The organism is Uliginosibacterium sp. 31-12 (assembly GCF_030548425.1).
GTDB classification, from domain to species: domain Bacteria; phylum Pseudomonadota; class Gammaproteobacteria; order Burkholderiales; family Rhodocyclaceae; genus Uliginosibacterium; species Uliginosibacterium aquaticum.
This window is the reverse complement of sequence record NZ_JAUOOA010000005.1, coordinates 1-57,671: the sequence shown is the minus strand read 5'-3', so window position 1 is coordinate 57,671 and position 57,671 is coordinate 1. Positions and strand designations below refer to the sequence as shown.

Genomic DNA, 57,671 nt, shown 5'->3' with positions numbered 1-57,671 from the left:
CAATGCCCTTCATCATGCTCAACAGCTTCATTACTGTGATCGTGGTGATTGCCTGTTGGGAGGTGATCCAGGTCAAGGTGGCGCAGTACATCGCTGCTTTCCTGATCATGTCCGGCCTTATGAATGGCATCTTTGCTGCTCAGGATGGCTTGTTGTTTTACGTCTTCTTTGAAGCGTCGCTGATTCCTTTGTATCTGGCGATTGGCATCTGGGGTGGTCCCAATCGCGTATATGCAGCCATCAAGTTCTTTCTTTACACGCTGCTTGGCTCCTTGTTGATGCTGCTGGCCTTCATTTATCTATTCATGGAGTCTCGTGGTAGTTTTGAACTGGCAGACTGGCACGCCCTTAAGCTTGGCATGCAGGCTCAATCCTGGATTTTCTGGGCTTTCCTCGCTTCTTTTGCAGTGAAAGTGCCAATGTGGCCTGTACATACCTGGCTACCTGATGCACACGTAGAGGCGCCTACCGGTGGTTCCGTCGTGTTGGCTGCCATTGCGCTGAAGCTTGGTGCTTATGGTTTCCTGCGTTTTTCCTTGCCGATCGTGCCAGATGCATCGCAGATGATGGCCCCGCTAATCATTGCCCTGTCGCTGGTAGCTGTGATTTATATTGGCTTTGTAGCAATCGTGCAGGCGGATATGAAGAAACTGGTTGCCTACTCCTCGATCTCTCATATGGGTTTCGTGACACTAGGCTTCTTCATGTTCAATCCGCTTGGCATGGAAGGCGCATTGGTACAGATGATTTCGCACGGGTTTGTTTCGGCAGCCATGTTCCTTTGCATCGGTGTTCTGTATGACCGCATGCACAGTCGTGAGATCGCTGATTATGGCGGCGTCGTGAACTCCATGCCCAAATTTGCTGCGCTCTTCATGCTGTTCTCCATGGCGAATGCGGGCTTGCCTGCAACCAGCGGTTTTGTGGGCGAGTTCATGGTGATTCTTGGTGCTGTGAAATTCAATTTCTGGGTGGGTTTCGCGGCAGCTAGCACGCTGATTCTTGGTGCGGCCTATACCCTCTGGATGTATAAGCGTGTCGTATTCGGTGCAGTGGGCAACCCCCATGTGGCCGAACTTACAGACATTAACAAGCGCGAGGGCCTAATGCTCGCCGTGCTGGCGATCTGCGTACTGGTGATGGGCCTTTATCCCTTCCCGGTCACGGAGATCATGCATGTTTCCGTGGTAGACCTGCTAAAGCACGTTGCCGCTGGAAAACTGTGAGCAAACTGGATTAGGCGAATTCGCACAGGCGCATGATGGACTTTCAAATTCCGAATTTCGTACCACTCATTCCTGAACTCATCTTGGCCGGAATGGGTTTGGTCATCCTGCTGGCAGTTGCTTTTTCCCGCTGCTATGCGAACACGATTGCCTACTATCTGACCCAGGCTTCCTTGATCTCTGCCATGGCTGGTGTCGTGATGGTGAGTTCTGAACTGGATGTCACTTTTGGCCAGATGTATCTCTACTCGCCTCTGGGGGATTTGCTTAAGGTGGCTACCTGTGTTGCCGTGGGACTTGGTCTGCTTTACGGCCGTCGCTACATGCAAGATCGCAAGATCGAATCTGGCGAATATTATCTGCTGGTTCTATTTGCCACACTTGGCGTGATGGTTTTGATCTCTGCGGGCAGCCTGCTGACTGTGTATGTTGGTCTTGAAATGCTCTCTTTGAGTTCGTATGCGTTGGTGGCCGTGAATCGGGACTCGGTACGTTCCACCGAGGCTGCGATGAAGTACTTTGTTCTTGGTGCTTTGGCTTCCGGTTTGCTCCTGTATGGGATGTCCATGGTGTACGGCGCCACTCAGTCGCTGGGTTTGATTGAAATTGGTCGAGCACTGTTCGAGCAGCAAGCTGCAAATCGCACGATTTTGCTGTTTGGCTTAGTGTTTCTAGTTGCAGGTGTCTCCTTCAAACTCGGTGTGGTCCCTTTCCATATGTGGATGCCTGACGTTTATGAGGGGGCGCCCACGCCGGTTACCCAGTTCATCGCAACCGCATCAAAACTTGCGGCCTTTGCAATGGCATGTCGTTTGTTCGCTTTTGGTTTATGGGACCTGATGGACCATTGGAAACAGATGCTTTTGATTGTAGGCATTGCTTCGATCGTGTTGGGTAACATCGCCGCGATTGCACAGAACAACATCAAGCGCATGCTGGCTTATTCAGGCATTTCTCATATGGGCTTCATGTTGCTGGGTTTCGTCTCTTCGACTACTGCCAACCCTCATCATGCTTACGCTTCTTCACTGTTCTATGTTTTGACCTATGCGCTGACTACGCTTGCGGCTTTCGGCATCATCAATCTGATGTCTCGGGCAGGTTTTGAATCTGAAAATCTCGAAGATCTGCGAGGCCTCAATAAGCGAAGTAGTTGGTGGGCGGCCATGATGGCTGTCGTGATGTTCTCGATGGCAGGCATTCCTTTTTTTGTGGGTTTCTTTGCCAAATTCTTCGTGCTTCAGGCTTTCTGGCAGGCCGGCTACGCCGTTCTGGCAGTCGTGGCTGTGCTGATGTCTTTGATAGGCGCTTACTACTATTTGCGCGTGGTGAAGATAATGTTCTTTGACGAGCCTACGATTACGGACGCTTTGCCGGCAACTCGTTTTACCCGCATCGTACTGTCCGGTAATGTATTGATGCTTGCTGCCTTGGGGCTCTTCCCCAGTTTACTGATGCAAATTTGCGTAGTGGTGATGCAGGCCTCGCTCTGATCACTGAGGCTCAAGTCAAAAAGCCAGCTTTTCGCTGGCTTTTTCTTTTTCAGATCGTTTGGAGCACAGAGAATGGATTTGACAGAACGATTGATTGAGGGTGGCCGGGTCTTTGAGGGGAAGCTCCTTGAGGTGCGTAGGGATCGGGTTGCATTACCTGATGGGGGGGAGGCTCTGCGTGAATATGTGCAGCATCCTGGTGCTTGCGTGGTCATAGCGGAAGTTCGGCCGGGAATTTTGATTTTTGAGCGGCAGTTTCGTTATCCCCTGGGGCAGGTTTTTATTGAAATGCCCGCAGGCAAGATTGATCAGACAGACTCTTTGCTAGGGTGCGCGCAACGCGAATTACTGGAGGAGACGGGTTATAGCGCTAGCAGTTGGCAGCACGTCGGGCGAATGCATAACTGCATTGGCTACTCGAATGAAAAAATAGAGATTTTTCTGGCTCGTGAGTTGTTACCGGGCAAGCCGGAGCTTGATGAAGGTGAGTTTGTTGAGGTATTTGAAATGTCTCTCGATGAAGCTGAACAGGCCGTGCTAGACGGCCGTATCACGGATGCAAAAACAATTACCTGCCTCTTCTGGGCCCGACGCCTTCTTTAGCCATGACGGACAAACAGGCAGTGTGCGGATTCAGCTGATTGAATCACTCTTTCGCAGGGTGTAGGGTGACTTGTCATCACTCCAGTGCGAGGGGCACGGACATGCCAGATACACAGAACATTCGCACTTTGGCTCTCTTCGGGCATGCCGGATCCGGCAAAACTACCCTTGTCGAGCAACTCTTGGCGCTGGCTGGGGCCATCCCCCAAGCGGGAAGCGTTGAAAAGGGGACGACCGTCTGCGATTACGACCCGCTAGAAAAAGAGCATCAACACACAGCCAAACTTGCTCTTGCGCATCTCGATCAAAGCGGGGTGAGGGTTCAGTTGCTCGATACTCCGGGTTTTCCTGATTTTGCTGGTCAGGCGATAGCAGCACTGGATGCCACAGAAACAGTCGTGACCCTCATTAATCCTCAGAACGGCATCGAGATCAGCGCCTCGCGCGCCATGCTATGGGCCCAGACTCGCAAATTGTGTCGGGTTGTCGTAGTCAATCGTATTGATACTGAACGTCTTGATTTGCCCGGTTTGATAGAAGACCTGCAGTCAGCATTTGGCCGTGAGTGTTTGCCGATAAATTTACCGGCTGATAGTGGTAGCAGGGTTGTTGATTGTTTTTTCAGTCTCACTGGAGATGCAACCGATTTCTCAAGTGTCAGCGAAGCGCATCAAGCGATCATCGAGCAGATAGTGGAGGTTGATGAAGGCTTGACTGAGCGTTACCTAAATGGCGAAGAAATAGCTCCTGAAATCCTGCATGATGCATTCGTACATGCATTGAGAGATGCACATTTGATTCCTGTCCTGTTCACCTCTGCGCGTAGCGGAGCAGGGTTAAAAGCATTTCTGGATTTTGTTGTGCGTTTGGCTCCTAGTCCGTTTGAAGGGAATCCTCCCCTTTTTGAGAGATGGCCTAATGGAAACTCGGAGCTTGCCCAGCCTTTGCGTGCGTCCCACTCGCCAGTGGAACATGTAATTGCACATGTTTTCAAAGTCGAAGTCGATCCTTACATGGGCAAAATAGCCTGTCTGCGCATTCTCCAAGGGACGATTACACCGGAGAGCCTGCTGTATGTCGGAGATGGACGAAAGCCTTTTAAGGTGACTCATCTATATCGGGTGCAGGGCAAGCAACTGCTTGCTATAGAAGAGGCAGGGCCGGGAGAAATCTGTGCCATTACCAAACTGGATGAGTTGTTCTTCGGTACGGTTTTGCATGATGCGCCTGAAGACGCATTAATTCACTTCAAGCCCTTACCTTTACCTCATGCTGTGTATGGACTTGCTGTGCGTGTGAAACGGCGAGGGGAAGAACAAAAACTGGCGGAGGTTCTGCATCGTCTTGCTGTTGAGGATCCTGGCTTGCAGGTCGAGAGTGATCCTACAACACATGAAGTTGTTATTCGCGGACTAGGCGAATTGCATCTTGGGAGGATGCTTGAACGTATGAATTCGCAATACAAGCTTGATGTGGAGTCTCATCCCCCGACTATTCCGTATCGAGAAACGATTACCCGTAGTGCCGAGGGACATCATCGGCACAAAAAACAAAGTGGCGGTGCCGGTCAGTTTGGTGAGGTATTCCTTCGAGTTCTGCCGCTAGGTCGTGGTGAAGGATTTCGTTTTAAAGACGAGGTTAAGGGGGGCGCGATTCCTGGGGCTTTCATTCCAGCCGTAGAGAAGGGGGTGCGTACGGTCTTGGAGTCTGGGGCGATTGCTGGATTTCCGATTCAAGATATTGAAGTCACCGTTTATGACGGAAAAACTCACTCAGTGGACGGGAAGGAAATTGCCTTCGTGACAGCCGGTCGGAAGGCTTTTCTGGATGCAATGAAAAATGCACACCCCGTTGTGCTTGAGCCCTTGGTTAATCTGGAGATTCTCGCGCCGGATTACACCTATGGAGATGTTTCTGGAGAGATTTCCGCAAGGCGCGGACAGGTGACCAATACAGGAAACGCTCGTGCTGGAATGGTCGCCATCAACGCGCGAGCGCCACTTTCTGAGTTGTCGGATTTTCAGGGGCGGCTAAAGGCTCTCACAGGCGGGCAGGGGAGTTACACGCTGGCCATGTCCGGTTATGAAACGGCACCACCAGCAGTGCAGCAACAACTGATGGCTGCTTTTAAACCAGGAGAGGAGGACTGATTTTTGAGGGGGGTAGGTTGAAAAAAACCGATTAAGAGTTGGGGCGTTCCAATCTTAGATCGGGCGTTGCGCACGCATCAGATAATTTACATCCGTATCTCTGCCTAGCGCATATATCTTGCTGAAAGGGTTGTAAGTCATCCCTATCAGTTCCTGTGCGTCAAGCCCGGCAGTGCGAAGATGCGCGGACAGCTCTGATGGTTTGATGAACTTTGCGTAATCGTGTGTGCCGCGTGGCAGCATGTTTAGAACGTACTCTGCGCCGATTACAGCGAACAGGTAGGCCTTGAAATTTCTGTTCAGTGTTGACAGAAAGACGTGCCCTCCTGGTTTGACCAGTTTTGCGCAAGCTCGCACGATACTGGCAGGATCTGGTACATGCTCCAGCATTTCCATGCAGGTGACTATATCGAAACTCTCTGGCTGTTCGGTTGCCAGTGCTTCGGCTGATACTTTACGGTAATCGACCTTTTGTCCGCTCTCGAACAGATGTAAGCGAGCTACTGACAGAGCCTTGTCTGACAGATCAATGCCAACAACTTTGGCGCCGTGTCCAGCCATGCTTTCGGCCAAAATCCCGCCGCCACAACCAATGTCCAGTACGCTCTTCCCTTCTAGCGAAGAGTTTTGGTCTATCCATTCTAGGCGTAGGGGATTGATTTCGTGTAGCGGGCGAAATTCGGAGTTCGGATCCCACCAGCGATGGGCGAGCTCGCTGAATTTGGCGAGTTCTTTTTCGTCGGCGTTAGGGCTCATGGTCTGTACTTTGGGCATTAAAGGATAGTAACGAGAACGTCAGTGAGATGTGCTTGTTTTTCTGTTTTAAGCAAGTAAGGGCGTGAGAAGTTTGGCTTTTATGACATGGCGCTGAAAATAAAAAAAGCCCAGCTTTAGCTGGGCTTTTTAGGCGTTCGGCAAATTACTTGCTGCCGACAGCTTCCAGTTCGACGCGACGATCAGCGGCCAGGCAATCAACCAGCTTCTTGTTCTTGCCGTTTTCTGCGCCCAGTTTCTCGCAGGTCTTGCCGGTCACCGGTTGGGTTTCGCCCTTGCCTTCGGTGTAGACCTTGTTAGCGGGGATGCCTTGGCTAACCAAGAAGTCCTTCACTGCGGCGGCACGCTTTTCAGACAGTTTCTGGTTGTAAGCCGGGGAGCCGATGCGGTCAGCGTGACCTACAGCGATCACAACTTCCAGCTGGGTCAGAGTCTTGGCATCAGCCGCAAACTTGGCTAGGCCGCTCTTGCCTTGGTCGGTCAGGTCTGCCTTGTCATAGGCGAATACTGCATCAGCCGGCAAGCTGACTTTCTGAGCCGCAGGAGCGGCGGCGGCGGGAGCAACTGGAGCAACCGGAGCTGCCGCAACCGGAGCAGCAGCCTTCGGCTCTTCCTTGATTTCACCACATTCGACGCCGACCGGGACGCCCTTCTCGGTCAGAACGCTCTTGATGAGGTCAGTGGAGTAGTTGCTGGAACGCAGGCAGTTACCGAGACCATCCTTCTCAACGATATTGCCGGAGCCGATGATGTACGGTTGAACCGGAGCGGACTTCACCACGATCTGGGCTTGGGCACCGGCGGTAAAACCTGCGATGGCGGCCAGAATGAACAGTTGCGATTTTTTCATATTCTCCTCGTTGCAAGGCTGGTTGCGAACTCAATTACTGGACATAGCGGCTTGCCGATGCCCCCGAATTACACTTCTCAAAACTTTGCTTCCTTAATGCACAGACTTTTTACTCTGCGCATTGAGCTTGACGGCGAGTGCCTATCAGCGCTTCGCGGCATTCTGCCACAGGCTGGAAACACGCAGCAATTCATTGTTGCTGACGTGCAACAGATTTCCGGCTTTGATGCGCGAATTGCCACCTGCCCAAACGTCTGTGTCTGCCGACCCTCTCACGACATGTACGAAGTGTGTAGCAATGTCATGCCAGTGGGAACCTGATTGATTTCAGATGGAATCGCACAAAGGTCTGGGGTGCGCGGCCTCTTCGAAAGGCTTTGCGCTGAAGGTCGCCGTGTGTAGAACTTGATGTTCTGGCGTCGCTCAAGCGTTTTCTGGATGTTTTAGCCAGTCAAACTGACTAATGCAGTTTTTGAGTCGGGTCGAATCGGTCCTTGCTGGTGCCGTATTTGCCTTCTCATTCACATCGCGTCACGGCATAGCCGCGGTTAGTGTGGTGAGCGTTCCGCTGTTTGTGCCTAGAGCGCCTGTCTTTGTTTCGCCTTGATGCTTGCTGAAGGTGACGGTGCTGGGGTTGTGGGGAGAGGTTTGCAAGAAGCCTGTAATCCTGCCTTCATGCTGCGCCACGTTAGGTCTTCTCGCATGGTATTGGCTGCTTAGGCGGGAGGGAGTCGGTGCGCTTTGGAGTTCAAGCCTGCAAGCAGGGCGATTGATATGCTGAGAGTGGATGCAGGAGGGGTGGGGTGGGGCGCATGTTACAATCGCCAGCTTTTAGCGCCTTCAACCGGACCTCCTTTTAGCGCCTATGAACTCATTTGCCAAGGAAACGCTGCCGATCAGTCTAGAGGAAGAAATGCGCCACTCCTACCTAGATTACGCAATGAGCGTGATTGTGGGGCGTGCGCTACCGGATGTGCGCGACGGCTTGAAGCCGGTACACCGTCGGGTTCTGTATGCGATGCACGAGGCGAATAATGCTTGGAATCGCCCCTATGTGAAGTGTGCGCGCGTGGTCGGGGATGTGATGGGTAAGTTCCACCCTCACGGCGACTCGGCAATTTACGACACGCTGGTACGCATGGCGCAGGACTTTTCTCTGCGTTACACGCTGGTGGATGGGCAGGGTAACTTTGGTTCCATCGATGGCGATGCTGCAGCGGCCATGCGTTATACCGAGTGCCGTCTCGAGAAGATCGCCGCCGATCTGTTGGCCGATATCGATAAGGAGACGGTCGACTTCCAGCCTAACTACGATGGCAAGGAACTTGAGCCCACGGTTCTGCCAACCCGTATCCCTAACCTGCTGATCAATGGTTCGGCCGGGATTGCGGTGGGCATGGCGACGAACATTCCGCCGCACAATCTTTCGGAAGTCATCGAGGCTTGTCTGACCCTGCTGGCGAATCCGGAAACGGATATCGAAGAGCTGATCCGTATCGTGCAGGCGCCTGACTTCCCTACGGCAGGTCTCATCTATGGTCTGCATGGCGTGCATGAGGGCTATCGCACCGGCCGTGGGCGAGTGGTGATGCGTGCGCGCACCCATTTCGAAGATATGGAAAAGGGTAATCGTCAGGCAATCGTCGTTGACGAGATTCCTTACCAGGTAAACAAGAAGACCCTGCTCGAGAAAATCGCTGAGCTGGTTAATGAGAAGCGTATTGAAGGTATCTCCGATCTGCGTGACGAGTCTGACAAGTCCGGAATGCGCATCGTGATCGAACTCAAGCGTGGCGAAGTGGCTGAGGTGGTGTTGAACAATCTGTTCAAGCAGACCCAGTTGCAGGACACCTTTGGCATGAACATGGTGGCACTGGTCGATGGCAAACCGCGTCTGCTGAACCTGCAGCAGATGTTGGAATGTTTCCTGGCGCACCGCCGTGAGGTGGTGACACGGCGTACCGTGTTCGAGTTGCGCAAGGCGCGTGAGCGGGGGCATATCCTTGAAGGTCTGGCCGTCGCTTTGTCCAATGTTGATGAAATCATAGCCCTGATCAAGGCTGCGCCGACTCCAGCGGAAGCCAAGCGAGAGTTGATGGAGCGCATGTGGCGTTCTCCGCTGGTGGAGGAAATGCTGTCGCGAGCCATGTCTGACAGCTATCGCCCCGAGGGGCTGGCAGCTGATTTCGGTCTGTCGGCGCAGGGCTATCGTCTCTCCGAAACTCAGTCGCAACGCATTCTGGAAATGCAGCTGCAGCGCCTGACCAATATGGAGCAGGACAAGATCGTCGGCGAGTATCGCGATGTGATGGCTGAGATTGCCGATCTGTTGGACATCCTGGCCAAGCCGGCGCGCATTACCGTGATCATCGATACCGAGTTGCGCGCCATCCGCGAGCAGTTTGGTGATCCCCGCAAGTCCGAACTGGTGCTGAATACGGCAGATATCAATATCGAAGATCTGATCGCCCAGGAAGACATGGTGGTCACGCTATCGCATACAGGCTACTTCAAGCGCCAGCCGCTGGCCGACTATCGTTCGCAGAAGCGCGGCGGGCGTGGCAAGCAGGCAGCGGCAACCAAGGAAGATGACTGGATCGATCAGCTCTTCGTGGCGAATACCCATGATTACATCCTGTGCTTCTCGAATCGAGGGCGCTTGTATTGGCTGAAGGTGTATGAGGTGCCGGAGGGGCAGCGCAATGCGCGTGGCAAGCCCATCGTCAATCTGTTCCCGCTGGTTGAAGGCGAAAAGATCACCGCCGTTTTGCCGGTCAAGGAGTTTGATGAGGGCCATTTCGTCTTCATGGCAACTGCGCAGGGTACGGTGAAGAAAACGCCGCTGACTGATTTTTCCAATCCGCGCAAGGCCGGCATCATCGCCGTAGGCCTCGATGATGGTGACTATCTGATTGGCGTAGCGATCACTGATGGCGATTGCAATGTGATGCTCTTCTCGGATGCCGGCAAGGCTGTGCGTTTTGATGAGAAGGACGTGCGCCCGATGGGTCGTACTGCTCGTGGCGTGCGCGGCATGATGATCGAAGATGGTCAGAGCGTGCTGTCCATGCTGGTGGCGCATGGCGAAACGCAGAGCGTGCTGACTGCGACCGAAAACGGTTACGGCAAGCGCACCAATATCGGTGAATACACCCTGCATGGCCGTGGCACCAAGGGCATGATCGCAATCCAGTCTTCGGAGCGTAACGGCAAACTGGTGGCTGCTGTGCTGGTCGATCCGACCGATCATGTGATGCTGATTGCCGATAACGGCGTGTTAATCCGTACGCCGGTGAAGGATATCCGTGAGCTGGGCCGCTCGACTCAAGGCGTAACCCTGATCAATCTGGATGATGGCGCGCGTCTCTCTTCGATCGAAAAAATCGTTGAGACAGATGATGAAAACCTCGAAGGTGATGTGGGCGGTGCTGATGGCGCAGAGGGCGCAACGGAATGAGTGATGCGATGGCCGATGAACTGCTGAAGCTGCGCGGCGAAATCGATCGCCTCGATGCTGAAATTCTTGAGCGTCTAGCTGCGCGTGCTCGTTGCGCGCAGCGTGTTGGCGAAGTGAAGCGTGGTCCGCTGTATCGCCCTGAGCGCGAGGCGCAGGTGCTGCGCAATATTGCCGCGCGTAATCCGGGGCCGCTGTCCGATGAAGCGGTGCAGCGGATCTTCCGCGAGATCATGTCTTGGTGTCTGGGGCTGGAGCAGCCTTTGCGCGTGGCGCACCTTGGGCCGCGCGGCACCTTTACCGAGGAGGCCGCCGGCAAGCATTTTGGGGGCTCTCCGGCTTTACAGCCGATGGCGACTATTGATGAAGTCTTCCACGCCGTCGAGGCCGGTGCGGTGCAATACGGCGTGGTGCCGGTGGAGAACTCCACCGAAGGTGCTGTGAGTCGTTCGCTGGATCTGCTGTTGTCGGGTAATGTCTCCGTGTGCGGAGAGGTGAGTCTGCGCATCCGCCAGAATCTCATGACGCGCGCCGGCAGCATGGCCGGGGTCAAGCGGATCTATTCACATTCCCAGTCGCTGGGGCAGTGTGCAGACTGGCTGGCCAATCATGCTCAGGGCATCGAGCGCTTGCCGGTGTCGAGCAATGCCGAGGCGGCGCGTCTGGCTTCCGAGGATCCGGAGGCCGCGGCGATCGCTGGTGAGCGTGCAGCGCAGCTCTATGAGTTGCCGGTTCTCTTTGCAAACATTGAAGATGATCCGAATAACACCACGCGTTTTCTGATCATCGGTCAGCATGATGCAGGTTTTTCCGGTAAGGACAAAACCTCGCTGATCTGCTCGGCACCGAACCGCCCTGGCGCAGTTTTCGGGCTGCTTCAGCCCTTCGCTGACAAAGGTGTGAGTATGACCAAGCTGGAATCGCGCCCGTCGCGCACCGGGTTGTGGGAATACGTGTTCTATGTCGATATAGAAGGCCATCGCGAGAGTCCTGCTGTGGCCGAGGCGCTCAATGCACTGGTTGATCGTGCGGCTTTCGTGAAAGTGCTTGGCTCCTACCCGGTTGCCGCAATCTGAACTGCTGGAGTCCGGAATGACTGTTGCACAACGCGCTCCCGAACATATTCGCGCTATATCCCCTTACGTTCCTGGTAAACCCATCGGCGAGCTGGCGCGCGAGATGGGGCTGGACGCAGCGAAAATTGTCAAACTGGCGTCCAATGAAAACCCTCTTGGCATGAGCCCGAAGGCCCGCGCTGCGATGGAAGCGGCATTGGATGGCCTGGCGTTGTATCCGGATGGCAATGGGTTCGCATTGAAGCAGGCTCTGGCGGCAAAGCTTGGTGTGAGTACGGATAGCCTGGTGCTGGGAAATGGCTCCAATGATGTGCTTGAGCTTGCTGCCCGAGCCTTCATTCCGGCCGGAGCCAGTGCGGCCTTTGCTCAGCATGCGTTTGCGGTCTACCCATTGGCCGTTCAGGGGGTGGGCGGCCGTTGCATTGAAGTACCAGCTCGTTTTTTTGGCCACGATCTGGCCGCCATGGCGGACGCCATCGGTACTGATACGCGGATCGTGTTCATAGCGAATCCGAATAATCCGACTGGCACTTTCCTGCCGGGGCCGGTCATCGAAGACTTTCTCGCCCGTGTGCCTGCTGATGTACTGGTCTTACTGGATGAGGCCTATAACGAATACCTACCGTTCGAGCTTCGTTACGACAGCGTCAGCTGGATCAAGCGTTTTCCGAACCTGCTGATTTCGCGCACATTCTCCAAAATTTACGGTTTGGCCGGTCTGCGTATGGGATATGCAGTGGCTCATCCGACCGTGGCGGATCTGATAAATCGTGTGCGCCAGCCTTTTAACGCCAACAGCCTGGCGCTGGCGGCAGCTGAGGGCGCGCTGAGTGATGACGAGTTCTTGGCGCGCAGCTTTGAGACTAATCGTGCGGGTATGGCTCAACTGATCAGGGGTTTCGATGCCTTGAATCTGCAGCACATTCCTTCGGTGGCCAACTTCTTGACCTTCCGCGTGGGGGATGGTGCAGGGGTGAATCGGCGCCTTCTGCAGCGGGGGGTGATCGTGCGTCCGGTTGGCAACTATGGCATGCCCGAGTGGCTGCGCGTGACCATCGGCCTGCCGGCCGAGAACGAGCGCTTCCTTGAGGCCTTGGCTGAAGCATTGAAGGGCTGAGATGTTCAAGCGTGTGGTGATCTGTGGCGTGGGTCTGATCGGCGGATCTTTTGCGCTGGCCTTGCGTCAGGCTGGGCTTGTGGAAACGCTGGTTGGAGTGGGGCGCCGTCGTGAAACGCTGGAAGAGGCGCAGCAACTGGGGCTGATCGATGAAATCGCCACGGACTGGGCGGTGGCCCTGAAGGGCGCAGATCTGCTCCTGCTGGCCATGCCGGTGGGGCAGATGTCTGCCGTGATGGCAGCTGCCGCGCCACATCTTGAGTCGCAGACCCTGGTGACCGATGGTGGCAGCACCAAGGCCGATGTGTTTGAAGCGGTCTATAGCCATCTGAATCATTGTCTGGCCAACGTGGTGCCGGCCCATCCGATTGCTGGGGCCGAGAAAAGTGGCCCTTCAGCAGCCTTTGCAGAGCTTTATCGTGGCAAGCGTGTGGTGCTCACTCCTTTGCCCGAAAATGCGCCTGAGTCGATCGAGCGTGTGCGGGCAGCCTGGGCTGCCTGTGGCGCGGTGGTCAGCCAGATGAGCCCGCAAGATCATGACCGTGTGTTTGCAGCGGTGAGCCATCTCCCTCATTTGCTGGCTTTTGGGCTGGTGCACCAGATCCAGGGTCGAGGCAATGCTGAGCAGCTCTTCAGCTTCGCAGCTTCAGGCTTCAGGGATTTCACGCGGATAGCCGGTAGTCATCCTGAAATGTGGCGGGATATTTGTATCGCCAACCGTCAGGCCCTGCTTGCCGAGCTGGATGCCTATCTCACTGAGCTGGCCTATCTGCGTGCCTTGCTGATGCAAGGCGATGGGGGCGGACTGGAGTCTCTCTTTGCAGAAGCTTCTGTTGCGCGCAACGACTGGGCTGAAAAGTATTTGAAATAAGCTGCAGGCTTGATGGGGCGAAGTGGTCCGGTGCTGCGAATGGACGCATCCGGCTGATTCGGTTGCGCTGCGTTTTTGGAGAAGTGGATACAGATGGAATTCCTTGACCTCAATCCTCTGGTAAGTGCCCGGGGTGTTGTGCGTTTGCCTGGTTCGAAGAGCATTTCCAATCGCACCCTGTTGTTGGCAGCGCTTTCGGAAGGCGTGACCGAGATCCGCGATTTGCTGGCCTCGGACGATACCGATCGCATGCTTGATGCCCTCATGACTCTGGGCGTGACAGTGACCCAGACGGGCGACAAGGACTACCGTGTGCTTGGCGTGCCGCAAGGCTTTACTCACAAGGACGCGGATCTCTTTCTCGGTAATGCGGGAACGGCATTTCGCCCGCTGACGGCTGCGTTGGCGCTTGCTGGCGGTTCCTACAAACTGCATGGTGTGCCGCGCATGCATGAGCGGCCGATCGGTGATCTGGTGGATGGCTTGCGTCAGATTGGTGCGGACATCGAGTATCTCGGCAACGACGGGTTTCCGCCGCTGCAGATCCGTCCGGCCAGCATCAAGGCCGGTGGCGTGGTGCGGATCCGGGGCAATGTCTCCAGTCAGTTTTTGACCGCCTTGCTGATGGCCTTGCCGACCACTGGTGTCGAGACGACGATTGAAGTGATTGGTGATCTGATCTCCAAGCCCTATATCGAGATCACCCTGCGTTTGATGGCGCAGTTTGGCGTGAAGGTTGAGCGCGAGGGCTGGCAGCGCTTCGTGATCCCTGGCGGCCAGCGCTATGTATCGCCGGGCACGGTGTACGTTGAAGGTGATGCCTCGTCGGCCTCCTACTTCCTTGCCGCAGGTGCTATTGGTGGCGGCCCGGTGCGGGTTGAAGGTGTGGGGCGCAACAGCATCCAGGGTGATGTTGCCTTTGCACAGGCGCTGGAGGCTATTGGTGCGCAGATCGAAATGGGCGAGAACTGGATCGAGGCCCGTGCGCCGGCAAGCGGAAAGCTGCGTGCGTTCGACATGGATTTCAACCACATCCCGGATGCGGCCATGACGCTGGCGGTGGCGGCACTCTTCTGTGATGGCCCGTGCAGCCTGACCAACATCGGCAGCTGGCGCGTCAAGGAAACCGACCGGATCGCGGCAATGGCGACCGAGCTGCGCAAGGTCGGCGCCACGGTGGAGGAAGGTGAGGACTGGCTGCGCGTGACGGCACCGGCTGCGCTCACGGCACAGGCTGCGATCGATACCTATGATGATCATCGCATGGCCATGTGTTTTTCGCTGGTGGCGCTGGGTGGTGTGCCGGTGAGGATCAATGATCCGAAATGCACAGCCAAGACTTTTCCTGAATATTTCGAGGTGTTCGCCTCGGTGACAAAATAAAGACATGAAGCAAACCCTGATTGAACTTCTTGATGCGCGCGTCTCCGCTGCGCTGGCAGCCGTCGGTTGTGAAGGTGTGCCAGCGGTGATTGCACCCGCGGGGCGCCCTGAATTTGGCGATTACCAGGCCAATGGAGTGATGGGCGCTGCCAAGGCGCGCAAGATGAATCCGCGCCAGCTGGCGACCGAGGTGCTTGAAAAGCTTGATCTGGCAGGTATTGCTAGCAAGGTCGAAATCGCCGGCCCGGGTTTCATCAATATCACGCTGGCCCCCGAGTTCCTGGCCGGTCTGGCGCTTGAAGCGCTGGCCGATGCAAAGCTGGGGGTGCCTCTGCCCGCGTCGCAGCGTGTGGTGGTGGATTACTCTTCGCCGAATCTGGCCAAGGAAATGCACGTCGGCCACCTGCGTTCGACCATCATCGGTGATGCGCTGGCGCGCGTGCTGGGTTTCCTCGGTCACGAGGTGATCGCGCAGAACCACGTCGGCGACTGGGGCACCCAGTTCGGCATGCTGACCGCCTATCTGATCGAGGCTGAGCAGGATGGAGAAGCCACGCTGGCGCTGAATGATCTGGAAGATTTCTATCGCCGCGCCAAGCAGCGCTTTGATGCCGATGAGGCGTTTGCTACCCGCTCGCGCGAATACGTGGTGAAGCTGCAGGGCGGGGATGCTCAGGTTAACGCCTTGTGGCAGAAGTTTCTCGACGTCTCCCTGCATCACTGCGAAGCGGTCTATGAGAAGCTGGGGGTGGGGCTGACGCGTGCCGACGTGCGCGGTGAGAGCGCCTACAACGACGATCTGCCGGTGGTGGTGGCGGATCTGCAGGCCAAGGGGCTGGCAGTCGAGAGCGAAGGCGCGCAGGTCGTGTTCCTCGAGGAGTTCAGCAACAAGGAAGGCGAGGCCCAGGCCTACATCGTGCAGAAGCAGGACGGTGGCTATCTGTATGCGACGACCGACCTGGCAGCTGTGCGCTATCGTGCCGCCACGCTCAAGGCTGACCGCGCGCTTTATGTGGTAGATGCACGCCAAGGCTTGCACTTCCAGCAAATGTTTACCGTGAGCCGCAAGGCCGGCTACGCGCCGGAGGGCATGCGGCTGGAGCATGTAGGTTTTGGCGTGATGCTGGGGGAGGACGGCAAGCCCTTCAAGACTCGTACGGGTGGCACGGTCAAGCTGGCTGAGTTGCTTGAAGAGGCTGAATACCGCGCTTTTGCTCTGGTTAGTGAGAAGAACGCAGATATGCCCGAATCCGAACGCCGGACAATTGCAGCAGCGGTGGGTATCGGTGCCGTGAAGTATGCCGACCTCTCGAAGAACCGTAACAGCGATTATGTGTTCAGCTGGGACAGCATGTTGGCTTTCGAGGGCAATACAGCGCCCTATTTGCAATATGCCTACACCCGGATTGCCGGAGTATTCCGTCGGGTTGAGCACTTCGATGCAGTAGCGCCCATCCTGCTGGAGGAGGAAGCCGAGCGTCAGCTGGCCTTGGCTCTGGCTCGCTTCTCGGAGGCGTTGCATTCTGTGGCGCGCGAAACCATGCCCCACTTCCTGTGCGCCTACCTGTATGAGCTGTCTGGTCAGTTCATGCGTTTCTACGAAGCGTGTCCGGTGCTCAAGAGCGAGGGAGCGCTGCGTGATAGTCGCCTGCGTCTGTGTCGCCTGACCGCCGATACGCTCAAGACGGGTCTTGGCCTGCTGGGTATTGGTGTATTGGAGGCGATGTGATGGTTCCGGTGCTTGCGATTGACGGGCCGACCGCTTCAGGCAAAGGTACGGTGGCTGGGCTGGTGGCTGAGAGGCTGGGCTGGCATTTTCTGGACTCTGGCGCCATTTACCGCGTACTGGCTCTTGCCGCAATCAAGCGTGGCTTGAGTCTGACGGATGAAGCCACCCTGGCTGCGCAGGCCAGCGCGCTGGACGTGGCCTTCGTACATGGCGCGATCGTGCTTGAGGGAGAGGATGTGTCGCTCCAGGCCCGGCGTGAGGAAACCGGTAATTCGGCTTCCAAGATCGCAGCTCTGCCGGCGGTGCGTACCGCTCTACTGGCGCGCCAGCAGGCTTTCCGGGTGGCGCCGGGCTTGGTGGCTGACGGGCGTGACATGGGGTCGGTGGTTTTTCCCGGAGCCTTTCTCAAAATTTTCCTGACGGCGAGCGTTGAGTCGCGCGCCGAGAGACGTTATAAGCAGTTGATCGCAAAGGGATTGACTGCTAGTATCGACGATCTTCTGCGCGACCTTAGGGAGCGTGACGCCCGTGATACCTCGCGGTTGGTCGCTCCCCTGAGGCCGTGTGAGGACGCGGTTTTGCTCGACACCACAACGCTTTCCATTGATGAGGCAGTGCACTTTGTACTGAACCTCGCCATGCAGCGCGGAGCAGGGCAAGCCGCTTGAGTTCCGGCGGTTTGCAGACAGGCCCGGTTTTCTCCGGCCTGATTCTGTAGGTCCCCCGGTTTTTTCACTTCTTTTTTCCGCCGTGCTTGCACGGTACCGAGTCCCTTTATGTCCAACATTGAAAGTTTTGCCGACCTCTTCGAGGAAAGCCTGAACCGCCAGGAAATGCGCGCTGGCGAAGTTATCACGGCTGAGGTTGTGCGTATCGACCAGAACTTCGTGGTTGTTAACGCCGGCCTGAAATCCGAGAGCTACATTCCCCTGGATGAATTCCGCAACGATCGCGGTGAGCTGGAAGCCACCCCGGGCGATTACGTCCAGGTTGCCATCGAGACCCTGGAAGACGGCTACGGCGAAACCCGCCTGTCGCGTGACAAGGCCAAGCGCATTGCCGCCTGGAACTTCCTCGACAAGGCTCTGAACGATGGCGCTCTGGTCAAGGGCGTCGTGACTGGCAAGGTCAAGGGCGGCCTGACCGTCATGACCAACGGCATCCGCGCTTTCCTGCCGGGTTCCCTGGTCGATATGCGCCCCGTCAAGGACACCACTCCTTACGAAGGCAAGGAATTCGAATTCAAGGTCATCAAGCTCGATCGCAAGCGCAACAACGTGGTTGTGTCGCGTCGCGCCGTGCTTGAAGTGACCATGGGTGAAGAGCGCCAGAAGCTGCTCGAAACCCTGGCCGAAGGCACCGTGGTCAAGGGTGTGGTCAAGAACATCACCGACTACGGCGCATTCGTCGACCTGGGCGGCATCGATGGTCTGCTGCACATCACCGATCTGGCCTGGCGCCGTGTACGTCACCCGTCCGAAGTGCTGGCTGTGGGCGACGAAGTGACCGCCAAGGTCCTCAAGTTCGACCAAGAAAAGAACCGCGTTTCGCTGGGCATGAAGCAGCTGGGCGAAGATCCGTGGGTCGGCATCTCGCGTCGTTACCCGCAGAGCACCCGTCTGTTCGGCAAGGTCACCAACATCACCGACTACGGTGCATTTGTTGAAGTCGAGCAGGGCATCGAAGGTCTGGTGCACGTGTCCGAAATGGACTGGACCAACAAGAACATCCACCCGACCAAGGTTGTCCAGCTGGGCGACGAAGTCGAAGTGATGATCCTGGAAATCGACGAAGAGCGTCGCCGCATCTCGCTGGGCATGAAGCAGTGCCAGGCGAACCCGTGGGACGAGTTCGGCGAAAACCACAAGAAGGGTGACCGTGTGCGCGGCGCCATCAAGTCGATCACCGACTTCGGCGTGTTCATCGGCTTGCCGGGCGGCATCGACGGCTTGGTGCACCTGTCTGACCTCTCCTGGAGCCAGACTGGCGAAGAAGCTATCCGCAACTTCAAGAAGGGTGACGAGCTGGAAGCCGTCGTGCTGGCTATCGATATCGAGAAGGAGCGTATTTCCCTCGGCGTCAAGCAGCTGGATGGGGACCCCTTCACCTCCTACGTGGCAACCCACGACAAGAACACCCTTATCAAGGGCGTTGTGAGGTCGGTGGATGCCCGCGGTGCCGTGGTGGATCTGGGTGGTGATCAAGAGGGTTACCTGCGCGTTTCCGAGTTCTCCCGTGAGCGCGTGGAAGACCTGACGACCGTGGTGAAGGTGGGCGATGAGCTCGAAGCCATGATCATCAACGTGGATCGCAAGACCCGTTCGATCAACCTGTCAATCAAGGCCAAGGATCAAGCCGAGCAGAACGAAGTGATGCAGAAGTTCTCTGCTGATACCGGCTCTGCAGGTACGACCAACCTTGGTGCATTGCTCAAGGCGAAGCTCAATAGCGCTCAGCAGTAAGCATTGCCGTGCCTGATAACATGACCAAGTCTGAACTGATCGAGCGCTTGACGGCGCGCTTTCCGCAGCTTGGTGCGAAGGACGCTGATGTCGCGGTGAAGATGATTCTCGACGAGATGGCCGCCAGCCTGGCGCGCGGTCATCGCATCGAAATCCGCGGCTTCGGTAGCTTCGGGATCAATTACCGGCCGCCACGTGTGGGGCGCAACCCCAAGTCGGGTGACAAGGTGCTGGTGCCGGAAAAATATGTCCCGCATTTCAAGGCAGGCAAGGAACTGCGCGAGCGCGTAGATCGCATCGAGTGATTTGCTACTGTTCGCTGTAACAAAAAGAAGGCGGCCCTAGGGTCGCCTTCTTTTTTGTGCTGGTCTGAAGGATAATTACGCCTTATGAAGATCTTCTCCCTGCTGCTTCGAGCGCTTGTCTTTCTGCTCCTGCTGGGCTTTGCCATCAAGAACGATGGCCTGGTCACGGTGCGTGCTTATTTTGATACGAGCTGGCAGATGCCCTTGGTCTTGCTGATCCTGGCGATGTTCGCGCTCGGGATGCTGGCAGGTGTGCTGGCCATGCTTGCCAGCAGTCTTGGGCCGCGACGCGAGCTTGAACGCCTGCGTAAATTGCTGCCGTCCTCTTCAACCCGTTCGCCCGTGCAGTCTGACGACGCGGACGCCTGACCTTTCGCTCAATACATGGATTTTGAACTCTGGTGGTTGCTTAGCTGGCCGCTGTTTTTTGGCGCTGGCTGGCTGGCGGCGCGGATCGATATTCGTCATCTGGTCAACGAGTCACGTGCCTTGCCGCGTTCGACGCTCTCTGGCCTGAATTTTTTGCTCAATGAGCAGCCGGATAAGGCGATCGACTCCTTTCTTGAAGCAGTTCAACTTGATCCGCAAACGGTTGAGTTGCATTTCGCTTTGGGCAATCTGTTCCGCAAGCGTGGTGAGCTGGATCGTGCCATTCGCATCCATCAGAGTCTGGTGGATCGCGAGGTCATCAGCGAGGAGCACCGTGAGCAGGCCCTGCAGGAACTGGGGGAGGATTACCTCAAGGCGGGGCTTCTTGATCGCGCCGAGGCTGTCTATCTGCAACTGCGCAGCACTAGCCGGAACGAAGTGGCTAATGATTCGCTGCTGCAGATCTACCAGCAGGAAAAGAACTGGCAGCGCGCGATCGATATCGCGCGTGACATGCCTCGCCGGGGCAGCCACCGCTGGGAAGTCGATATCGCCAATTTCTATTGTGAAATTGCGGCGACGGCCATGGCACGCTCGGATTTCGAGGCTGCTCGTGTTCAGTTGCGTCTGGCGCTTGAGAGTAATCGGAAATGCGTACGTGCCAATTTGTTGCTTGGTGAGGTCCTTTCAGCCCAGGGGGATGATGTATCCGCAGTTGAGGCATGGCAGGAAATTGCCCATCAGGATCCGATGTATCTCTCTCTGATTGCCGAGCGTTTGATGGATGCACATCGACGCCTCGGCCATGAAGAGAAAGGCGCTCAGTTTCTCAAGACTCACCTAGGCCAAACGCCTTCGCTGGATCTGCTGGAAACCGTCTTCAAGTGGGAGATTGAGCGCAACGGCGTCGATGCGGCCTATACCTTGGTGCGCGACGAAATCAAGCGCAACCCGACCCTGCTGGGTCTGGAGAAACTGCTTGAGGCGGCCGAGCACACCATTGCACCAGAGCGCAAGCCTGATCTGGATATGGTCAAGTCACTGATCCATAGCCATACCCGTCGCGTGGCGCGGTATTGCTGCAAGGATTGCGGCTTCAAGGCGCGTCAGTTTTACTGGCGCTGCCCGGCGTGTGGCGGCTGGGAAACCTATCCGCCCAAGCGCACCGAAGAATTCGATCTGGCCATCTGAGCCAGCTCCCAACTTCTTTTTCAGGAAGTCCTGAACGATGAAAATCACCGTAGTCGGTACCGGTTATGTAGGTCTGGTGTCGGGCGCCTGCCTGGCCGAAGTGGGTAATGACGTGCTTTGCCTGGACGTCAATCCGGAGAAGATCCGCGTCCTCAAGGACGGCGGCATCCCTATTCATGAGCCTGGCCTGGATCAGGTCGTGGCACGCAATGTGGCTGCAGGTCGTCTGCATTTCACGACTGATATTGAAGAGGCCGTGCGTTTTGGCACCATTCAGTTCATTGCCGTAGGGACGCCGCCCGATGAGGATGGCTCGGCTGACCTGCAGTACGTGTTGGCGGCTGCGCGCAATATCGGTCGTCTGATGAATGACTACAAGGTTGTGATCGACAAGAGCACTGTGCCCGTTGGTACTGCCGACAAGGTGCGTGCCGCGATTGCTGACGAACTGCAGAAGCGCGGTGTGGTTGTGCCTTACAGCGTCGTCTCCAACCCCGAGTTCCTCAAAGAAGGGGCGGCGGTGGACGACTTCATGCGCCCCGATCGCATCGTTGTGGGGGCAGAGGATGATCAGGCGATCAACCTGATGCGGGCGCTCTATGCACCGTTTCAGCGCAATCACGAGAAGCTGGTGATCATGGACGTGCGTTCGGCCGAGCTGACCAAATATGCTGCCAATGCCATGCTCGCCACGCGCATCTCCTTCATGAACGAACTAGCTGTGTTGGCGGAGAAGCTCGGCGCAGACATCGAGCAGGTGCGCCAGGGGATCGGCTCTGATCCGCGTATCGGCTGGCACTTCCTGTATGCCGGCTGTGGCTATGGTGGCTCCTGTTTTCCCAAGGATGTGAAAGCCTTGATTCAGACGGCGGCGGGGGCTGGGCAGGGCTTGAAAGTCCTACAGGCTGTGGAAGATGCTAATGACGCACAGAAGCTTGTGCTGGTCCACAAGATTGTGCGTCGCTTTGGCGAGGATTTGGCCGGCAAGCATTTTGCTTTGTGGGGGTTGGCTTTCAAGCCGAATACCGATGACATGCGCGAAGCGCCAAGCCGCGTGATCATTCATGAATTGTTCAAACGCGGCGCGACAGTGACCGCTTACGATCCGGTAGCCATGGATGAGACGCGGCGGATTTTTGGCGATGACTCCCGTCTGAGCTATGCCAGCCGCCCAATGCAGGCCTTGCAAGGGGCAGATGCGCTGGTGATCGTGACTGAGTGGAAGGAGTTCCGCAGTCCTGATTTCGAGGCTATCAAGGCAACCCTGAAGAGCCCGGCGATTTTTGACGGGCGCAACATGTACGATCCGGCGCTGCCCCGTGCGGCCGGACTGGAATATGAGGCGATCGGACGCAAATGAGTATTACCAAGCCCCTGCCTGTGATTCCTGCTACCTCTGCCGCGCGCGTGCTGGTGGTTGGTGACGTGATGCTGGACCGTTATTGGTTTGGTGAAGTCAGCCGCATTTCGCCCGAAGCGCCCGTGCCGGTGGTACATGTGCAGCGGACCGAGGAGCGCCCGGGCGGGGCCGCCAACGTGGCGCGTAATGCAGCCGCGCTGGGTGCCAAGGTTTCCTTGCTGTCCGTGGTCGGCAATGACGAACCGGCGCAGGCGCTGGAGAAGCTGCTCGCCACGGATGGCGTGCATACTCGTCTGCATCGTGACCCGGGTTTGGCCACCACGATCAAGCTGCGCGTGCTGGGACGCCAGCAGCAATTGCTGCGTATTGATTTCGAGAATCTTCCGACGCATGAAATCCTGCGCAACAAGCTGGCTGATTTTGCGACCCTACTGCCCGAACATGACGTGATTGTCTTGTCCGACTATGGCAAGGGCGGTCTGGCGCATATTGCCGAGATGATCGCGATGGCACGTGCTGCCGGCAAGACCGTGCTGGTCGACCCGAAGGGCGACGACTACAGCAAGTACAGCGGCGCCAGCCTGCTGACTCCGAATCGCTCCGAGTTGCGCCAGGTGGTCGGCCAATGGCGCAGTGAGGAAGACCTAGTGCACAAGGCTCAGGAGCTTCGTCAGTCGCTGGATCTGGATGCCCTGCTGGTCACGCGTTCGGAAGAAGGCATGAGCCTTTTCCGGGCTGACGGCATGGTGCATGAAGGCACCCGCGCTCAGGAAGTGTTCGATGTTTCGGGGGCCGGCGATACCGTGATTGCGACCCTGGCCGTGATGCTCGGAGCCGGTTGCAATCTGGTCGACGCCATGCGTCTTTCCAATCATGCGGCCGGTATCGTGGTGGCCAAGCTGGGTACGGCCACCGTCACCCTCGAAGAAATGCTCGCGGAGTAAGCCATGTCCCGTTACTACATCGTTACCGGCGCTGCCGGCATGATCGGTTCCAACATCATCGCGGGCCTCAATGCTCGTGGCATCCGGAACATCATCGCGGTCGACAACATGACCAAGGGCGACAAGTTCCGCAATCTGGTCGATCTTGAAGTGGCGGACTACTTCGACAAGCATGATTTTCGCGATGCACTGTTGGCCGGCCAGTTTGATGGCAAGGTCGAAGCCATCCTGCATCAGGGCGCCTGCTCCAACACCATGGAGCACAATGGCCAGTACATGATGGACAACAACTACCGCTACACGGTGGATGTTCTGGACTTCTGCATCGCGCAGAAAACTCCCTTGCTTTACGCCTCCTCTGCCGCGACCTATGGTGCGAGCAGCACTTTCCGCGAAGAGCCGGAGTTTGAAGGCCCGCTGAACGTGTATGGCTACTCCAAGGTGCTGTTTGATCGCGTGCTGCGGAGCCGCTGGAGCGAGCTGACCGCCCAGGTGGTGGGCTTTCGTTATTTCAACGTGTATGGCCCGCGCGAAGCGCACAAGGCAGGTGCGGGTTCGTCGGTGGCCTTCAATGCCTTCCATCAGTTCCGCAAGGAAGGGCGCGTCAAGCTCTTTGTGGGCTGCGACGGCTATCCGGATGGCGGGCAATTGCGCGATTTCATTTACGTTGAAGACGTGGTGGCGGCCAATCTGCATTTTCTTGAGCACCCTGAGCAGTCCGGCATCTTCAATCTCGGTACCGGACAGGCGCAGAGCTTCAACGACGTTGCTCTTGGCGTCATCAATGGGGTTCGTGCCCATGAAGGCAAGCCGGTCCTCAGCTTGGCGGAGATGGTGGCGCAAGGCCTGATCGAGTACGTGCCTTTCCCGGACATACTCAAGGGCAAGTACCAGAGCTTTACCCAAGCGGACATCTCCAGGCTGCGGGCGGCTGGCTACACTGCCGCCTTCCATGACGTCGCAGCTGGCGTCGGGAAATACTGCAGCAAGCTTCTGGAGAGCCAGTAAGTCCTGGGGCTCTCCTTCATTCATCACAAGGGAGAGTCCTCTATGTTGAAAAAGCTGTTTGTCGCCGTGCTGGCTTGGGTTGCATCCATCGGTTTTGCTATGGCCGCCGTGAATATCAACACGGCTACTGTCGAGCAACTTGAAAGCCTGGCCGAGATCGGCCCAACCAAGGCCCGCGCCATTGTTGATTACCGCAAGGCTAATGGCGGCTTCAAGACGCTCGATGAGATCAAGCAGGTCAAGGGCATTGGTGACAAGACTTTTGACAAGATCAAGCCCCAGCTGAGCCTGACTGGCGAGACAAAGATTGAACCCCAGCCGGTCAAGGGCGATAAAAAAGCAGATAAAACGACAGCCAAGCCGGCCAAGGCTGAAACAGCTGCTGCTCAGCCAGTAGTAAGCGAGAAGAAGGGCAAGATCTAGTCTTCGGCCTTGCCACGTTTTACCCGCGCCCCGCTTGCCGGGGCGTTTTGTTATGCAGGTATTCCCGGCATGAGGGGCACGGCATGGCTACAATCGGCTATATTCGGCCCCGCGCTGTACTATCCGCCCCCGCGCTGTTTCCCACGATTGAAGAGAGTTCGCCATGACCTACGTAGTGACCGAAAACTGTATCAAGTGCAAATTCACCGATTGTGTGGATGTTTGCCCGGTTGATTGCTTCCGCGAAGGCCCGAACTTCCTCGTCATTGATCCGGACGAGTGTATCGACTGCACCCTGTGCGTCGCCGAGTGCCCGGCTGAAGCCATTTTCGCCGAGGATGACCTGCCGGCCGATCAAGAGCACTTCACCGAGCTGAACGCTACGCTCGCCAAGGTCTGGCCGGCGATTGTCGAGCGCAAGGATCCGCTGCCGGATGCCGAAGAGTGGAACAAGGTCGCGGACAAGCTCCAGCACCTCGAAAAGTAAGCCGCTGCGCCTTGCGCGCATGCGACAGAACAGGGCGCAGCGCCGCAAAGGCCTGCGCCTTTTTCTTTGCGCTTCTGGCAGCATTGTGGGATGACTTGCATCCGGCATTCCATTGAACCCGATGCGCACTTTCTTCCTCAGTGCGCGGCGCAGATTCTCAGCTTTCTGAACCCGGCTAGCGGGCCGGCGGATCTCTCGGCTGCGAGCCTGCTACTGCCCAATCTCAAGCTCGCGCCTGCCTTGAGCGATGCCCTGCGCGGGGCGGCGGGCGGGCCGCTGCTCCTGCCGCGCATCGGCACGCTCTCCAGCCTTGTCGAACCTTGGCTGGCGCAGCATCCGGTGATGCCGGACGCGCGCCGCCAGCTGATCCTGCATAGCCTATTGAGGCGCCAGAACTGGCTGGACGAAGGCATGCTGTGGGACGTGGTCGCCGAGCTGACCCAGCTCTTCGATACGCTCACCGAATACGCGGTCAAACTCCCCGAGAACGAAGCCGAATTGCTGGATAAGCTCGAACGCGGCTTCACCTTGAAAGACAGCCAGCCGCTTAACTTCGAGGCGCGCCTGGTGAACACCCTGTGGCGGGCCGAGGCCGAGGGCGAGCTCTCTCGCGCCGCCGCGCGTCTGCTCGCTGCGGCGGATTGGGTGGCGAGCCTCACCGACCCGCTGATCGTGATGCTCGAAGCCCCGCCCAGCGCACCGCTGCAGGCCCTGATCGAGCAGGCCGCCGCGCGCGTGCAGGTGCTGGTGCTGGAACCCGCGCGCACCGTGGCCTACGGTGCCTTGGCCGAACTGCTGGTGCGCGCCTGGCCCGCGAAGCACGATGCGCCGCCGCTGCGCGCACGCATGGCCGGCTTCAACGCCGATCAGCTTGAAGCCGCGAGGGCACGCCTGCGCCTCGTCGAAGCCGATAGCCTCGAAGACCTTGGCGCAGCCGTGGCCCAACAGGTCATCGATTGGCTCATCGAGGGCCGCCGCGAGATCGCCCTGATCGCCTGCGACCGCCTCGCCGCGCGCCGCGCCCGTGCGCTGCTGGAGCGCGAAGGCGTGCTGGTGCAGGACGAAACCGGTTGGAAGCTCGTCACCACGCGCGTTGCGGCGGTCGTCGATGCCTGGCTGGAGGTGATTGCCTCGGATGCCTGGCACCGCGCGCTGATCGATCTCTTGCGCGCGCCGCTGCTGTTTGCCGACCTCGACCCGCTCGCGCGCGGGCAGGGCGCGGATGCGGTGGAGCGCGTGATCCGCGAGAGCAGCATCGCCAGCGGGCTGGACCGCCTGCGTGCGGAAGCCGTCGAGCGCCAGATGCCCGAGGCGCTGCCGTTGCTGGATCGCCTGATCGAAGCGCGCGCCGCACTCCGCCCCAGCGCCGCCGGCACGCTGGCGGACTGGCTGCGCCGCCTGCACAAGAGTCTCGACCTGCTCGGCGCCTTGCCGCACTTCAATGATGATCAGGCCGGCCTGCACTGGCTGGAGTGGCTGGAGACCCGCGCTGCCGAGCTCACCGATCCGGCCGATGGCGAGGAAGCCCGCGAGCGCAGCTTCCGCTTCGCCGCCTGGCGCACCTGGTTCAACCGCCAGATGGACGCCGAGCTCTACCGCGACGAGAGCATCGCAAGCCCGGTGATCATGACCCACCTCGCCGCCACCCGCCTGCGGCCGTTTGACGCGGCCATCGTCATCGGTGCGGACGCCGAACACCTCGCCCCCCCCGCCGCGCCCGGCTGGCTGACCCACGCCGGCGTGCGCCGCGAGTTGGGCCTGCCGGCGCTGGAACTGGACCGCGCCCAGCTTCGCGAAGACCTCGCCGGCCTGCTGCTCGCTAGTGACGCGACAGTGATTGCCTGGCAGAGCCTGCGCCGCGACGAAGCCCTGATGCCGGCTGCCGAGGTGGCCGTGCTGGAAGCCGCGCTGCGTCTCGCTGTTGGAAGTGGCATCGTGGACAAGGCCGCCCCGCGCGCCTCTCCGGCCAGTGTCGATGTGGAACTCACCGCTGCCGCTGCGCCCAGCGCGCCGCCCGCGCGGGTGCCGACGCGCGTCTCGGCGAGCAGCCTGCAGACCCTGATCAATTGCCCCTACCGCTACTTCGCGCGCTACGTGCTGCGCCTCGCCGAACTCGACGAACTCACCGAAGGCATGGAGAAGAAGGACTTCGGCGAACTGCTCCACCGCATCCTGCGCGAGTTTCACGAGCAATACCGCACGCTGGATGGCCACAGCGACGCGGCATTGCTCGCCGCGCTCGAAGCCCACACCGAAGCCGCCTTTGCCGGCGTGGTGGCGCGCAACTTTCAGGACCATGCCTGGCGTCTGCGCTGGCGCGCCCGGCTGGCTGACTACATCGCCTGGCAGCGCGAACGCGAGAAAGCCGGCTGGCGCTGGCAGGGCGGCGAAATCGAGGCCAGCCGAGAACACGAGATCAGCCCCGGCCGCGTTCTCACCCTGCAGGGCCGCATCGACCGCGTCGATAACGACGCCGAGGGCCAGCAGGCGCTGCTCGACTACAAGTCCCGCGCCATCAAGCCCTTGCGTGATCAGGTGCAGGACCCGGACGACGTCCAGCTCGCCTTCTACGCGCTGCTTACCGGCCAGCGCGTGGCCGAGGCGGCCTACGTCGCGCTTGATGGCGACGAACTTGCGGCCGCGCCGCTGGCCGAGCCCGAAGAGCGCGCTGGCAGCCTGCAGGACCTGATCGACGCCAGCTTCAATGCCATGCTCGACGGCGCAAGCATGCCCGCACAGGGCACGGCGGGGGCTTGCCAGTATTGCGAGATGCGAGGGCTGTGCCGCAAGGAGTGGGTGGGCTAATGATGAGGTTATTTCCGCAAGAGGTTGTCGACAGGCTCTCTCAAGCCGTTCAACCGCTGGTTTTTGAAACTGGAGTCGAAGAGGCTCCATATTCCATTTCTGGGACGACCTTTCTTGTCGGTCATGAGCGTTCTTCTTATGTTTTAACAGCACGCCATGCTTTGAAGCCTGAAGACATAAGGCCTGTTTGCATCTTTCCAAGCGATACGTCTCAGCGTGTAATTCCTTTGAGCGATGTGTTTTTTGTTTCACAGGATGATTGCACAGAGGACTATGCAGACATTGCTGTCATGTCGATTGACATGAAACGCCAGCAGGAAAGCGAGATCGGCGATGCGGTTTTAATCGATCTTGGTAAGGCGTTAGGTGACTGGAAAGCAGAAGCATTAGATGCCGAGTTCGTCGTGATGGGATACCCAAACGATTTGTCGTTTGTGGACTATGACGAGGAGCTTTTGCATTCCGAAAGAGTGACGTTGCGTGCGCGATACATTGGTAGTTCGTTACCGCATTTGCATGTGCTGGAGATCGTTCAGCCGCATTCCTTGAAAACCTTTGGTGGCTTTAGTGGTAGTCCCGTTTTCATGTGTGTTTGTCACCGTGGCAAGACGTTGATTCCTACTCTCTGCGGGATGGTTCTTCGCGGCACCGCGTCTGCTGGGCGTATGCATTTCGTCGAGAGCTCGACCTTGGTCGCCACCTTGAACGCATTTCGCCTTCAGAGCTGATGTTTGGCTGCTATCGAATTGAACTGACTATATGACTCCAGAACACCGCCAACACCAACGCTTCCTCGCCCTCGACCCCACCCGCAGCGTGGTGGTCGAGGCCTGTGCCGGCAGCGGCAAGACCTGGCTGCTCTCCGGCCGCCTGCTGCGCCTGCTGCTGGCTGGGGTCAAGCCCGGCGAGATCCTCGCCATCACCTACACACGCAAGGCGGCGCGCGAGATCGAGGCGCGCCTGCGCAGCCTGTTGGCTGAGCTGGCGCGAGCCGATGACGACGCGGCGCTGAAAATTCTGAGCGAGCGCGGCCTGACGGCGGCGGACGCGGCGGCGGCGCTGCCGCGTGCGCGCGGGCTGTTTGAGGCGGTGCTGGCAGCCGAGCCGCCGATCACGATCACCACCTTCCACGGCTGGTTCGCGCGCCTATTAGGCGGCGCGCCGCTGCAGAGCGGGGTGGCCGGGCGCATGCTGGACGAGGCCGCCGGCAGTCTGCTCGACGAGGCCTGGGCCCAGCTCGCGGCCGATTGCGCGCGCGCGCCGGACGGCCCGGTGGCGAGCGCGCTGCTGTGGCTGTATGCCGAGGTGGGCCGCGCGATGAGCGAGAAGCTGCTGCGCGCCTTCGTGGATCGGCGCGCCGAGTGGCGCGTGTGGCTGGATACACAGGGTGGTGTGGAAGCGGCGCTGGCCGCGCTCGATGCAGCCTTCGGCGCGGGTGGCGATCCGTTCGCCGAGTGCTTCACGTCGGCGCGGCTGGCGGAGCTGGAAGACTTCGCGCGCCTGCTCGGGCTGAACACGGCCGGCGATCAGGCGCTAGGCAATGCGCTGGCGCAGGCGGTGGTGGATCTGCGTGAAGCCTTCGACAAGGATGTAGGGCCGGCTTCAGCCGGCGATGTGCGGCTGAAGCCGCACCTACAGGATGATGCGGGCCCCGCATTCACGGCAATCCGCGCTGCCTTCCTCACCGCCACCGGCAGCGCACGCGCGCGCAAACCCAGCGCGGCGCAGGCCAAGCGCCTCGGCGCGGGGGAAGACATTTATCTGACGCTGCACGAGGCCTGGAGCGCGCGCCTGATCGCGGCCATCGAGGCACAGCAGGATCAGCGCAATGCGCTTTTCAATCGCCAGGCGCTGGTGGTGGGCGAAGCCCTGCTGGCGAAGCTTGAAGAACTCAAGCGCTCACGCCGGGTGATGGACTTCGGCGATCTGGAAGCCGAGATCGACAAGCTTCTGCACGCCGAGGGCACGGCGGCCTGGCTGCAGGCGCGGCTGGATGCGCGCTACCGCCACATCCTGCTCGACGAGTTTCAGGACACCAACCCACTGCAATGGCGCATCCTGCGCGCCTGGCTGGACGGCTATGCAGGAACGGGCGTGGCCAAGCCCGGCGTGTTTCTGGTGGGCGACCCGAAGCAGTCGATCTACCGCTTCCGCCGCGCAGAGCCGAAGCTCTTTGCGGCGGCAGGGGAATACTTCCAGCGCGAGTTCGGCGCGGAATACGTGAACAACGCCCACACCTTCCGCAATGCGGCCGGCGTCGTCGAGCTGGTGAACGCAGCCTTCGACGGCATGCCGGGCTTTTCGCCACAAACCACCGAACAGGCGGCACTGCCGGCGCGCGTGGAGCTGCTACCGCTGATTCCGGTGCCGGAGGCAGTGGAAGAGGAAGCCGGCGAGGGCTGGCGCCTGCCGCTGGAGGCGCCGCGCGTGGAGGCGGAAGACTTGCGCCGCGCCGAGGAGGCCGCGCAGCTCGCCCGCCGCATCAATGAAATGGTGGGCTGCTGGCAGATCGGCAGCGGGGCCAAGGCGCGCCCCGCGCGCTATGCCGATGTGCTGATCCTGACCCGCGCCAAGACGCGGCTCTCCACTTACGAGGCGGCGCTGCGCGAGGCCGGCATTCCCTTCGTAAGCCCGGGGCAGGGCGGGTTGCTGGCCACCCTCGAAGCGCAGGACCTGCTCGCCGTGCTGCGCTTTCTGGCCGACCCGGCCGACAACCTGCGCCTCGCGCACAGCCTGCGCACGCCGGCCTTTGGCTTCACGGATGAAGACCTGCTGGCCCTCTCGGCCGAACGCGGCCCGTGGTGGCCGGTGCTGCGGCGGCTGGGGCAGGCAGGCGAACGCCCGGCGATGCGCCGCGCGGCTGACTTGCTCAGCGGCTGGCTGGCGGCTTCGGCCCACCTGCCGGCGCACGACCTGATCGACCGTATCTTCCACGAGGCGGACTGGTTCGCGCGCACCCGCGCCGCCTTGCCGCCCGCGCTGTGGCCCGGCGTGCATGCCAACCTCGAAGCCCTGCTGGAGCTGGCGTTGAACGTAGATGCCGGGCGCTACCCGAGCCTGACGCGTTTCGTCGACGAGTTGGCGCGTCTGTCGGCAGCCGATGAGGAGGCACCGGACGAAGGCCTGGTTGCTTCCGCAGGAGAGGGCCTGGGCCGCGTGCGCATCATGACCATCCACGGCTCCAAAGGCCTGGAGGCACCGATTGTGTGGCTGATCGACGCCAACGCCACGCCGCGTAATGCCGAGGGCTATGGCGTGGTGATGGACTGGCCGGCGGAGGCTGATCTGCCGCAGCACTTCTCGCTGCTCGGCCGGGTGAGCGAAGTCGGCCCGGCGCGCCGCGCCTTCCTGGAAGCCGAGAAGCTGGCAGCCGAGCGCGAGGAGCTGAACCTGCTCTACGTGGCGATCACCCGCGCCGAACAGGTGCTGATCGTTTCCGGCATCGCGCAAGCGCGCAAGTCCAGTGTGGCAACGGCCTACAGCCGCATCAGCGAAGCGATGCTGAAGATGGGCGCGGAGCAGGGGATTGCCGGTGCGCTGCCTGAACTGATCCGCGAGGCGGACTTTTTGGGGGCGGCAGGCAGCGAAGCGACCGTGCTGCCGCGTCATTCCGTGCCGCGCGTGGGCGAGCAGCGCCAGCGTGCGCCGCAGCTGGTGGCTGCAGAGGCGAATGCTGCAGGGCTGGCCTTCGGTACCGCCCTGCATGGCTGGCTGGAGGCGCACTGTGCGGGCTGGCCGCTGCCCAAGGTGGATACCTTAGTGGAGCAGGCGGCACGCAAGCTGCTCGCGCGCCCCGCATTGACACGCTTCTTCGATCCCGCGCAGTACCAGCGCGCTGGTAACGAGACGAGTTTTGTCGGGCATGACGGCAAGCCCGGCCGCATCGACCGCTGGGTGGAATGCGAGGATGCGATCTGGGTGCTCGACTACAAGAGCGGCCATGCGCCAGCGGATGCGCTGCTGGCGGATTACCGGCTGCAGATTGCAGGCTATCGCGCGCTGCTGACTTCGGTTTTTGTGGGCAAACCAGTGAAGGCCTTGCTGGTCTTCACTGAGGGCGGGGAAGTGGTGGTGGACTGAGGGCTGGACTGGCTGCCTTTGTAGCTCTCTCCTGGCCCGGTGGTCTTACATGCCCAGATCATCCAGCAGCTTGTCGTGCCGGCCTTCTCCGCTGGGGCGAGTTTCCACTTCTGTTTGTGCATCGGCCTGGGTGCGGGAGAGCAGCTCATCCGGATCCTGGGCGGCCTGAGGCTCGAAGTCGTAGAGCTGGATGAACTCGGTCCGGTCGATGGCCATTTCCAGATAGAAGATGTTGTTGCGGCCGGTGTGGAAGGTCACCCGGCGGGCTTCCGGCGTATCAATATTGGTGTCCACGCTCAGCATCACCTGCTTGTTGATGACCAGCATCTTGGGCTGACTCTGGGTAATGTGCGTCTGCAGTTCGTTCGCCATGGTGGCCACGAACTCTCCCACGATCTGATTCATCAGCTCGCCCATGACGTTGGCCACATCGTCAGAGGTATGTGCCGCGGCGAGATCGGTTTTGCTCATGCCCATGTTGAGCATGTACTGCTCATACAGCTCCATGGCAGCAGGGGCTGAAAAATTGAGCACCACCAGACCGGAGAACCCGCCATCAAACAGCACGAAGCAACCGATATCCGGCTTCAGGCAGGTCTTGCTGATCCGCTGAACCATGCCTGAGTAGCGGATTTCGCTATGACTTGCCGATGTGAGCACTTGTTTGACGGCGTTGCATAGACGGATCAGTACATCTTCAGTACCGAAAACGGCGTGTGGCGCGGTGTGTGTCATGGCGAGATTTGTCCGGTAAGGCGGCATTGGCCGCGAAAGTTCTGCCTTGCGGGCTCGTTCGCCCAATCTACGAAGAACGCCCCGGCATGTATTGCTAACGGCTTTAAGCCTTGAAATCTGAAGAGGCCTTGCAGAGCTTGGCTATGGCAAACCGGGGCCCTTTGTCTGGTTCATGCCCCTGATAGGGCAGAAAGAAGAAAGCCACGCTTGGGGCGTGGCTTTCATGTGCTGCAAAAGCGATGATCTGCGAGGAATGCTAAGCGGATAGTTGCTTCAAACAGTTCCGCACTTTGTTGACGCGCTCTGCGAACGTATCTGCGGTGATGCTGATGGTGAGCTTGTCCTGCCCGGCGAGTTTCCAGTTCCGGTTGTTCTGGATCAGCTTGATGATCTTGATCGGCTCGATCGGCGGATTGGGCTCAAAGTGCAGATGGATGCGGCCTTCAGACGCGTCGATCTTGATGATGCCCAGGGGTTTTGCGGCGATGCGCAGGCGGTGGGTTTCGAGCAGCGCCTGGCCTTGCGCGGGCAGCTCGCCGAAGCGGTCGATGAGCTCTTCCTGGATGGCTTGCAGTTCGTCCACGTCCTCGCAGTTGGCCATGCGCTTGTAAAGCGTGAGGCGCTCCTGCACATCCGGGCAATAGGCGTTGGGCAGCAGGGCCGGGGCATGCAGATTGATTTCGGAAGTCACGTCCAGCGGCTGGGCCAGATCGACTTCCTTGCCGTTCTGCAACGCCTTCACTGCGCGGTTGAGCATCTGCGAATACATCGCGAAGCCGACCTGCTGGATCTCGCCGGACTGGTTGTCGCCCAGCACCTCGCCGGCGCCGCGGATTTCCAGATCGTGCATGGCGAGGAAGAAGCCGGAGCCGAGGTCTTCCATCATGGTGATGGCCTCCAGGCGCTTCTGCGCATTGGCGCTGGGCTTGGCGTTGGCATCGGTCAGGAGATAGGCATAGGCCTGGTGGTGCGAGCGCCCCACACGTCCGCGCAGCTGGTGCAATTGCGCGAGGCCGAAACGATCCGCCCGGTTGATGACGATGGTGTTCGCCGTGGGGATGTTGATGCCGGTTTCGATGATGGTGGTGCACAGCAAGAGGTTGGCGCGCTGGGCGGTGAAATCCTTCATCACGCGTTCCAGCTCGCGCTCGTTCATTTGGCCATGGCCGACCACGATGCGCGCTTCGGGCAGCAGCTCGGTGAGTGTGTTGCGCATGTTCTCGATGGTGTCGACTTCGTTGTGCAGGAAGTAGACCTGACCGCCGCGCTTGAACTCGCGCAGTACGGCCTCGCGCACGATGCCCTTGCTCCAGCCCTGCACGAAGGTCTTGATGGCGAGGCGCTTCTGCGGCGCGGTGGCGATTACCGAGAATTCGCGCAGGCCTTCCATGGCCATGCCCAGGGTGCGCGGGATCGGCGTGGCGGTGAGGGTGAGGATGTCGACCTCAGAGCGCAGGTTCTTCAGGGCCTCTTTCTGGCGTACGCCGAAACGGTGCTCTTCGTCGATGATCACGAGGCCCAGGCGCTTGAATTCAACGTCTTTCTGCAGCAGGCGGTGGGTGCCGATCAGGATATCCACCTTGCCCTGCGCCAGCATCTCGATGGCTTCGGCTTGCTCCTTGGCGGTCTTGAAGCGCGAAATCTCGGCGACTTTGATCGGCCAGTCGGCGAAGCGGTCGGCGAAGGTCTGGTAGTGCTGTTCGGCCAGCAGCGTGGTGGGGCAGAGCACGGCGACCTGCTTGCCGTCGGCCACCGCGATGAAGGCGGCGCGCAAGGCGACTTCGGTCTTGCCGAAGCCCACGTCGCCACACACCAGCCTGTCCATCGGGCGGCCGCTACGCATGTCTTCGACTACGGCGTTGATGGCAGCGAGCTGATCCGGTGTTTCCTCGAAGCCGAAGCCTTCGGCAAAGGCTTCCAGATCGTGCTGCTTGAAATCGAACTTGTGGCCTGGGCGCGCGGCGCGTTTGGCATACAGCACCAGCAGTTCGGCTGCGGTGTCGCGCACCTGCTGGGCGGCTTTGCGCTTGGCTTTTTCCCACAGCCCTGAACCGAGCTTGTGCAGCGCGATGTTCTCGGGGTCGGCGCCGGCGTAGCGGGTGATGACGTGTAGTTGCGACACCGGCACATAGAGCTTGGTGTCCTCCGCGTATTCCAGATGCAGGAATTCGGTGTCGCCTTCGCCCATGTCCATGTGAACGAGGCCCAGATAGCGGCCGATGCCGTGGCTCTGGTGGACGACCGGGTCGCCGATCTTGAGTTCCGACAGATCCTTGAGCCAGCCTTCGACCGTGCTCTTGCGGGCATCCCGGCCGCGTCCGCGCGGCCGGGCCTGGGCGGCGTAGAGCTCGTTTTCGGTGAGGATCGCGATGTTGGCACCGGGCATCACGAAGCCAGCAGAGAGTGGTCCACTGGCCAGCCCGAGGCGGGCGTCGGTGGCGAGGAAGCCGGCCAGATCGGTACTGGCGGCGGGTTTCAGATCGTATTCGTGAAAATACTCGGTGATGGTCTGAGCACGGCCGGCTGACTCGGCCAGCACCAACACCCGCCAGGGGAAGTTGTCGAGGTAGTGCTTGAGTTTGTGCAGCGGGTCGCTGGCTTTGCGCTCTACGCCAAGATCCGGCAGCGCCGAGCTGAGCGCGTGGCCTTCATTCTTCTCGCCCATGGCGACGCGTGGCAGCCCTTTGGCGGCAAGCCAGAAAGCCTCGGCCGGCAGGAAGAGTTGCTCGGGGGGCAGCAGGGGCCGCGCGCGGTCACCGGCCATCAGGCGGTAGCGGCTATTGGCCTCGACCCAGAAGGCTTCGATGGCGGCAGGCACATCTTGGTGGGTGACCAGCAGCACATTCTTCGGCAGATAGTCGAAGAGGCTGGCGGTGGCATCGAAGAACAGGGGCAGGTAGTACTCGATACCGGCGGAGGCGACGCCGTTGGACACGTCCTTGTAGATCGGGCTCTTGGTCGGATCGCCCTCGAAGGCTTCACGGAAGGCGGCACGGAAATGGCTGCGCCCCTTGTCGTCCATCGGGAATTCGCGTGCCGGCAGCAGGCGGATTTCCGGCACTGGATAAACGGTGCGCTGGGTGTCTGGATCGAAGGTGCGGATGGTGTCGATTTCGTCATCGAAGAGATCGATCCGGTAAGGCAGCTTCACGCCCATCGGGAAGAGGTCGATCAAGCCGCCGCGCACCGAGAATTCGCCGGGGCGCACCACCTGGGTCACATGCTCGTAACCGGCCAGGGCCATCTGCAGTTTGAAGGCCTCCACATCCAGTACCTGCTTGGCCTTCATGAAGAAGGTGTGGCCGGCGAGATACTGGGGCGGTGCCATGCGGTACAAGGCAGTCGTGGCCGGCAGCAGGGTGATGTCCGACTCGCCCTTGTGGATCGCGTAGAGCGTGGCGAGGCGCTCGGAGATCAGATCCTGATGCGGCGAGAAATTGTCGTAGGGCAGGGTTTCCCAGTCCGGCAGCAAATGCACGCGCAGGCCCTGGGCGAACCAGGCGATCTCTTCGACGAGGCGCTGCGCATCAAGCGGATTGGCGGTGATGACGATCAGCTTCTGCCCACTGGCCGCGAGCTGGGCGAGTGCGGCGGCATCCGCCGAGCCGTGCAGGCGCGGCAGGTCGAAACGCTGGCCGGGCTTGGGCAGGCTAAAGGCGGCGAGGGGCTGGAGCGGGGGCAGGGCTGGGGAGCTCATCGTGGTGTGCAGCAATGGAAAACGCCGCGCAAAAGCCCTTGCGGGCTGCGCGGCCGGTGTGGCGGGGCAGGTTCTGGTGCGCCGGCCGTACTAGCTGGCCAAGCGTTGACAGGAGCGGATTATAAGGCGTCCGGGCGCGGCCGATGCTGCGCGGTGATTTTCGGCCTCGTCTGCAGGCATGGGTTTCCGTTCGACGGAGCTATCCGCACTCTGGAGGAAAAGACTTGATTGCAGTATTGAACAATCCTCAAGCTTCGCCTACCGGATCCGATTGACATGCCGCAGAGCAAGGGAGAGCGCCCACAGGGAGCGCAGGGATCCGCAACATTATTGGAGAAATAGATGAAGCTGAACCCTCTGTTTGTCGGGCTGCTCGCGGCATTGCTGGCGAGTGGGGCCCAGGCCGCCAATCGGCCGTCAGGCTATACAACCATCTGCAAGGAAGGGGCTGCCTGTAACGTGGCGAGCTCGACCAAAGTCGCTTTTGGTCGTGCCAATACTTTCTTCTACCGGCAACTTACAGGTGCCTTTACCTGTAGCCAGGCAACCTTCGGTGCGCGAATTCCCGGGGGTGTGAATGAATGTTCGGTGCCGTTGGCAGGATCGAGCAGCAGTTCGTCGGCCGCGTCGTCGAGCGCGCTGAGCAGTTCGAGTGCCGCGAGTTCTTCGGTTGCGAAATCCTCTGTTGCCAGTTCTGTCTCCAGCAGCGTGACTTCCTCGCGGGCCGCATCGTCGGTGGCTGTTTCGAGTGCCGCAGCTTCTTCCGTGGCTTCCTCGGCAGCTTCGTCCAGCAGCAGTTCGGCCGCGCAATGCAGCGCCTATACCTGGCCGAAGTACACGCCCGATCTGAACTACGACATGAAGACCGATAGCACCAATGCCACGGTGAATCCGGCCAACTTCAAGCTTTATCTGGGTTGCAACGCCAGCCTCGTAGCTGGCTACAAGACCTCCGGGCGCTTTGCCTTCATCTGGGGCAAGAACCGCAACCCGGCCATTACCGATGCCCACATCGATGCCTTGCTCGCACACATGAACAAGGACGCCGACTACATCCACAACGTGATGGGCTGGCCGGTGGACAAGCTGCAGCAGCAAGGCTACTTCAGCAACATCTATCTCTTTGGCTCGGGTCTGTGCACCGACAGCGCCAGCAATACCGAGAAGGGGGGCTGGCAGAGCGGTATCAATGGCTATCCGATGGTGTTGCTGTCCTACTACCCGGTGGTGACCGCCAGCGAGTACAACGGCGTCACGCATGAATACATTCACGCCATCATGGCCAGCATGGGCAACAAGGCAGCCTGGTTCAACGAAGGCTCCAACACCTGGCTGCAGATGACCATGACGGGCAATCGCACCGGCTCGCGTGGCGTGGGCTTCCTGGATGGCGCACCTTTCCTGGCTCCGCACATGCCGATCGAGAACTACAGCGGCTGGCTGCAGGACGGCACTTTCGGCGGCCCGAACGCTGAAGGCGTGCACATGGAAACTGCGAGCGGACAGCAGATCGGCACCTGGCGGGAATACCTAGGCGGCAACCAGTACAACGCGGCCTTCTCCCACTTCATCGCGCTTTATCTGTCTCAGGGTTCGAACGCCTGGATCTGGAAGAAAGGTACGCAGAACAACATCCTGGCTTCGCTTTCCGAAGGTCTGGGTGATGCGCAGACCCGCCGCCTGATCACTGAATACCGTGCCCGCCAGGCCATGGTCGACTTCGGTGTCTGGACGGATGGTTTCAAGGTGCCCATCAATGACAACTGGGCCCGCACCATCGTCTCCGAGGGGTCGGCTGGAGGCTACTTCAAGCAGACCAGCCACAAGCTGAGTTTCTACGCGGCCACCACTCAGAGCAGCACGACCCTGATCCCGGCGACCGATACCTTGCCGGGCTGGAGTGGTGCCAACCAGATCCCGTTGAAGGTCAGTGGTAACAAGGTGCGGGTCAACTTCCAGCCGTTGGGCAACAACATGCGCTTCCAGCTGGCCTACCGTGCAGCCGATGGCACGGCGGTCTATAGCCAGCCGGTGGAAAGCGGTGAGTCGTGTCTGGATCTGAGCAAGGCGCCGAAGAACGGCGTCGTGGTCGGCATCGCCACCAGCACCGATTATCTCTACAGCGGCGAGGCTACGCGCAAGGCCAAGTATGACTACCGCGTCCACCTGCTTGAAGGGGTGAGCGGTACGGCTCCGCTCTACGACAAGTACTACCAGTAATTCAAGTTCTTGAGTCCTGGCCGTTCTCCCGCTTTGGCGGGGAACGGCCTTTTTTTCGGACTCAGCGCCGGTAAAGCCGGCACAGGCTGGCGAGCAGTTCGCCATGGCGCGGCTGCAACTGCGCCCATTCGAAGCGCCATTGCCAGTAGCCCTCGGCCTTGCCGGGGAAGTTCATGCGCGCTTCCGAACCTAGCCCGAGCACATCCTGCAGCGGGTGAATCGCCGTGTCGGCCACGCTGGCGCAGGCGGCGCGAATCAGGCTCCAGTGGATGTCGTCGCCGCTGCAGGCGAGGTAGTCGCGCACATGCTGGCGTTCGGCCTCGCTGATTTCGGCCCACCAGCCGCGCGTGGTGTCGTTGTCGTGGGTGCCGGTGTAGACCACGGTGTCCGGGCTGTAGTTGTGCGGCAGGTAGGCGTTTGCGCTGCGTTCCTCCCCCTGACTGCCAAAGGCGAAATGCAGGATGCGCATGCCGGGCAGGCCTAGTTGCTGGCGCAGCGCGTCGACCGCCGGAGTCAGGATGCCCAGATCCTCGGCGATGATCGGGAGCGGGCCCAGCGCTGCGCTGATGGCCTCGAACAGCGCAGCGCCCGGGCCGGGCAGCCAGCGTCCCTTGATCGCATTGGGCTCGCTGGCCGGAATCTCCCAGTAGTCGACGAAACCACGAAAGTGATCGATGCGCACGATGTCGACCAGCTCGAAAGTGCGACGGATGCGGGTGATCCACCAGGCGTAGTGCTCGGCTGCGTGGGCGCTCCAGCGATACAGCGGATTGCCCCAGCGCTGGCCCTCTGCGGTGAAAGCATCCGGCGGCACGCCGGCCACTACCTGCGGCTTGCCATCCGTATCAAGTTCGAACAGATCGGGCCGGGCCCACACTTCGGCGCTCTGATAGGCGATGAAGATCGGTGCGTCGCCAATGATCTGGATGCCTTTTGAATGAGCATAGGTTTTGAGTGCATGCCACTGGCGGAAGAAGGCGCACTGACAGAATTTCCAGAAATTGATGCGCTCGGCATGCTGCTGGCGTGCTTCATTCAGCGCGGCGGGCTCTCGCCGGGCCAGCGGCGCAGGCCAGTCGCACCAGTCCTGCCAGCCATAGTGGTCGGCGAGTGCCATGAACAGTGCGTAGTCGTCCAGCCATCCGGCCTGCGCGGCACAGAAATTGGCGTAGTTCTGGCGGGCCTGACTGCTGGCGGAGAGGAAGAAACAACTGGCGGCTTCCTGCAGGCGTGCCATGCGCCAGGGGACGACAGCGGAGAAGTGGATGGCCGTGCCGCTGAACGCCGGATCGGGCGTGAGCGTGGCAGGCAACCAGCCTTGCGCCTGCAACTCGGCCAGATCGATCAGCAGCACATTGCCGGCAAAGGCTGAGCTGCTCATATAGGGCGAGTTGCCGGGGCCAATGCCGCCGAGTGGCAGGATCTGCCACAGCGACTGGCCGCTGGCGGCGAGCCAATCGATGAAGTGGCGCGCTTCGATGCCCAGATCGCCAGAACCATGCGGGCCGGGGAGCGAGGTGGGGTGGAGGAGGATGCCGCTGGCTCGGGGGAAGCGCATGGGGTGAGTCCTTTTTGCTGCAGATACAGAAGATATTTGTAGCCCGGATGGAGGCTGAAGGCCCGAATCCGGGGGCTGCTTCCCGGATTCCGCTGCGCTGCATCCGGGCTACGGGTGTTGCAAGCTGCGGCCTCTGGTCGCGTTTTGTTGTAGGTGCGGCTTCAGCCGCACGCCAAGCGTGAACGCCGACTGAAGTCGGCCCTACAGATTCAGTTTCGCTGCTCCCGCCGCGAGCAGCACCATGCTGTGCGCGCCGAGGGTGAAGGGCGTGGTGCTGGAGCCGTGCCAGTCGCGTTCGCCGGTGCTGGCCGTGGTGTCGAACCAGCAGCGCCATTCACCGGCAGGCAGCGTGAAGTGGCAGTCGGTGGGTTCGGCATTCACGAGCAGCAGCAGGGGTACGCTGGCGCGGCCGGGGTGATTGATCAGGCAGCCCAGCGCACGGGCGCCAGCATCGCGCCATTCGTGGCTGTGCAGGGCCTCACCATCCTTGCGTAGCCACACCAGGTCGCTTGGCCCGCGCCGGTACCAGTGCGTGGCGAAAAGCATGGCCTGGCGGCGCAGTGACAGCAGCCTGGCAGTGAAGGCAATCAGATCCTGATCCGCTTCGGCCCAGGCAATCCAGGTGTCTGGATTGTCCTGACAATAGGGGTTGTTGTTGCCGCCCTGCGAATGCCCCAGCTCATCACCGGCCGCCAGCATCGGCGTGCCTTGTGAGAACAGGGCACTGGCCAGCAGTACGCGCTGCATGCGGCTGCGCAAGGCGAGCACGGCCGGGTCGGTGCTGGGGCCTTCCTCGCCGCAGTTGTTGCTGAGGTTGTGATTGTGACCGTCGCGATTGTCTTCACCGTTGGCCTGGTTGCGGCGGGCGACATAGCTCACCAGATCACGCAAGGTGTAGCCATCGTGCGAGACGATGTAATTGACCGAGGCCAGTGGCTCGCGCCGGTTGGCCTGGAACAGATCGGATGAGCCACACAGGCGCATCGCGAAATCGCCGCGCGTGCAGGGGTGACCCAGCCAGAAGGCACGCAGGGTATCGCGGAAGCGATCATTCCATTCGTGCCATCCGCGCGGGAAGCCGCCCAGCTGGTAGCCGCCAGGGCCGATATCCCAGGGCTCGGCGATCATCGTTACGTGCGAGAGCACCGGATCTTGCGCTACGGCTGCGAAGAAGGCTGCACGCGGGTTGAAGCCGCTGTCGTCCCGTCCGAGGATGGGCGCCAGGTCGAAGCGGAAACCATCGACATGCATTTCGCTGACCCAGTAGCGCAGGCTGTCCAGCACCAGTCGCAAGACATTGGGCTGACGGATATCCAGCGTGTTGCCGCAGCCGGTGTCGTTGATGAAGGTGCGCTTGTTGTTGGCGTCCAGGCGGTAATAGCTGGCGTTGTCCAGCCCGCGGAAGCTGATGGAGGGGCCGGTGGCGTCGCCTTCTGCGGTGTGGTTGTAGACCACGTCGAGCAATACCTTGATGCCTGCCGCATGTAGCGCACGGACCATCGTGCGGAACTCGTCGCCTACCGAAAGGCCATCCGCGCCGCTGGCGTAGCGTGGGTCCGGCGTGAAGAAATTGATGCTGTTGTAGCCCCAGTAATTGACGAGGCCCATCTGCGTGAGGCGCAACTCGTCAAGGTGGTAATGCACCGGCAGGATGCTCAGGGCGGTGACGCCCAGTCGTTTCAGATGAGCGAGGGAGGCGGGATGGGCGAGGCCGGCGTAGGTGCCACGCAAGGCCTCCGGAATGGCCGGATTTGATTTCGAGAAGCCCTTCACGTGCAGTTCGTAGATCACCGTGTCGGCAGGGCTGATCTCGGGCGGGGCGTCGTCGCCCCAGTCAAAGCCATCCGGGGCGGGCACGCGTGCCTTGAGAGCGTGGCGGCCGTTGTCTTCGGGGCAGGGCTGTTCGTGACTCTCAGGGATCGCGCAGAAGTGGGCGTCGTTCCAGTTGAACTGGCCGGCGATCTCGCGCGCGTAGGGATCCAGCAGGAGCTTTTCCGGGTTGAAGTAATGCCCTTCCTGCGGGGCCCAAGGGCCTTCGCAGCGCAGGCCATAGATCAGGCCTGGCACCGCTTCGGGCAGATAGCCATGCCACACGTCCAGGGTGTGGCCGCGTAGCGGCAGGCGCGCCAGCTCAGTCTGGCCGTCGGAGTCGAACAGGCACAGGAAGACGGCCGTGGCGTTGGCTGAGAAGATCGCGAAATTCACGCCCCCTGCGTCAGCATGGGCGCCGAGCGGCCAGGGCTTACCGGGGAGCAGGGTGTGCAGTTCCATCAGGTCTCTCTCAGGTTTGCCACTCGAAAATCACGGTCGCCAGTGGCGGCAGGTCGATCTGGATCGAGTCCGGTTTGTCTTGCCAGGCGAGGCCCTGGCTGCGCGCTGACGGCGTGCCGACATTGCTGCCGCCGTAGAACTCGGAATCCGTATTGATGCGCTCGACGTAGTTGCCTTCACGCGGCACGCCCAGGCGCCAGGCGTGATGCACGGTGGGCGTGAAGTTGCAGACCACCACCACCGGCGATGTATCGCCGTGGCCGTAGCGGACGAAGCTGTAGATTGAATGCTCGGCATCGCTGTGGGCGATCCATTCGAAGCCTCCGCCTTCCACATCGCGCTGGTGCAGGGCCGGGCAATCGCGATAGACGTGGTTCAGATCCCGCACCAGATGCTGAACACCGGCGTGCAGGGCGTCATCGGTGAGGTGCCAGTCCAGACTTTGGTCGTGATTCCATTCGCGCTCCTGGGCGAACTCGCCGCCCATGAAGAGCAGCTTCTTGCCGGGATGGCCCCACATGAAGCCGTAGTAGGCGCGCAGATTGGCGAATTTCTGCCAGCGGTCGCCCGGCATCTTGCCGATGAGCGAGCCCTTGCCATGCACCACTTCGTCGTGCGAGAGCGGCAGCACGAAGTTTTCGCTGAAGGCATACACCAGCCCGAAGCTCATCTCGTTGTGATGATGCTTGCGGTGGATCGGGTCGCGCGCCATGTACTGCAGGGTGTCGTGCATCCAGCCCATGTTCCACTTGTAGTGAAAGCCCAGTCCGCCTGCGAAAGTGGGGCGCGAAACGGCCGGGTAGGAGGTGGATTCCTCGGCCAGCGTGATGGCCTGTGGACGCTCTGCGCCGACGATCTCGTTCATGCGCTTGAGGAAATCAATGGCTTCGAGGTTTTCGCGCCCGCCCTGCGCATTCGGAATCCACTCGCCTTCCTTGCGCGAGTAGTCGCGATAGAGCATGGAGGCCACGGCGTCCACGCGCAGGCCGTCGACGTTGTAGCGCTCCAGCCAGTACAAGGCATTGGCGATCAGGAAGTTGCGCACCTCGGTGCGGCCGAAGTTGTAGATCAGGGTGTTCCAGTCCTGATGGAAGCCTTCGCGCGGATCAGCGTACTCATACAGGTGTGTGCCGTCGAAGTTCGCCAGCCCGTGCGCATCGGTCGGGAAATGTGCCGGCACCCAGTCGAGCAGCACGCCGATGCCTGCGGCATGAGCGCGTTCGACAAAACGGGTGAAGCCGGCGGTATCCCCAAAGCGCGCAGTGGGCGAATACAGGCCGATGCTCTGATAGCCCCAGGAGCCATCGAAGGGGTGCTCGCTGATCGGCATCAGCTCCAGATGAGTGAAGCCCATCCATTGGGCGTAGGGCAGCAGTTGCTCGGCGAGTTCATCCCAGTTGAGCCAGTCCTGTCCGTCGTTTTTCTTCCGCCATGAAGCCAGATGGACTTCGTAGATGCTCACTGGCTGATCCAGCGCGTTGGCACGCTGGCGCTCAGGGGAGGGGGCAACAGCTGGCGGCAGATGGCTGACCACGCTGGCGGTGGAGGGGCGCAGCTCACATTGCAGCGCGTAGGGGTCGGCCTTCAGCGGCAGGGTGTGGCCGTTGCTGGCGCGCACTTCGTACTTGTAGCAGGCGCCTTCCGGCACCGCCGGCAGGAAGATTTCCCACACGCCGCATTCGCGGCGCAGGCGCATTGGATGGCGGCGGTTGTCCCAGCCGTTGAAGTCGCCCAGCACGGCGACGCGCGAAGCGTTCGGTGCCCACACCGCGAAGCTCGTGCCGGCCACGCCATCTATCTCGCGATGGCGTGCACCGAGGATTTCATAGGGGCGCAGATGGGTGCCTTCGCCGAGCCACCACACGTCCTGCTCGCCGAGCACCGGCGGAAAGCGGTAGGGGTCTTCGAGGGTAAGGACGCTGCCATCCTGCCAAGTGACGCGCAGGCGGTAATGAAAAACCCTTTTTGTGTCGATCAGCCCTTCGAAGAACCCGGCCGGGTGGCGCTGGCTGAGCGTGCCGCGGCGTTTGCGGGCCCGGTCTACTACGTCGACGCTGGCGGCGCCGGGCACGAAGCAGCGCAGCCAGAAGCCACCGTCCGCAGTGGCATGCAGGCCCATGATGGAAAACGGATCGCCGTGGCGAGCCTCGCAGAAAGCCTGGATGTCGGATTCGTTCAGCATACGGCCAGAGTAATCCAATTCCTCTTGCAGGGTGGAGGCAGCTCGGCAGGAGCGACCTGTATGTTGCAGGCCATGCAGGTGTAGGGCTGGCTTCAGCCGGCTTGCCAGATGTAGTGTGTGACTGAAGTCGCACCTATGGGCGCACCTGCAGGGCTCGTTCTTGCAACTCAGGGCGCTACCGGGATATTCCAGATCTCCTTCGCGTACTGGGCGATGGTGCGGTCCGACGAGAATGTGCCCATGTTGGCCATGTTGATGATGGCCTTGCTGGCCCACTCGTCCGGCTTCGCGTAGAGCGCGTCCACTCTGGCCTGGGTGTCGATGTAGGACTGGTAGTCCGCCAGCAACATGTAGTGATCGCCTCCCCACAGCAGCGCATCGACCAGCCCGCGATAGCGGCCCGGTTCGTTGGGCGAGAACTGGCCACCGGCAATTGCATCGAGCACCGCCTTGAGGCCCGGGCTGCTCTCGTAGATGCGCATCGGCTGATAGCCGCCTTGCTTCATGGCCAGCACCTCGGGGGTGCGCAGGCCGAAGATGAAGATGTTGTCGTCGCCTACGTTTTCGCGGATTTCGATGTTGGCGCCATCATCCGTGCCGATGGTCAGCGCGCCATTCAGAGCGAGCTTCATGTTGCCGGTGCCCGAGGCTTCGGTGCCGGCGGTGGAGATCTGCTCGGAGAGATCGGCGCCGGGCATGATCACTTCGGCAACCGATACGCCGTAGTTGGGGATGAAGACGAGTTTCAACTTGTCGCCGATGCGCGGGTCATTGTTGATGACGTTGCCCACATCGTGGATCAGATGAATGATCGATTTGGCGGCGGTGTAGCTGGAGGCGGCCTTGCCGGCGAAGATCGTGACGCGCGGTGTCCAGTCTGCCGCCGGGTTGGCGAGGATGGCCTGGTAGCGCCAGATTACGTGCAGTACGTTGAGCAACTGGCGCTTGTACTCGTGGATACGCTTGATCTGCACATCGAAGAGGCTGTCTGGATTGACCTTGATGCCGGTACTGCGGGCGATCAGGGCGGCGAGGCGGGCCTTGTTCTGGCGCTTGACGGCCATGAAATCGGCACGGAACGCGGCATCGTCCTTGAGGGCTTCAAGCTGTTTGAGCTGATCCAGATGGTTGCGCCAGTCGGGCCCGATGTTCTTGTCAATCAGGGCGGCGAGCCCTGGATTGGCCTGCGAAAGCCAACGCCGGGGCGTAATGCCGTTGGTCATGTTGGTGAAACGCTCCGGCCACAGGCTGGCGAAGTCTGCGAACAGGGTTTTGACCAGCAGATCCGAGTGCAGGGCCGACACCCCATTGATCATGTGGCTGCCCACCACCGACAGGTTGGCCATGCGCACGCGGCGCTCGCCGGTTTCGTCGATCAGGGATAAGCGGGCGAGGAAACCGTTGTCTCCCGGCCGATGCCTGGCGGCTTCAGCGAGGAATTCGGCATTGATGCGGAAGATGATTTCCAGATGGCGTGGCAGCACATGCTGCATCAGGGCCACCGGCCAGGTTTCCAGTGCTTCCGGCATCAAGGTGTGGTTGGTGTAGGAGAAGGTCTTCTGGCAGATGCTCCAGGCCTTGGCCCAGGGCATGCTGTGCTCGTCACAGAGCACATGCATCAGCTCGGCCACCGCGATGGCCGGGTGGGTGTCATTCAGATGCATGGCAACCTGTTCATGCAGGTTATCGAGCGTGCCATGTTCCATCATGTGGCGCAGCAGGATGTCGCGTACCGAAGCGGCAACGAAGAAGTACTCCTGGCGCAGGCGCAGTTCGCGGCCAGCCGGCGTGCTGTCGTTCGGATACAGCACCCAGGAAATGTTCTCGTACTCGTTCTTCACCTGGGCGGCGCGGCCATAGTCGCCGGTGTTGAAGGCCTGAAGATCGAGGTCGGCCGGGGCAACGGCTTTCCACAATCGGAGGGTGCTGACTTTGCGGGTGCCGTAACCGGGAATTACCATGTCATAAGCCTTCGCCACCACCTCGCCGGCGTGGCGCCATACCGCGCGATCACCGATGTGCTCGACCCAGCCACCGAAGCGCACCGGGAAGCTGATGTCGGCACGCGGAAATTCCCAGGGTGTGCCATCGGCTAGCCAGGGATCGGGCAACTCGGTCTGCGCACCGCCGACGATCTTCTGCTTGAACATGCCGTATTCGTAACGGATGCCATAGCCGAAGGAAGGCAGGCCCAGGTTGGCCATCGAGTCGAGAAAACAGGCGGCGAGACGCCCCAGGCCGCCATTGCCCAGCGCCGCATCCGGCTCCTGATCGGCGATTTCTTCAAGGGTATGGGCGTGGTCCAGCATGCCCTGGGCGCCGGCATTGCTCAGGCGCAGCGCGCCGAGCGCGTTGGAGAGCGTACGACCGATCAGAAACTCCATAGACAGGTAGTACACGCGGCGCGCCTTGCCGCCGCGGTCCGCTGCCTGGGTTTCAACCCAGCGCTGCGAGAGCTCTTCGCGAGCCACTTGCGACAGGGCCTTCATCAGATCGGTGCTGGTGGCATCCTGGCGGGCTACGCCCACGGTGCGCAGAAGCTGTTCATCGATGGCCGCGTTCAGGGCCGGAATGGAGTCTGGGGTCGGTGAATTCACGGCATCTCCTTGTATCGATCTGGCTGGGGTCGGGTTTATTGTCTTGCGCGGCAGACAGGCTGGAATGATTCGTGCCACGTCCTCGTATGTCTGCCTTGTTTCGGTGCATCGAGCGCAATAGACTCATCACCACGCAAGTAGCGGGCCTTGTTGCATTGCGTAGCGCTCGTAGCGCTTCCGTCAGTGGCATTTATAGCGCGGTTTGGGTGTAGGTATTGCAAGTGGTGGTGGTTTCAGCCTGTTTTTCCGAATAACTGGATGAGGATGAATACATGGTCTCCCCCGATCTGGCGCAGAGCCTGGATCTGCCGAAACGTACCGTAGCACTGGTTCTTGCGGGTGGGCGCGGCAGTCGCCTGAAGAACCTGACTGACCGCCGCGCCAAGCCTGCGGTGTATTTCGGTGGCAAATTTCGCATCGTGGATTTTGCGCTCTCCAACTGCCTCAATTCCGGTATCCGCCGTATCGGTGTGATCACCCAGTACAAGTCTCACAGCCTCTTGCGCCACCTGCAGCGGGGCTGGGCTTTTCTCAAGCCGGAGATGAACGAGTTCATCGATCTCCTGCCGGCTCAGCAGCGCACTGAAGACGAGCGCTGGTATCAGGGTACGGCCGACGCGGTGTACCAGAACCAGGACATCATTGCGGCTTACCGCGCCGACTACATCCTGGTGCTCGCGGGTGACCATATCTACAAGCAGAACTACGCGCTGATGATCGCCGATCACGTAGCGAAAGGCCGCGAATGCACGGTGGGCTGCATCGCTGTGCCGCGCAAGGAAGCCTGTGATTTCGGTGTGATGGCGGTCGATGAAAGCGACAACATCATCGAGTTCGTCGAGAAACCGGCCGATCCGCCGGCGATGCCGGGCAACCCGGAGATGTCGCTGGCCAGCATGGGCATCTATGTGTTCAACGCGCGCTATCTCTACAAGGAGTTGGAGCGCGATCTGGCCGATCCCACCTCCAGCCATGATTTCGGCAAGGACATCATCCCGCGTGCAGTCCGCAATGCCCAGGCTGCGGCTCATCCGTTTGCACTCAGTTGTGTGCGCAACCGCTCCGGCGAGGCACCATATTGGCGCGACGTGGGCACCATTGATGCGTATTGGGATGCCAACATCGACCTCACCGCCACCGAGCCGCAACTGAATCTGTACGACACCCGCTGGCCGATCTGGAGCTATCAGGCCCAGCTGCCGCCGGCCAAGTTCGTGCACAACGAGCCGGGTCGGCGCGGCGCGGCCATCGAGTCGGTCGTGTCCGGCGGTTGCATCATTTCCGGCGAAGTCGTGCGCACCATGCTCTTCAACAATGTGCGGGTGCACTCGCATGCCCATGTGCGCTGGTCGGTATTGCTGCCCGGAGTACAGGTCGGGCGTCATGTGCGCCTGAACAAAACCGTGGTGGACCGCGACTGCGTGATTCCTGATGGCATGGTGATTGGCGAGGATCCTGAGCTGGATGCCAAACGCTTCTATCGCACCGAAGGTGGGGTGACCCTGGTGACGCGCGACATGCTGGCGGCCTTGCAGTCATGAGGGTGCTGCATGTCGCTGCTGAAATCTTCCCGCTGGTGAAAACCGGCGGGCTCGCCGATGTGCTCGGCGCCTTGCCCCAGGCCCTGATTGGCCAGGGCGCGGATGTACGCCTGCTGCTGCCGGGCCTGCCGCAGATCATCGATGCCGTGCTGGCCCCCGAAACAGTGTGCGAGATCGGCCCGGTGTTCGGCGCAGCGCGGGTGCGCCTCATCAAGGGCCAGATGCCCTTCAGCCACGTGCCGGTGTATGTGGTGGATGCGCCGTATTTCTATCGCCGCGATGGTGGGCCTTATCAGAATAGTGCCGGCCTTGAATGGCCGGACAATCTTCAGCGCTTCGCTTTGCTGGGCTGGGTGGCGGCGCAACTGGCGGCCGGCGAGCTGGATGCAGACTGGCTGCCGGATGTGGTGCATGCGCATGACTGGCATGCCGCGATGGCCTGTGCCTACATCGTGCAGCATCTGCCGACCCAGGCCGCAACCGTATTCACCGTGCACAACCTGGCTTACCAGGGCCTGTTTTCGCTGGCGGATTTTCATCTGCTGGGCTTGCCCAGCCGTTTCGCCGTGCCCAGTGCGCTGGAGTATCACGGCCAGCTCTCCTTCATGAAGTCCGGCCTCAAGTTCGCCGATGCCGTCACCACGGTGAGTGGCAGCTATGCCCGTGAGATCGCCACACCGGAGTTCGGCTGCGGTCTCGAAGGCGTGATCCAGAGCCGAGCCGGCAACGTCTTCGGGGTGCTCAACGGAGTCGACTACGCGGTCTGGAACCCGGAGAAGGATGCCGGCATCGTGGCGCCTTACAGTGCCGGGCAGCTTGCGGGAAAAGCGTTGTGCAAAGCCGGCCTGCAAGCAGAAATGGGCCTGGCGGCGGCGCCGGGCGCACCGCTCTTCGGTGTGGTGAGCCGCCTCACCGCGCAGAAGGGGCTAGACCTGGTGCTGGCCGTGTTGCCAGGCCTGCTCGCAGCGGGGGCGCAACTGGTGGTGCAGGGCAGTGGCGACCGGGCGCTGGAAGCCGCCTTCCTCGAGGCTGCCCGCAGCCATCCGCAGCAGGTAGCCGTGCGCACGGTGTATGACGAAGCCTTGGCGCACCGCGTGATCAGTGGTGCCGACAGCCTGTTCATGCCCTCGCGCTTCGAGCCCTGTGGCCTGACCCAGCTGTATGCCTTGCGCTATGGCTGCCTGCCGCTGGTGCACCATGTGGGAGGGCTGGCCGATACCGTTGTGGATGCCAGCGAGCGTGCGCTCAAGGCAGATCAGGCCACCGGTTTCAGCTTCGGCGAGGCCAGCCCGCACGGTCTCGGGCTGGCCATGCAGCGCGCCCTTGATCTCTACCACCAGCCAGCGCAGTGGCAGCAAGTGATGAAGTGCGCCATGCGTCAGGAATTTTCCTGGGATGTGGCGGCGCGCAGCTATCTGGAGCTTTATCGCCGGCTGGTTGCGGCGGAAGCTTGAGTGCGTGGGTTGGGTGGTTGTTTGCTGCGCGACAACCCACCGTTGCACATTGATAAGCTCATGGTGGGGTGCTTTGCGAACCCACCCCGCCTTTACGTTCCTTCCGTGATCGCAACGGACGGTCTTGAAGATACGCCGAAAGCTGGCATTCGTAGGGCGCCGCAGGGAACAATGAGCGAAGCGAATTGCGCCGGAAGCTTTTTCGCCGCATTCGGCGCAATTCGCTTCGTTTATTGAAGCCCTACGAGTCGTGCCGGAATATTCCGAGTGCGCCGTACGCGGTGGTTTTTTGGCCGTCCGGAAACGGGGGGCGTGTCCTCAACGCGCACGGGCTTTGCAGGATGTGTGCGGTGCCAGCAGTCCCGGGTTTTCCTCAGTGCGAGCACGAAACAAAAAGTTCCCTCCGCCTGCGGCTCCGGTCGCTCCTCACGTCAATTCGTTAGATCGCAACTGTAATGACCAAGGTAGTCATAAGAAGGGCAGAAGGGTCTGACGCTCCCTCTATCCAGTCCCTGTACAAAGAGCTTGTTGATAACCCAGCAGTTTCTGTTTCCCAAGAGCGGGTGTCGACAGTATCTAAAGATCCTCGAACAGCGCTTTTGATAGCTGAGGTTGAAGGTAGTGCGGTAGGTACAGCCCTTGTCTCTCTGTGCTCGGATGTAATGTTCCAGAACCAACCCTTTGCAGTCGTCGAAAACATCATTGTTACCGGCCCTTGCAGAGGGCTTGGCGTAGGAGCGGCACTTATGCGAGAGATTGAGCGCTATTGCCTTGAGGAAAACTGTTCAAAAATAATGTTGCTCAGCTCGTTGGAGCGCACTGATGCGCACCACTTCTTTGAGAAAGCAGGATTCGCAGGGGCAGTCAAAAAGGGCTTTGTGAAGTATCGCAGGCAATTCGAACATGGCTGAGATCCGATTCATCAAGCCAAGTAGGGTGCGCACAGCGCACGCGGAACCTGCTCCGGAGAAGGCTTTTTGGAATGGTGCGCACTGCGCACTGCGTACGTTTCCAGTTCCGCTTGCCCGCGTCTGTTCCGACGAGGCGACGATCAGCACGCCGGATCGGCTTGCGGGAAGAAGCCAAATTGCTGGTCGCGAAAGTTTACGACGACGATGGCGTCAAGAAAGGGTGCGTTGCCGAGATTGGCAAAAGCCATCGGAGCTGCGCTCAGCCAAGTAGGGTGCGCATCGCGCACGCGGACCCTTTCTCGGCAATGGATCGACGCTTGAAACGGTGCGCAATGCGCACCCTACAAATCCCGAAAGCATGAAAAAAGCCCCGCCGACAATCACCAGCGGGGCTTTTGCTTGTTGCTGCCTTACGCGTAAGCTGGGGCGAAAGCCTGGTCGGCCGGACAGTTCTTGACCGGATTCCAGCCAAGTAGGGTGCGCATCGCGCACGCGGGCCCTTTCTTGGCAATGGATTGACGCTTGAAACGGTGCGCATTGCGCACCCTACAAATCCCGCAGTCACGAAACGAAAAGCCCCGCCGACAATCGCCAGCGGGGCTTTTGCTTGTTGCTGCCTTACGCGTAAGCCGGCGCGAAAGCCTGGTCGGCAGGGCAGTTCTTGACCGGATTCCAGTAGGGCGAAATCTGGCGCAGCTGGGCGATGATCGGTGGCACTGCGGCGATCACGCGCTCGACTTCTTCCAGCGTGTTGTAGCGTGAGAGCGAGAAGCGGATCGTGCCGTGGGCGGCCGTGTAGGGGATGCCCATGGCGCGCATCACATGTGAAGGCTCCAGCGAGCCCGAGGTGCAGGCCGAGCCGGAAGACGCAGCAATGCCCAGCTTGTTCAGGAGCAGCAGGATGGCTTCGCCTTCCACGTACTCGAAGGCGATGCTGCTGGTGTTGGGCAGGCGGCAGGAAAGATCGCCGGTGGGGAAGGCATTCGGTATCTGGGCGAGGATGCCGCGCTCAAGCTTGTCGCGCAGGTAGCGCACATCGCTGTTCTCGGTGTCGATGTGTTGAAGGGCGAGTTCGGCGGCCTTGCCGAAGCCGATGATGGCTGGCGCATTCTCTGTGCCGGGGCGGCGGCCGCGCTCCTGCTGGCCGCCGCGCATCAACGGGCGGTAGCGTGTGCCACGGCGCAGGTAGAGCACGCCGATGCCCTTGGGCGCATGCAGCTTGTGGCCGGAAACGGAGAGCATGTCGATCTTCGTGCGTTTCAGATCAATCGGGATCTTGCCGACGGCCTGCACTGCATCGGTATGAAACTGCACACCCATGGCATGTGCGTATTCGGCCATTTCCTCGACCGGGAAAATGGTGCCCGATTCGTTGTTGGCCCACATGGCGGAAACAATGGCGACGCGATCCGAGAGCAGGGCCTTGTACTCGTCCATGTCGATGCGGCCGCGCTTGTCGACGCGCAGCTTGTGCACCACGTAGCCATCCTTTTCGAGCTGCTCACACAGCGTCAGGATGGCGTGGTGTTCGACCACCGTGGTGATGATCTGGTTACGCTCGGGCTGGGCTTTCAGTGCGGAGAGGATGGCGGTGTTGTCGGATTCGGTGCCGCCGGCAGTGAAGATGATCTCGCTGTCATGCTCGGCGCCCAGCAGCTGCTGGATCTGGCTGCGGGCGGCCTTGATCGCGAGGCCGACTTGATTGCCAAAACTGTGAATCGAGGAGGCATTGCCGAACTGCTCGGTGAAGAAGGGCAGCATGGCTTCCACCACGGCGGGATCGCAGGCGGTGGTGGCGTTGTTGTCGAAATAGATCGGTTTCATGATTGGATCCTCTCTGGAGGTGCAGGGCGGGGCGGCGACGCGCGCATCGTAGGGCTGACTTCAGTCGGCCTTTTGACCGTTGTCGTGCGACTGAAGTCGCACCTACATTCAGATCAGCGGGCCATTTCGAGTTGCGAGGCAGGCAGGAGGCGCACGTATTCGCCCAGTTCTTCAAACAGCTTCTGCTGGATCGAACCAAGCGTGGCGGCTTCCAGTGCGCAGCCCATGCAGGCGCCCTTGAGATTGACGTAGATGTTCTTGCCGACGATGTCGACGATCTCGATATCGCCGTGATCGCGCTGCAGCATCGGGCGCACGGATTCAATGATTTCTTCGATCTTGCGCATGCGCTGGATGTTGGTGAGCTTGGGCTTCTCGCCCGCGGCGAGCGGCGCCACGGCATCGATGGCGGGCTTGCTGATGGCGGGGGCTTCACACTGGCTGGCCAGGATCTTTTCCAGTACGCCTTCGATCTTCTCGTGACAGGAGGCGCAGGCACCCCCGGCCTTGGTGTAGTGGGTGACCTGCTCAAGCGTGGTGAGCTTGTTTTCGCGCACCACGGATTCAATGAGGGCGGAATCGATGGCGTAGCACTTGCAGATCAGCTCGCCTTCCTCGTGATCATCAACCCATTCTTCACCGCGATAGTTGGCAATCGCGGCTTGCAGGGCTTCGCGGCCCATTACCGAGCAGTGCATTTTCTCGGGCGGCAGGCCGTCGAGAAAATCGGCGATGTTCTGGTTGCTGACCTTGAGCGCCTCATCCAGCGTCATGCCCTTGATGATTTCGGTCAGCGCCGAGCTGGAGGCTATTGCGGAGCCGCAGCCGAAGGTCTGGAAGCTGGCGTCGAGGATGATTTCGGTTTCCGGCTCCACCTTGAGCATCAGGCGAAGGGCGTCGCCGCATTGGATCGAACCAACATCACCGCTGGCGTTCGCGCCTTCGAGCGGGCCGGCGTTGCGCGGGTTGAAGAAGTGTTCTTTGACTTTCTCGGTGTAATCCCACATGACTTGATCTCCGTTGGTCGTGCGATTGAGGCATGCCTATGCTTTTGCAACACCCGTGCCATGCGGGTTTCGGGGTGTTTTGAGGTGGTTTTTGTCGGCTTTGGCTGTCGGGTTTGCAACAGCCGGAAGTGCCGAACCTGGCGTGGCTATGCGATCTGGCTAGCCGAGGATGTGGGTATAGGCCCGTCGCAGCAGTTCGCGTTCCAGCGCGGGGCGCCTGCGCGCTTCGAGCAGGCTGATGAAACGGGCGTGTAGGGTTTCTGCCAGAGCAAAAGGTGGATCAATGCTGGTGAAACGTGCCAGCAGCACCGGATATGCACTGCCCTCGTGCAGCACTTCTTCGAGGAAGTCGTGATCGGCCTCGAGGGCGTCGTGAGGCAGCTCCAGACGTCGGCAGGCCTCGGCACTCCAGGCGGCCGGCATCGGGCGCACTGTGTGGGGCGTGTGAGCGTTGTCACGTAGGGTCAGCGGGTGAGGCAGGGGGCCGAAGGCGAGAACGCCCTCCGCCAGGCACAGGAAGCGCAGGCGGGCGCTGGTGGCCTGGGCGTGGTACAGGATCAGGAAGGGCGCGGGGCTAGCGTCGCTGAGGGGTTGCATGATCAGGCGTAGCCCGGATGAGGACTGCAGGTGGGAATCCGGGAGTGCGGCACTCCCCGGATTCTGCTGCGCTGCATCCGGGCTACGGTGCTCACACTCAGGCGGCCAGCGGCATCGGTGTGTTGGTGAAGCAGGCTTTCGGACACACGCGCGAGCAGGCGCCGCAGCCGGTGCAGTCATCCGGATTAGCCAGCGACATGATTGAGGAGATGCTTTCGCTATCGTCTTCGTCGTCCTCAGAGATGTCGTCCTCGCTGCGGTCGATCAATTCGAGCACGTCGCGGGTGCACACCTTGTAGCAGCGGCCGCAGCCGATGCAGGTCTTGGCGTTCAGCGCGGTGGCGAACTCGGGGGTCCAGGGCTTGCCGCCGCGGGTGATACCGGTGATGGGGTCCATGGTGAAACTCCTAGGCTGGTGGTATGAAAATGGCTGATTCAGGGTGTCTCGGTTGGTCGTGCGTCCTGTTGGGCCGCAAGCAGACGCGCGTTGGCGTCTGCCCAGGCCTGGCAGGCTTCGTAGGTGCTGTTTGAGATGCCGGGAATCTCGGCATAGGCGGCGGGCAGGCGATCTTCGACCAGATCGTGGAGCTGACCGGCCCATTCGGAAGCGATGCGCTTGAGGCGGCGCACTTCCTTGTCCAGTTCGCGCAGCGCGGTGTCGTCCATGACCGGCTCCTCAGAATCCGGCGACTTCGGGGAAGCGGCCGGCCAGTTCGAGGGCCACGGAGAGCTGCTTGTCTGCCTCGGTCTTCATCTTCGAGAAGCTCTCGAAGCCGAAGCGGTGGGCGTCGCGCAGGGCGCGGTCCAGCACCAGCAGCTTGCCCACCGTGATGATCACGCGGCCGAAACCTTCGTGCGACAGGTGCACCAGCGGCACGGCCATCTGCCCGCATTCCTTTTCGATCAGTACCGCAATCGCGTTGTAGAAGGCGCGGACGCGGGAGAGCGTGACCGGATCCGGATCGCCCAGGATGGGAATCGCGCTGCGGGCTTCCTTGCTCAGCACAAAGGGAGCGAGAAGTTGTTCGACACTCTTGCCGTCATGCACGCCATAGCTATCGAGCGCGCGGACCTGGCGCAGCATTTCGCGCATGAAGTCGGTTTCAAAGATGGGGTCGGTGGTGCTCATGAAGTGCTCCCGGTGGGGGTCTGGAAACAGGGTTGGATGCAGGGTTGCATCTGATCGTCGGCGTAGCGCCGGGCGAGCTGGCGGGCGATCAGCAGGCCGCCGGCGAGCCCCCCGAGCGCGGCGAGAATGGCGGCCAGATCGCTGCCGAACAGGGCTTGGCCAAGCATTGCGCCGAGCAGCAGGGCGAGCGCCGGCATCAGCCAGGCAAGCAGGGCGGCGAGCGTCAGCGTGCGGCTTTCGATGCCAAGCAGAATTTCGTCGCCAGCAGAGAATCCGGCCTGCACAGGCAGTTGCAGGCTGTGTTCTGGATTCTCTCCATGGCAGGCCTTTTTGCTGCCACAGCTGCCACAGGCAGAGGCCGGGTCAAACGCCACCTGCATATGATCAGCATGGATCGCGATGACGCGGGCGGGGCGCTGAATCATTCCTGCCATCCTTCCTCGGCCATGCGCTCGAAGCGGCTGGCGTCGCCATCCTGCCGCAAGGCCTTGGCAATCCAGGGCACGCCGCCATCACGGATGGCTTCCGAGAGCGCCAGCAGCAGGCCATCGATGGGCACGGCTTCGTCGAGCTTCATCGGCTGGATGCCGGCGGCGAGCAACTGGCGTACCGCCGAGCCACCCACGGCGAGGCAGTACATGGCGGCACAGCCGGAGAGCGCGTCGATCTTCTCGGCCAGCTTGTTTTCGTTGCCATCCATGGCTTCGGCCGCGAACTCCATGACGCCCGCCAGCCGGGCACGCTCGGCATCGACCGTGTAGAGGACGAAGCCCTCGGCAGCACCGAAGTGCTGGTCGACATGCAGGCGATCGCGGCTCGCGAACGCGATGCGCAGCGTGCCCGGCTCGGGGTCAGTGGCGGACCAGGCCAGGGTGAGCTTGCGAAGCGGGGAGGGAGACTTCGCGCTCGCGGGGTCCGCCAGACCAGAACACGGAGCGATAGGCGGGAGTGTCATGGTGGTGCTCCAGGACGAGATTGGCGATATCGAAGAGGGCCTGACGCGTGGCGCGGTAGCCCACCCAGGGGCGGGCGAATTCGCCCAGCCGGTCATACACGGGAAAGCCGGCACGCAGCAGTGGCAGGGCGAGGCGCTGGGCGCTCTGTACCGCGTGCGCACTGCCGATCACGAGCTGGGCGTGATGGGCGCGCGCTTCGCGTTCCAGATCCTGCAGATCGCCCAGATGGACTTGGGCTAGTGGCAGACGCTTGAGGATCTCGGCATTCACCGGGCATACAGCCGCGACGACTTCGGCGCCCGCGCCGGCCAGCAAGGCGTGCAGGCCAGCGAGCAGATCCGGCTCGGCGGCCACGGCGACCCGCAGAAAGCCCGTCATGAAGTGGGAGTCGACCATCGCATCCTGCAGTTGCGCGCGTTGGCGCTCGAAACGCGGCGGCACTGCCTGGCCTGAGAGTTCGGCAAGGGCTTCGGTGAACAGATCGCAACTATCCAGCCCCATCAGATGATCGAAACGATAGTCCGGCACGCCGCTGCGGCTGCGCAGGAGGTCGGCGGCCTTGCTCAGGGAACTGCCGATGACCAGGGTAGCGATGGATTCGCCCATGCTGGCGATCTCGTCGCGCGGCGTGCCGCCCAGCGTTAATGGCGTGGTCTCAGCTTCGATCAGGTGGCCGTCGAGCGAGTCGCCCAGATCTGGCAGGATCACCGCGCGCAGGCCGAAGGCCTCGATCCAGTCGCGGATCACTTCGATGTCGCCCGACACTGCTCGAGACCGGAACCAGTGCGTCGATGATCGCTTCCACGGCCTGTGCGAAACCGCTCTCCAGGCT

43 protein-coding genes and 1 pseudogene (1 of these 44 running past the window's edge) are annotated in these 57,671 nt (G+C 60.5%); 27 read left to right on the top strand and 17 right to left on the bottom strand.

What is annotated here, in order from left to right; all coding sequences use genetic code 11:
• The 4 genes from Q3Y64_RS10985 to fusA form a co-directional block, all read left to right on the top strand.
• Positions 1–1,226, top strand: the 3' portion of a protein-coding gene (locus Q3Y64_RS10985) for an NADH-quinone oxidoreductase subunit M (protein WP_101943091.1). 256 nt of this gene lie to the left of the window's left edge; the window shows 1,226 of its 1,482 coding nt (coding positions 257–1,482); its start codon lies off the left edge, out of view; it ends in the stop codon at positions 1,224–1,226.
• A gap of 35 nt (positions 1,227–1,261) precedes the next feature.
• Positions 1,262–2,719 (top strand): NADH-quinone oxidoreductase subunit NuoN, encoded by a 1,458-nt coding sequence (gene nuoN, locus Q3Y64_RS10980; protein ID WP_303562168.1) that lies wholly within the window; start codon positions 1,262–1,264, stop codon positions 2,717–2,719.
• 72 nt (positions 2,720–2,791) lie between these two features.
• On the top strand, positions 2,792–3,322 hold the full coding sequence (locus tag Q3Y64_RS10975) for an NUDIX domain-containing protein (protein ID WP_303561783.1): 531 nt from the start codon (positions 2,792–2,794) through the stop codon (positions 3,320–3,322).
• 101 nt (positions 3,323–3,423) lie between these two features.
• Entirely contained in the window at positions 3,424–5,472 is a 2,049-nt protein-coding gene (gene fusA, locus Q3Y64_RS10970; protein ID WP_303561782.1) for an elongation factor G, read from the top strand.
• Between the two features lie 54 nt (positions 5,473–5,526).
• Here fusA and ubiG read toward each other — a convergent pair whose 3' ends face one another.
• Both ubiG and Q3Y64_RS10960 read right to left on the bottom strand, forming a co-directional pair.
• Positions 5,527–6,228, bottom strand: a complete 702-nt coding sequence (ubiG, locus tag Q3Y64_RS10965) for a bifunctional 2-polyprenyl-6-hydroxyphenol methylase/3-demethylubiquinol 3-O-methyltransferase UbiG (RefSeq protein WP_303561780.1) — start codon at positions 6,226–6,228, stop codon at positions 5,527–5,529.
• 163 nt (positions 6,229–6,391) lie between these two features.
• Positions 6,392–7,096: an OmpA family protein gene (locus Q3Y64_RS10960; protein ID WP_170021119.1), complete on the bottom strand. Its 705-nt coding sequence runs from the start codon at positions 7,094–7,096 to the stop codon at positions 6,392–6,394.
• An 865-nt stretch (positions 7,097–7,961) separates the two neighbouring features.
• Between Q3Y64_RS10960 and gyrA the strand changes: the two genes are divergently transcribed.
• From gyrA to Q3Y64_RS10865, 19 genes and pseudogenes are all read left to right on the top strand, one after another.
• On the top strand, positions 7,962–10,553 hold the full coding sequence (gene gyrA / locus Q3Y64_RS10955; RefSeq protein WP_303561777.1) for a DNA gyrase subunit A: 2,592 nt from the start codon (positions 7,962–7,964) through the stop codon (positions 10,551–10,553).
• The gene (pheA, locus tag Q3Y64_RS10950; protein ID WP_368506650.1) at positions 10,550–11,626 is read left to right on the top strand and encodes a prephenate dehydratase; all 1,077 of its coding nucleotides are present in this window, start codon (positions 10,550–10,552) and stop codon (positions 11,624–11,626) included. The genes gyrA and pheA overlap by 4 nt, the downstream gene beginning before the upstream one ends.
• Before the next feature lie 16 nt (positions 11,627–11,642).
• A complete protein-coding gene (hisC, locus tag Q3Y64_RS10945; protein WP_303561775.1) occupies positions 11,643–12,743 on the top strand; it encodes a histidinol-phosphate transaminase in 1,101 nt (366 codons plus the stop codon).
• A 1-nt stretch (position 12,744) separates the two neighbouring features.
• Positions 12,745–13,614, top strand: a complete 870-nt coding sequence (locus Q3Y64_RS10940; protein ID WP_303561773.1) for a prephenate dehydrogenase/arogenate dehydrogenase family protein — start codon at positions 12,745–12,747, stop codon at positions 13,612–13,614.
• Between the two features lie 93 nt (positions 13,615–13,707).
• A pseudogene (aroA, locus tag Q3Y64_RS10935) lies at positions 13,708–14,994 on the top strand (3-phosphoshikimate 1-carboxyvinyltransferase); the annotation flags it as partial.
• A gap of 7 nt (positions 14,995–15,001) precedes the next feature.
• Complete coding sequence (argS, locus tag Q3Y64_RS10930) at positions 15,002–16,726, top strand: arginine--tRNA ligase (protein WP_303561771.1); 1,725 nt, start codon at positions 15,002–15,004, stop codon at positions 16,724–16,726.
• On the top strand, positions 16,726–17,394 hold the full coding sequence (gene cmk / locus Q3Y64_RS10925) for a (d)CMP kinase (protein WP_101943075.1): 669 nt from the start codon (positions 16,726–16,728) through the stop codon (positions 17,392–17,394). Before argS ends, cmk begins: the two co-directional genes overlap by 1 nt.
• 108 nt (positions 17,395–17,502) lie before the next feature.
• Positions 17,503–19,188 carry a 30S ribosomal protein S1 gene (gene rpsA, locus Q3Y64_RS10920; protein ID WP_101943074.1) on the top strand — a complete coding sequence of 562 codons (1,686 nt, stop codon included), beginning with the start codon at positions 17,503–17,505 and terminating at the stop codon, positions 19,186–19,188.
• A 20-nt stretch (positions 19,189–19,208) separates the two neighbouring features.
• Positions 19,209–19,493, top strand: a complete 285-nt coding sequence (locus Q3Y64_RS10915) for an integration host factor subunit beta (protein WP_101943072.1) — start codon at positions 19,209–19,211, stop codon at positions 19,491–19,493.
• Positions 19,494–19,577: 84 nt separating this feature from the next.
• Entirely contained in the window at positions 19,578–19,862 is a 285-nt protein-coding gene (locus Q3Y64_RS10910; RefSeq protein ID WP_101943071.1) for a lipopolysaccharide assembly LapA domain-containing protein, read from the top strand.
• Positions 19,863–19,877: 15 nt separating this feature from the next.
• Positions 19,878–21,053 (top strand): lipopolysaccharide assembly protein LapB, encoded by a 1,176-nt coding sequence (gene lapB, locus Q3Y64_RS10905; RefSeq protein ID WP_303561766.1) that lies wholly within the window; start codon positions 19,878–19,880, stop codon positions 21,051–21,053.
• 37 nt (positions 21,054–21,090) lie between these two features.
• A complete protein-coding gene (locus tag Q3Y64_RS10900) occupies positions 21,091–22,413 on the top strand; it encodes a UDP-glucose/GDP-mannose dehydrogenase family protein (RefSeq protein ID WP_303561764.1) in 1,323 nt (440 codons plus the stop codon).
• Positions 22,410–23,357: a D-glycero-beta-D-manno-heptose-7-phosphate kinase gene (gene rfaE1, locus Q3Y64_RS10895; protein ID WP_303561763.1), complete on the top strand. Its 948-nt coding sequence runs from the start codon at positions 22,410–22,412 to the stop codon at positions 23,355–23,357. The genes Q3Y64_RS10900 and rfaE1 overlap by 4 nt, the downstream gene beginning before the upstream one ends.
• 3 nt (positions 23,358–23,360) lie before the next feature.
• Complete coding sequence (rfaD, locus tag Q3Y64_RS10890) at positions 23,361–24,365, top strand: ADP-glyceromanno-heptose 6-epimerase (protein ID WP_101943064.1); 1,005 nt, start codon at positions 23,361–23,363, stop codon at positions 24,363–24,365.
• Between the two features lie 42 nt (positions 24,366–24,407).
• Complete coding sequence (locus tag Q3Y64_RS10885; RefSeq protein WP_303561759.1) at positions 24,408–24,788, top strand: helix-hairpin-helix domain-containing protein; 381 nt, start codon at positions 24,408–24,410, stop codon at positions 24,786–24,788.
• 163 nt (positions 24,789–24,951) lie between these two features.
• A complete protein-coding gene (fdxA, locus tag Q3Y64_RS10880; RefSeq protein ID WP_101943061.1) occupies positions 24,952–25,275 on the top strand; it encodes a ferredoxin FdxA in 324 nt (107 codons plus the stop codon).
• 90 nt (positions 25,276–25,365) lie between these two features.
• On the top strand, positions 25,366–28,080 hold the full coding sequence (locus Q3Y64_RS10875; RefSeq protein ID WP_303561756.1) for a PD-(D/E)XK nuclease family protein: 2,715 nt from the start codon (positions 25,366–25,368) through the stop codon (positions 28,078–28,080).
• Entirely contained in the window at positions 28,080–28,808 is a 729-nt protein-coding gene (locus tag Q3Y64_RS10870; RefSeq protein WP_303561754.1) for a trypsin-like peptidase domain-containing protein, read from the top strand. Before Q3Y64_RS10875 ends, Q3Y64_RS10870 begins: the two co-directional genes overlap by 1 nt.
• Positions 28,809–28,839: 31 nt before the next feature.
• A complete protein-coding gene (locus tag Q3Y64_RS10865; RefSeq protein ID WP_303561751.1) occupies positions 28,840–32,160 on the top strand; it encodes an exodeoxyribonuclease V subunit beta in 3,321 nt (1,106 codons plus the stop codon).
• A 45-nt stretch (positions 32,161–32,205) separates the two neighbouring features.
• Here the strand turns inward: Q3Y64_RS10865 and Q3Y64_RS10860 are convergent, their stop codons facing one another.
• Both Q3Y64_RS10860 and mfd read right to left on the bottom strand, forming a co-directional pair.
• Positions 32,206–32,895 carry a DUF3334 family protein gene (locus Q3Y64_RS10860; RefSeq protein ID WP_101943054.1) on the bottom strand — a complete coding sequence of 230 codons (690 nt, stop codon included), beginning with the start codon at positions 32,893–32,895 and terminating at the stop codon, positions 32,206–32,208.
• A 256-nt stretch (positions 32,896–33,151) separates the two neighbouring features.
• Positions 33,152–36,592: a transcription-repair coupling factor gene (gene mfd, locus Q3Y64_RS10855; RefSeq protein WP_303561748.1), complete on the bottom strand. Its 3,441-nt coding sequence runs from the start codon at positions 36,590–36,592 to the stop codon at positions 33,152–33,154.
• Positions 36,593–36,934: 342 nt separating this feature from the next.
• Between mfd and Q3Y64_RS10850 the strand changes: the two genes are divergently transcribed.
• Positions 36,935–38,812 (top strand): hypothetical protein, encoded by a 1,878-nt coding sequence (locus Q3Y64_RS10850; RefSeq protein WP_216821738.1) that lies wholly within the window; start codon positions 36,935–36,937, stop codon positions 38,810–38,812.
• 61 nt (positions 38,813–38,873) lie between these two features.
• On the opposite strand, the gene malQ is transcribed toward Q3Y64_RS10850, so the two are convergent.
• The 4 genes from malQ to Q3Y64_RS10830 all read right to left on the bottom strand — a co-directional run bounded on the left by malQ (position 38,874) and on the right by Q3Y64_RS10830 (position 47,420).
• Positions 38,874–40,370, bottom strand: a complete 1,497-nt coding sequence (malQ, locus tag Q3Y64_RS10845) for a 4-alpha-glucanotransferase (protein WP_303561745.1) — start codon at positions 40,368–40,370, stop codon at positions 38,874–38,876.
• Between the two features lie 201 nt (positions 40,371–40,571).
• On the bottom strand, positions 40,572–42,641 hold the full coding sequence (glgX, locus tag Q3Y64_RS10840) for a glycogen debranching protein GlgX (RefSeq protein WP_303561743.1): 2,070 nt from the start codon (positions 42,639–42,641) through the stop codon (positions 40,572–40,574).
• Positions 42,642–42,651: 10 nt separating this feature from the next.
• Positions 42,652–44,823, bottom strand: a complete 2,172-nt coding sequence (gene glgB / locus Q3Y64_RS10835; RefSeq protein WP_303561741.1) for a 1,4-alpha-glucan branching protein GlgB — start codon at positions 44,821–44,823, stop codon at positions 42,652–42,654.
• A 167-nt stretch (positions 44,824–44,990) separates the two neighbouring features.
• The gene (locus Q3Y64_RS10830; RefSeq protein WP_303561739.1) at positions 44,991–47,420 is read right to left on the bottom strand and encodes a glycogen/starch/alpha-glucan phosphorylase; all 2,430 of its coding nucleotides are present in this window, start codon (positions 47,418–47,420) and stop codon (positions 44,991–44,993) included.
• Between the two features lie 272 nt (positions 47,421–47,692).
• Here Q3Y64_RS10830 and glgC point away from each other — a divergent pair, with 272 nt between their 5' ends.
• From glgC to Q3Y64_RS10815, 3 genes are all read left to right on the top strand, one after another.
• Positions 47,693–48,961, top strand: coding sequence for a glucose-1-phosphate adenylyltransferase (glgC, locus tag Q3Y64_RS10825; RefSeq protein WP_101943047.1), 1,269 nt, complete (start codon positions 47,693–47,695; stop codon positions 48,959–48,961).
• Positions 48,958–50,415, top strand: a complete 1,458-nt coding sequence (gene glgA / locus Q3Y64_RS10820; protein WP_303561736.1) for a glycogen synthase GlgA — start codon at positions 48,958–48,960, stop codon at positions 50,413–50,415. The genes glgC and glgA overlap by 4 nt, the downstream gene beginning before the upstream one ends.
• A 455-nt stretch (positions 50,416–50,870) precedes the next feature.
• Positions 50,871–51,326, top strand: a complete 456-nt coding sequence (locus tag Q3Y64_RS10815; protein WP_303561734.1) for a GNAT family N-acetyltransferase — start codon at positions 50,871–50,873, stop codon at positions 51,324–51,326.
• Between the two features lie 618 nt (positions 51,327–51,944).
• On the opposite strand, the gene nifS is transcribed toward Q3Y64_RS10815, so the two are convergent.
• The 9 genes from nifS to Q3Y64_RS10770 all read right to left on the bottom strand — a co-directional run bounded on the left by nifS (position 51,945) and on the right by Q3Y64_RS10770 (position 57,604).
• Entirely contained in the window at positions 51,945–53,150 is a 1,206-nt protein-coding gene (gene nifS / locus Q3Y64_RS10810) for a cysteine desulfurase NifS (RefSeq protein WP_101943043.1), read from the bottom strand.
• 113 nt (positions 53,151–53,263) lie between these two features.
• A complete protein-coding gene (nifU, locus tag Q3Y64_RS10805) occupies positions 53,264–54,157 on the bottom strand; it encodes a Fe-S cluster assembly protein NifU (RefSeq protein ID WP_303561732.1) in 894 nt (297 codons plus the stop codon).
• Between the two features lie 159 nt (positions 54,158–54,316).
• On the bottom strand, positions 54,317–54,754 hold the full coding sequence (locus Q3Y64_RS10800) for a hypothetical protein (RefSeq protein ID WP_303561730.1): 438 nt from the start codon (positions 54,752–54,754) through the stop codon (positions 54,317–54,319).
• Between the two features lie 97 nt (positions 54,755–54,851).
• Positions 54,852–55,151 (bottom strand): ferredoxin III, nif-specific, encoded by a 300-nt coding sequence (gene fdxB, locus Q3Y64_RS10795; RefSeq protein WP_101943039.1) that lies wholly within the window; start codon positions 55,149–55,151, stop codon positions 54,852–54,854.
• A 38-nt stretch (positions 55,152–55,189) separates the two neighbouring features.
• Positions 55,190–55,420, bottom strand: a complete 231-nt coding sequence (locus Q3Y64_RS10790; protein ID WP_101943037.1) for a CCE_0567 family metalloprotein — start codon at positions 55,418–55,420, stop codon at positions 55,190–55,192.
• A 10-nt stretch (positions 55,421–55,430) separates the two neighbouring features.
• On the bottom strand, positions 55,431–55,883 hold the full coding sequence (locus Q3Y64_RS10785) for a NifX-associated nitrogen fixation protein (RefSeq protein WP_101943036.1): 453 nt from the start codon (positions 55,881–55,883) through the stop codon (positions 55,431–55,433).
• A complete protein-coding gene (locus tag Q3Y64_RS10780) occupies positions 55,880–56,308 on the bottom strand; it encodes a SoxR reducing system RseC family protein (RefSeq protein ID WP_158239244.1) in 429 nt (142 codons plus the stop codon). Before Q3Y64_RS10780 ends, Q3Y64_RS10785 begins: the two co-directional genes overlap by 4 nt.
• Positions 56,305–56,838, bottom strand: a complete 534-nt coding sequence (locus Q3Y64_RS10775; RefSeq protein ID WP_170021151.1) for a NifB/NifX family molybdenum-iron cluster-binding protein — start codon at positions 56,836–56,838, stop codon at positions 56,305–56,307. Before Q3Y64_RS10775 ends, Q3Y64_RS10780 begins: the two co-directional genes overlap by 4 nt.
• On the bottom strand, positions 56,735–57,604 hold the full coding sequence (locus Q3Y64_RS10770) for a nitrogenase component 1 (protein ID WP_303561723.1): 870 nt from the start codon (positions 57,602–57,604) through the stop codon (positions 56,735–56,737). The genes Q3Y64_RS10775 and Q3Y64_RS10770 overlap by 104 nt, the downstream gene beginning before the upstream one ends.
• Positions 57,605–57,671: the final 67 nt, after the last annotated feature.

Excerpts from the sequence above, each read along its gene's own strand:
- Q3Y64_RS10800 (WP_303561730.1), bottom strand. The coding sequence starts at position 54,754 with ATGCAACCCCTCAGCGACGCTAGCCCCGCGCCCTTCCTGATCCTGTAC.
- Q3Y64_RS10900 (WP_303561764.1), top strand. The coding sequence starts at position 21,091 with ATGAAAATCACCGTAGTCGGTACCGGTTATGTAGGTCTGGTGTCGGGC.
- glgX (WP_303561743.1), bottom strand. The coding sequence starts at position 42,641 with ATGGAACTGCACACCCTGCTCCCCGGTAAGCCCTGGCCGCTCGGCGCC.
- Q3Y64_RS10790 (WP_101943037.1), bottom strand. The coding sequence starts at position 55,420 with ATGGACGACACCGCGCTGCGCGAACTGGACAAGGAAGTGCGCCGCCTC.
- Q3Y64_RS10865 (WP_303561751.1), top strand. The coding sequence starts at position 28,840 with ATGACTCCAGAACACCGCCAACACCAACGCTTCCTCGCCCTCGACCCC.
- Q3Y64_RS10875 (WP_303561756.1), top strand. The coding sequence starts at position 25,366 with ATGACTTGCATCCGGCATTCCATTGAACCCGATGCGCACTTTCTTCCT.
- gyrA (WP_303561777.1), top strand. The coding sequence starts at position 7,962 with ATGAACTCATTTGCCAAGGAAACGCTGCCGATCAGTCTAGAGGAAGAA.
- glgB (WP_303561741.1), bottom strand. The coding sequence starts at position 44,823 with ATGCTGAACGAATCCGACATCCAGGCTTTCTGCGAGGCTCGCCACGGC.
- Q3Y64_RS10780 (WP_158239244.1), bottom strand. The coding sequence starts at position 56,308 with ATGATTCAGCGCCCCGCCCGCGTCATCGCGATCCATGCTGATCATATG.
- nifS (WP_101943043.1), bottom strand. The coding sequence starts at position 53,150 with ATGAAACCGATCTATTTCGACAACAACGCCACCACCGCCTGCGATCCC.
- pheA (WP_368506650.1), top strand. The coding sequence starts at position 10,550 with ATGAGTGATGCGATGGCCGATGAACTGCTGAAGCTGCGCGGCGAAATC.
- lapB (WP_303561766.1), top strand. The coding sequence starts at position 19,878 with ATGGATTTTGAACTCTGGTGGTTGCTTAGCTGGCCGCTGTTTTTTGGC.
- nifU (WP_303561732.1), bottom strand. The coding sequence starts at position 54,157 with ATGTGGGATTACACCGAGAAAGTCAAAGAACACTTCTTCAACCCGCGC.
- Q3Y64_RS10850 (WP_216821738.1), top strand. The coding sequence starts at position 36,935 with ATGAAGCTGAACCCTCTGTTTGTCGGGCTGCTCGCGGCATTGCTGGCG.
- malQ (WP_303561745.1), bottom strand. The coding sequence starts at position 40,370 with ATGCGCTTCCCCCGAGCCAGCGGCATCCTCCTCCACCCCACCTCGCTC.
- hisC (WP_303561775.1), top strand. The coding sequence starts at position 11,643 with ATGACTGTTGCACAACGCGCTCCCGAACATATTCGCGCTATATCCCCT.
- Q3Y64_RS10910 (WP_101943071.1), top strand. The coding sequence starts at position 19,578 with ATGAAGATCTTCTCCCTGCTGCTTCGAGCGCTTGTCTTTCTGCTCCTG.
- mfd (WP_303561748.1), bottom strand. The coding sequence starts at position 36,592 with ATGAGCTCCCCAGCCCTGCCCCCGCTCCAGCCCCTCGCCGCCTTTAGC.
- Q3Y64_RS10975 (WP_303561783.1), top strand. The coding sequence starts at position 2,792 with ATGGATTTGACAGAACGATTGATTGAGGGTGGCCGGGTCTTTGAGGGG.
- rpsA (WP_101943074.1), top strand. The coding sequence starts at position 17,503 with ATGTCCAACATTGAAAGTTTTGCCGACCTCTTCGAGGAAAGCCTGAAC.
- Q3Y64_RS10915 (WP_101943072.1), top strand. The coding sequence starts at position 19,209 with ATGACCAAGTCTGAACTGATCGAGCGCTTGACGGCGCGCTTTCCGCAG.
- Q3Y64_RS10940 (WP_303561773.1), top strand. The coding sequence starts at position 12,745 with ATGTTCAAGCGTGTGGTGATCTGTGGCGTGGGTCTGATCGGCGGATCT.
- fdxA (WP_101943061.1), top strand. The coding sequence starts at position 24,952 with ATGACCTACGTAGTGACCGAAAACTGTATCAAGTGCAAATTCACCGAT.
- nuoN (WP_303562168.1), top strand. The coding sequence starts at position 1,262 with ATGGACTTTCAAATTCCGAATTTCGTACCACTCATTCCTGAACTCATC.
- rfaD (WP_101943064.1), top strand. The coding sequence starts at position 23,361 with ATGTCCCGTTACTACATCGTTACCGGCGCTGCCGGCATGATCGGTTCC.
- Q3Y64_RS10860 (WP_101943054.1), bottom strand. The coding sequence starts at position 32,895 with ATGACACACACCGCGCCACACGCCGTTTTCGGTACTGAAGATGTACTG.
- Q3Y64_RS10885 (WP_303561759.1), top strand. The coding sequence starts at position 24,408 with ATGTTGAAAAAGCTGTTTGTCGCCGTGCTGGCTTGGGTTGCATCCATC.
- ubiG (WP_303561780.1), bottom strand. The coding sequence starts at position 6,228 with ATGAGCCCTAACGCCGACGAAAAAGAACTCGCCAAATTCAGCGAGCTC.
- Q3Y64_RS10785 (WP_101943036.1), bottom strand. The coding sequence starts at position 55,883 with ATGAGCACCACCGACCCCATCTTTGAAACCGACTTCATGCGCGAAATG.
- glgC (WP_101943047.1), top strand. The coding sequence starts at position 47,693 with ATGGTCTCCCCCGATCTGGCGCAGAGCCTGGATCTGCCGAAACGTACC.
- fdxB (WP_101943039.1), bottom strand. The coding sequence starts at position 55,151 with ATGGACCCCATCACCGGTATCACCCGCGGCGGCAAGCCCTGGACCCCC.
- Q3Y64_RS10775 (WP_170021151.1), bottom strand. The coding sequence starts at position 56,838 with ATGACACTCCCGCCTATCGCTCCGTGTTCTGGTCTGGCGGACCCCGCG.
- Q3Y64_RS10960 (WP_170021119.1), bottom strand. The coding sequence starts at position 7,096 with ATGAAAAAATCGCAACTGTTCATTCTGGCCGCCATCGCAGGTTTTACC.
- Q3Y64_RS10870 (WP_303561754.1), top strand. The coding sequence starts at position 28,080 with ATGATGAGGTTATTTCCGCAAGAGGTTGTCGACAGGCTCTCTCAAGCC.
- glgA (WP_303561736.1), top strand. The coding sequence starts at position 48,958 with ATGAGGGTGCTGCATGTCGCTGCTGAAATCTTCCCGCTGGTGAAAACC.
- Q3Y64_RS10815 (WP_303561734.1), top strand. The coding sequence starts at position 50,871 with ATGACCAAGGTAGTCATAAGAAGGGCAGAAGGGTCTGACGCTCCCTCT.
- argS (WP_303561771.1), top strand. The coding sequence starts at position 15,002 with ATGAAGCAAACCCTGATTGAACTTCTTGATGCGCGCGTCTCCGCTGCG.
- rfaE1 (WP_303561763.1), top strand. The coding sequence starts at position 22,410 with ATGAGTATTACCAAGCCCCTGCCTGTGATTCCTGCTACCTCTGCCGCG.
- fusA (WP_303561782.1), top strand. The coding sequence starts at position 3,424 with ATGCCAGATACACAGAACATTCGCACTTTGGCTCTCTTCGGGCATGCC.
- cmk (WP_101943075.1), top strand. The coding sequence starts at position 16,726 with ATGGTTCCGGTGCTTGCGATTGACGGGCCGACCGCTTCAGGCAAAGGT.